Annotated in this window: 53 protein-coding genes and 1 pseudogene (1 of these 54 running past the window's edge); 17 read left to right on the top strand and 37 right to left on the bottom strand. The window is 48.8% G+C overall.

Features of this window, described 5'->3' with window-relative positions:
• From ftsA to mraZ, 13 genes and pseudogenes are all read right to left on the bottom strand, one after another.
• Positions 1-595 carry the 5' portion of a cell division protein FtsA gene (gene ftsA, locus J3L11_RS10130; protein WP_189618169.1) on the bottom strand. 641 nt of this gene lie to the left of the window's left edge, so only the first 595 of its 1236 coding nucleotides appear in the window; the start codon lies at positions 593-595; the stop codon falls past the left edge of the window.
• Positions 579-1363, bottom strand: a pseudogene (locus J3L11_RS10125) (cell division protein FtsQ/DivIB); the annotation flags it as partial. The gene ftsA and the pseudogene J3L11_RS10125, both read right to left, overlap by 17 nt.
• A gap of 96 nt (positions 1364-1459) precedes the next feature.
• Positions 1460-2929 (bottom strand): UDP-N-acetylmuramate--L-alanine ligase, encoded by a 1470-nt coding sequence (gene murC, locus J3L11_RS10120; RefSeq protein WP_133040140.1) that lies wholly within the window; start codon positions 2927-2929, stop codon positions 1460-1462.
• Positions 2926-4020 (bottom strand): undecaprenyldiphospho-muramoylpentapeptide beta-N-acetylglucosaminyltransferase, encoded by a 1095-nt coding sequence (murG, locus tag J3L11_RS10115; protein ID WP_207570913.1) that lies wholly within the window; start codon positions 4018-4020, stop codon positions 2926-2928. The genes murC and murG overlap by 4 nt, the downstream gene beginning before the upstream one ends.
• 5 nt (positions 4021-4025) lie before the next feature.
• The gene (gene ftsW, locus J3L11_RS10110) at positions 4026-5246 is read right to left on the bottom strand and encodes a cell division protein FtsW (RefSeq protein ID WP_133040139.1); all 1221 of its coding nucleotides are present in this window, start codon (positions 5244-5246) and stop codon (positions 4026-4028) included.
• Complete coding sequence (gene murD / locus J3L11_RS10105; RefSeq protein WP_189618165.1) at positions 5230-6555, bottom strand: UDP-N-acetylmuramoyl-L-alanine--D-glutamate ligase; 1326 nt, start codon at positions 6553-6555, stop codon at positions 5230-5232. Before murD ends, ftsW begins: the two co-directional genes overlap by 17 nt.
• 4 nt (positions 6556-6559) lie before the next feature.
• Complete coding sequence (gene mraY, locus J3L11_RS10100; protein ID WP_133040137.1) at positions 6560-7642, bottom strand: phospho-N-acetylmuramoyl-pentapeptide-transferase; 1083 nt, start codon at positions 7640-7642, stop codon at positions 6560-6562.
• Positions 7643-9019 (bottom strand): UDP-N-acetylmuramoyl-tripeptide--D-alanyl-D-alanine ligase, encoded by a 1377-nt coding sequence (gene murF, locus J3L11_RS10095; protein ID WP_207570908.1) that lies wholly within the window; start codon positions 9017-9019, stop codon positions 7643-7645.
• Positions 9016-10485 carry a UDP-N-acetylmuramoyl-L-alanyl-D-glutamate--2,6-diaminopimelate ligase gene (gene murE / locus J3L11_RS10090; RefSeq protein WP_207570907.1) on the bottom strand — a complete coding sequence of 490 codons (1470 nt, stop codon included), beginning with the start codon at positions 10483-10485 and terminating at the stop codon, positions 9016-9018. The genes murF and murE overlap by 4 nt, the downstream gene beginning before the upstream one ends.
• Positions 10482-12218: a penicillin-binding transpeptidase domain-containing protein gene (locus J3L11_RS10085; RefSeq protein WP_207570906.1), complete on the bottom strand. Its 1737-nt coding sequence runs from the start codon at positions 12216-12218 to the stop codon at positions 10482-10484. Before J3L11_RS10085 ends, murE begins: the two co-directional genes overlap by 4 nt.
• Entirely contained in the window at positions 12215-12535 is a 321-nt protein-coding gene (gene ftsL, locus J3L11_RS10080; protein ID WP_133040133.1) for a cell division protein FtsL, read from the bottom strand. Before ftsL ends, J3L11_RS10085 begins: the two co-directional genes overlap by 4 nt.
• A 1-nt stretch (position 12536) precedes the next feature.
• Positions 12537-13478 (bottom strand): 16S rRNA (cytosine(1402)-N(4))-methyltransferase RsmH, encoded by a 942-nt coding sequence (rsmH, locus tag J3L11_RS10075; protein WP_207570905.1) that lies wholly within the window; start codon positions 13476-13478, stop codon positions 12537-12539.
• Between the two features lie 28 nt (positions 13479-13506).
• Positions 13507-13965, bottom strand: a complete 459-nt coding sequence (mraZ, locus tag J3L11_RS10070) for a division/cell wall cluster transcriptional repressor MraZ (RefSeq protein WP_207570904.1) — start codon at positions 13963-13965, stop codon at positions 13507-13509.
• A gap of 439 nt (positions 13966-14404) precedes the next feature.
• On the opposite strand from mraZ, the gene J3L11_RS10065 reads away from it, so the two are divergent.
• Entirely contained in the window at positions 14405-14698 is a 294-nt protein-coding gene (locus J3L11_RS10065; RefSeq protein WP_189618160.1) for a hypothetical protein, read from the top strand.
• A 57-nt stretch (positions 14699-14755) separates the two neighbouring features.
• Here J3L11_RS10065 and J3L11_RS10060 read toward each other — a convergent pair whose 3' ends face one another.
• The 5 genes from J3L11_RS10060 to leuA form a co-directional block, all read right to left on the bottom strand.
• Complete coding sequence (locus J3L11_RS10060) at positions 14756-16108, bottom strand: outer membrane protein transport protein (RefSeq protein WP_207570903.1); 1353 nt, start codon at positions 16106-16108, stop codon at positions 14756-14758.
• A 531-nt stretch (positions 16109-16639) separates the two neighbouring features.
• A complete protein-coding gene (gene leuD, locus J3L11_RS10055) occupies positions 16640-17245 on the bottom strand; it encodes a 3-isopropylmalate dehydratase small subunit (RefSeq protein WP_133040127.1) in 606 nt (201 codons plus the stop codon).
• 1 nt (position 17246) lies between these two features.
• Positions 17247-18656, bottom strand: coding sequence for a 3-isopropylmalate dehydratase large subunit (gene leuC / locus J3L11_RS10050; protein WP_207570902.1), 1410 nt, complete (start codon positions 18654-18656; stop codon positions 17247-17249).
• A gap of 1 nt (position 18657) precedes the next feature.
• Positions 18658-19752 (bottom strand): 3-isopropylmalate dehydrogenase, encoded by a 1095-nt coding sequence (leuB, locus tag J3L11_RS10045; RefSeq protein ID WP_207570901.1) that lies wholly within the window; start codon positions 19750-19752, stop codon positions 18658-18660.
• On the bottom strand, positions 19749-21317 hold the full coding sequence (gene leuA / locus J3L11_RS10040; RefSeq protein WP_189618157.1) for a 2-isopropylmalate synthase: 1569 nt from the start codon (positions 21315-21317) through the stop codon (positions 19749-19751). Before leuA ends, leuB begins: the two co-directional genes overlap by 4 nt.
• Positions 21318-21769: 452 nt before the next feature.
• Here leuA and J3L11_RS10035 point away from each other — a divergent pair, with 452 nt between their 5' ends.
• Positions 21770-23518 carry a hypothetical protein gene (locus tag J3L11_RS10035; protein WP_207570900.1) on the top strand — a complete coding sequence of 583 codons (1749 nt, stop codon included), beginning with the start codon at positions 21770-21772 and terminating at the stop codon, positions 23516-23518.
• Here J3L11_RS10035 and recQ read toward each other — a convergent pair.
• A complete protein-coding gene (gene recQ / locus J3L11_RS10030; RefSeq protein ID WP_207570912.1) occupies positions 23500-25341 on the bottom strand; it encodes a DNA helicase RecQ in 1842 nt (613 codons plus the stop codon). The two genes, J3L11_RS10035 and recQ, sit on opposite strands and share 19 nt — an antisense overlap.
• Positions 25342-25512: 171 nt before the next feature.
• On the opposite strand from recQ, the gene rarD reads away from it, so the two are divergent.
• The gene (gene rarD, locus J3L11_RS10025; protein WP_133040122.1) at positions 25513-26397 is read left to right on the top strand and encodes an EamA family transporter RarD; all 885 of its coding nucleotides are present in this window, start codon (positions 25513-25515) and stop codon (positions 26395-26397) included.
• Here the strand turns inward: rarD and J3L11_RS10020 are convergent.
• From J3L11_RS10020 to radC, 5 genes are all read right to left on the bottom strand, one after another.
• Positions 26377-26916: a PH domain-containing protein gene (locus tag J3L11_RS10020; RefSeq protein WP_207570899.1), complete on the bottom strand. Its 540-nt coding sequence runs from the start codon at positions 26914-26916 to the stop codon at positions 26377-26379. The two genes, rarD and J3L11_RS10020, sit on opposite strands and share 21 nt — an antisense overlap.
• A 111-nt stretch (positions 26917-27027) precedes the next feature.
• Positions 27028-28347 (bottom strand): amino-acid N-acetyltransferase, encoded by a 1320-nt coding sequence (gene argA / locus J3L11_RS10015; protein ID WP_189618153.1) that lies wholly within the window; start codon positions 28345-28347, stop codon positions 27028-27030.
• A 270-nt stretch (positions 28348-28617) separates the two neighbouring features.
• Positions 28618-28791: a 50S ribosomal protein L33 gene (gene rpmG / locus J3L11_RS10010; RefSeq protein ID WP_133040119.1), complete on the bottom strand. Its 174-nt coding sequence runs from the start codon at positions 28789-28791 to the stop codon at positions 28618-28620.
• A 6-nt stretch (positions 28792-28797) separates the two neighbouring features.
• On the bottom strand, positions 28798-29034 hold the full coding sequence (rpmB, locus tag J3L11_RS10005) for a 50S ribosomal protein L28 (protein WP_028769274.1): 237 nt from the start codon (positions 29032-29034) through the stop codon (positions 28798-28800).
• 122 nt (positions 29035-29156) lie between these two features.
• Positions 29157-29834, bottom strand: coding sequence for a DNA repair protein RadC (gene radC / locus J3L11_RS10000; RefSeq protein ID WP_189618152.1), 678 nt, complete (start codon positions 29832-29834; stop codon positions 29157-29159).
• 136 nt (positions 29835-29970) lie between these two features.
• Between radC and coaBC the strand changes: the two genes are divergently transcribed.
• From coaBC to folE, 5 genes are all read left to right on the top strand, one after another.
• Positions 29971-31161, top strand: coding sequence for a bifunctional phosphopantothenoylcysteine decarboxylase/phosphopantothenate--cysteine ligase CoaBC (gene coaBC, locus J3L11_RS09995; protein ID WP_207570898.1), 1191 nt, complete (start codon positions 29971-29973; stop codon positions 31159-31161).
• Between the two features lie 2 nt (positions 31162-31163).
• Positions 31164-31622: a dUTP diphosphatase gene (dut, locus tag J3L11_RS09990; protein ID WP_133040116.1), complete on the top strand. Its 459-nt coding sequence runs from the start codon at positions 31164-31166 to the stop codon at positions 31620-31622.
• Between the two features lie 15 nt (positions 31623-31637).
• Positions 31638-32228 carry a nucleoid occlusion factor SlmA gene (gene slmA / locus J3L11_RS09985; RefSeq protein ID WP_133040115.1) on the top strand — a complete coding sequence of 197 codons (591 nt, stop codon included), beginning with the start codon at positions 31638-31640 and terminating at the stop codon, positions 32226-32228.
• Positions 32229-32281: 53 nt separating this feature from the next.
• The gene (locus J3L11_RS09980) at positions 32282-34243 is read left to right on the top strand and encodes a S9 family peptidase (RefSeq protein WP_207570897.1); all 1962 of its coding nucleotides are present in this window, start codon (positions 32282-32284) and stop codon (positions 34241-34243) included.
• Positions 34244-34447: 204 nt separating this feature from the next.
• Entirely contained in the window at positions 34448-35092 is a 645-nt protein-coding gene (gene folE / locus J3L11_RS09975) for a GTP cyclohydrolase I FolE (RefSeq protein ID WP_133040113.1), read from the top strand.
• 61 nt (positions 35093-35153) lie between these two features.
• Here folE and pyrE read toward each other — a convergent pair whose 3' ends face one another.
• A complete protein-coding gene (pyrE, locus tag J3L11_RS09970) occupies positions 35154-35795 on the bottom strand; it encodes an orotate phosphoribosyltransferase (RefSeq protein ID WP_133040716.1) in 642 nt (213 codons plus the stop codon).
• A gap of 51 nt (positions 35796-35846) precedes the next feature.
• Entirely contained in the window at positions 35847-36560 is a 714-nt protein-coding gene (rph, locus tag J3L11_RS09965; protein ID WP_133040717.1) for a ribonuclease PH, read from the bottom strand.
• 171 nt (positions 36561-36731) lie between these two features.
• On the opposite strand from rph, the gene J3L11_RS09960 reads away from it, so the two are divergent.
• From J3L11_RS09960 to J3L11_RS09925, 8 genes are all read left to right on the top strand, one after another.
• Positions 36732-37595 carry a YicC/YloC family endoribonuclease gene (locus J3L11_RS09960; protein WP_207570896.1) on the top strand — a complete coding sequence of 288 codons (864 nt, stop codon included), beginning with the start codon at positions 36732-36734 and terminating at the stop codon, positions 37593-37595.
• A 201-nt stretch (positions 37596-37796) separates the two neighbouring features.
• Positions 37797-39062: a site-specific integrase gene (locus J3L11_RS09955; protein ID WP_207570895.1), complete on the top strand. Its 1266-nt coding sequence runs from the start codon at positions 37797-37799 to the stop codon at positions 39060-39062.
• 11 nt (positions 39063-39073) lie between these two features.
• Positions 39074-39913, top strand: a complete 840-nt coding sequence (locus J3L11_RS09950) for a hypothetical protein (RefSeq protein ID WP_207570894.1) — start codon at positions 39074-39076, stop codon at positions 39911-39913.
• Between the two features lie 108 nt (positions 39914-40021).
• On the top strand, positions 40022-40228 hold the full coding sequence (locus J3L11_RS09945; RefSeq protein WP_207570893.1) for an AlpA family phage regulatory protein: 207 nt from the start codon (positions 40022-40024) through the stop codon (positions 40226-40228).
• 9 nt (positions 40229-40237) lie between these two features.
• Positions 40238-40444 carry a helix-turn-helix domain-containing protein gene (locus tag J3L11_RS09940; RefSeq protein ID WP_207570892.1) on the top strand — a complete coding sequence of 69 codons (207 nt, stop codon included), beginning with the start codon at positions 40238-40240 and terminating at the stop codon, positions 40442-40444.
• A gap of 205 nt (positions 40445-40649) precedes the next feature.
• Positions 40650-41627 (top strand): inovirus-type Gp2 protein, encoded by a 978-nt coding sequence (locus J3L11_RS09935; protein ID WP_207570891.1) that lies wholly within the window; start codon positions 40650-40652, stop codon positions 41625-41627.
• 140 nt (positions 41628-41767) lie between these two features.
• Positions 41768-42427, top strand: a complete 660-nt coding sequence (locus J3L11_RS09930; RefSeq protein WP_207570890.1) for an HGGxSTG domain-containing protein — start codon at positions 41768-41770, stop codon at positions 42425-42427.
• Between the two features lie 293 nt (positions 42428-42720).
• Positions 42721-42942, top strand: coding sequence for a hypothetical protein (locus tag J3L11_RS09925; protein ID WP_207570889.1), 222 nt, complete (start codon positions 42721-42723; stop codon positions 42940-42942).
• A gap of 150 nt (positions 42943-43092) precedes the next feature.
• On the opposite strand, the gene J3L11_RS09920 is transcribed toward J3L11_RS09925, so the two are convergent.
• From J3L11_RS09920 to J3L11_RS09880, 9 genes are all read right to left on the bottom strand, one after another.
• Positions 43093-43476 carry a hypothetical protein gene (locus J3L11_RS09920; protein WP_207570888.1) on the bottom strand — a complete coding sequence of 128 codons (384 nt, stop codon included), beginning with the start codon at positions 43474-43476 and terminating at the stop codon, positions 43093-43095.
• An 85-nt stretch (positions 43477-43561) separates the two neighbouring features.
• Positions 43562-44215: a hypothetical protein gene (locus tag J3L11_RS09915; RefSeq protein ID WP_207570887.1), complete on the bottom strand. Its 654-nt coding sequence runs from the start codon at positions 44213-44215 to the stop codon at positions 43562-43564.
• A 46-nt stretch (positions 44216-44261) separates the two neighbouring features.
• A complete protein-coding gene (locus J3L11_RS09910) occupies positions 44262-44969 on the bottom strand; it encodes a SprT family zinc-dependent metalloprotease (protein ID WP_207570886.1) in 708 nt (235 codons plus the stop codon).
• 14 nt (positions 44970-44983) lie between these two features.
• Entirely contained in the window at positions 44984-48145 is a 3162-nt protein-coding gene (locus tag J3L11_RS09905; RefSeq protein WP_207570885.1) for a type I restriction endonuclease subunit R, read from the bottom strand.
• Positions 48142-48816 (bottom strand): hypothetical protein, encoded by a 675-nt coding sequence (locus J3L11_RS09900; protein WP_207570884.1) that lies wholly within the window; start codon positions 48814-48816, stop codon positions 48142-48144. Before J3L11_RS09900 ends, J3L11_RS09905 begins: the two co-directional genes overlap by 4 nt.
• On the bottom strand, positions 48804-49655 hold the full coding sequence (locus tag J3L11_RS09895) for a hypothetical protein (protein ID WP_207570883.1): 852 nt from the start codon (positions 49653-49655) through the stop codon (positions 48804-48806). The genes J3L11_RS09900 and J3L11_RS09895 overlap by 13 nt, the downstream gene beginning before the upstream one ends.
• Positions 49656-49667: 12 nt before the next feature.
• A complete protein-coding gene (locus J3L11_RS09890) occupies positions 49668-50936 on the bottom strand; it encodes a restriction endonuclease subunit S (RefSeq protein ID WP_207570882.1) in 1269 nt (422 codons plus the stop codon).
• A complete protein-coding gene (locus J3L11_RS09885) occupies positions 50929-52653 on the bottom strand; it encodes a type I restriction-modification system subunit M (RefSeq protein WP_207570881.1) in 1725 nt (574 codons plus the stop codon). Before J3L11_RS09885 ends, J3L11_RS09890 begins: the two co-directional genes overlap by 8 nt.
• Complete coding sequence (locus J3L11_RS09880; RefSeq protein WP_207570880.1) at positions 52622-55087, bottom strand: N-6 DNA methylase; 2466 nt, start codon at positions 55085-55087, stop codon at positions 52622-52624. The genes J3L11_RS09885 and J3L11_RS09880 overlap by 32 nt, the downstream gene beginning before the upstream one ends.
• Before the next feature lie 128 nt (positions 55088-55215).
• Between J3L11_RS09880 and J3L11_RS19535 the strand changes: the two genes are divergently transcribed.
• Entirely contained in the window at positions 55216-55338 is a 123-nt protein-coding gene (locus J3L11_RS19535) for a hypothetical protein (protein WP_278250733.1), read from the top strand.
• A 67-nt stretch (positions 55339-55405) separates the two neighbouring features.
• Here J3L11_RS19535 and J3L11_RS09875 read toward each other — a convergent pair whose 3' ends face one another.
• Entirely contained in the window at positions 55406-55864 is a 459-nt protein-coding gene (locus J3L11_RS09875) for a helix-turn-helix transcriptional regulator (RefSeq protein WP_207570879.1), read from the bottom strand.
• The gene (locus J3L11_RS09870; RefSeq protein ID WP_207570878.1) at positions 55861-57198 is read right to left on the bottom strand and encodes a HipA domain-containing protein; all 1338 of its coding nucleotides are present in this window, start codon (positions 57196-57198) and stop codon (positions 55861-55863) included. The genes J3L11_RS09875 and J3L11_RS09870 overlap by 4 nt, the downstream gene beginning before the upstream one ends.
• Positions 57199-57671 lie beyond the last annotated feature (473 nt).

Here is a 57671-nt window from a genome sequence, read left to right as displayed (position 1 = left end):
CCGTCAATACTGCATCTGCAGAAGCGATACCGGAAAACACCAGATCATCCACTTTCAGACCGCAACGTTCGACGCTCTTGGTGATATTTTTCGCCATATCATTAGCACAGGTCACTATATGTACCTTGGCTTCCATGCGCATCCCTGACATACCGATGGGACTTTTAATCCCCTCCTGTACATCGATGGCGTATTCCTGTGGCAATACATGCAGAATGCGGCGTTCCGTGGGGATCTTTACTGATCTGGCCGTGTGGATCACATTTTCCACATCTTCCGATGTCACTTCTTCATCGTTAATCGACACCATGCCATTTTCATTCTGACAAGCGATATGCTTGCCGGAGATGCTCAGATATACCGACGACACTTGGCAGTCAGCCATCAACTCCGCCTGATCCAGCGCCCGCTGCACACTGCGGACAATCGAATCCAGATCATTGACGCCACCCTTGTCCATACCGCGGGAGGGATGGTTGCCGAGCCCCACTATGCTGATTTCGCCATCCGGCAGCACTTCGCCAATGATCACTGCGACCTTGGAAGTGCCGATATCCAATCCGACGATCAAATTTCTTTCTTGGTTCTTGGTCATCAATCACCGACTCTCTTGTTGTGGCTCTTGCCAGCCCACCGCCAATCCCGTGTCATAACGCAAATCCACTCTGGCGACACTTTTATCCTGTTTTAACAACTCTGGGTACACATTGATAAATCGTTGTACCCGCGACATTCGATCTTCTCGGCCCAGTGCCAGCACTATGCCATTACCCAGTACCGCTTCCCAAGCCAGCCGTGGCGTTAGGCTTAATTTCTCCAGACGAAAACTGTTGATACGCAATAGCTCGTCCAGCTGTTTAAACGCGGTCAGCACTTCGGCACCACGCTTTTCCGGTCCCGACAACCAAGGCAGATTCTCCAGCCCTGGTTTCGCAGGCGCCGCAAATACCTCGCCATGTTCGTTCAGCCAGGCGTCCTGGTTCCAATGTGCGACCGGCACCTGTTCCTGCAGATATACCTTTAGCTTTGCTGGCCAATCACGCCGCACTGATACCCGGTACACCCATGGCAGATTTTCCAATGCCTGCTGCACTTGCGTGACATCGGCACTGAAAAAACTGCGTTTCATCAGATCCTGCAATGCCAGCCGAATATCATTATCGCTGGTGTACTGCCGCTCACCTTTAATGGCAACTGCCTCAATTGGCAGTGCTTGCGCATCGTTCAGTAACAGGTTGAGCTTCCACCCTGCCAACACAAAACTGAGTACCACTAACAGTAAAAAGGCGATACCGCTGCACAGATACCAGTTAACCTGTGCTAACTGCGCTTTACCATCGTGCCATCTCTGCTTCAGTGTCATCGGGCTCTTCCAGCTCAGCGCCACACAAAAGCGGCCATTATATCGGCCTGTTGCTGGCGGTCAAAAACCACCATTCCTGCACGGGCAATAAGCCGCTTACGCAACGCCTTCACTGGTCTCATCTTTTGCAAAACCCAAACAGGTACGCGCCAATTCCCTAGAAATCGCTCCGATATTGCCAGCGCCTTGCGTCAGCAATAAATCACCGTCTTTAACCACGGACTGCAGAATTTCCGGTAGCTGTTCAGGCGTTGCCACATAGATTGGATCGACCTGCCCACGCAAACGGATGCTGCGGCACAACGCCCGGCTATCCACCCCGGCAATCGGGGTTTCTCCAGCCGGATAAACTTCCAACATCAACAAACAATCGACCTGCGATAATACATCCACAAAATCTTCATAAAGGTCGCGAGTACGGGTATAGCGGTGCGGCTGAAACACCATCACTAGCCGCTCATCCGGCCACCCGGCTCGCGCCGCGCGAATGGTCGCGGCAACTTCGCTGGGATGATGCCCATAATCGTCCACCAGCATCACCTTGCCATTAGGAGTTTCGTAATCCCCTAAATGCTGAAAGCGGCGGCCAATTCCCTGAAACTCGGCTAATGCCTTGATAATAGCGTCATCTTCAATATCGTCTTCGGTTGCCACCGATATTGCGGCCAGCGCATTGAGCACATTGTGCCGTCCGGGCAGATTCAACAACAGCGGTAGATCGTCTTTGCCTTTGCGGCGCACGGTAAATCGGCATTGACCACCTTGCTGGCTGAAGTCCAGCGCTTGCACATCCGCCTCAGTGTTAAAACCATAAGTCACCATATGCCGACCAATGCGCGGCAGAATATCGCGGATGGTCGGGTCATCGGTGCACAACACTGCCACACCGTAAAATGGCAGGTTGTGAAGAAAATCCACAAAAGTGCTTTTCAGTTTTTCAAAATCACCGCCATAGGTATCCATATGGTCGGCTTCAATGTTGGTGACCACGGACACCATAGGTTGCAGATGCAAGAATGACGCATCGCTCTCATCCGCTTCTGCAATCAGATAACGGCTATGCCCCAAACGCGCATTGGTACCGGCACTATTTAATAATCCACCGATGACAAAGGTTGGATCGCGGCCTGATTGGGCATAGATGCTGGCAATCAAACTGGTCGTAGTGGTCTTGCCGTGAGTGCCGGCAATGGCCACCCCGTGGCGATAACGCATCAGTTCTGCCAGCATCTCAGCACGGCGCACTATTGGGGTGCGATTGGCTTTAGCCGCCAGTAACTCAGGGTTGTCCTGATGGATAGCACTGGAAACCACCACCACATCGACATTCATCACGGCTTCGGCGCTGTGGCCTATTACCACCCGCGCCCCAAGGGCAGATAAACGGTCAGTCACTGCATTGCGAGCAATATCCGAGCCGCTAATCTGGTAACCTTCATTCAGTAACACTTCAGCGATACCACCCATACCAGCACCGCCAATACCAACGAAATGAATACGTCTCACCCGGCGCATTTCCGGGATGGTGGCTCTCACCTGAGCGTATTTTTCAGCAATAGTTGTCATTTTGATCCTTTATCTGCCAGTGCACTGCACACGGCTGCCACACGGTCAGTGGCATCCAGAACTGCGACAGTCCTGGCCTTACGGCCCATTTGGAGCAATTGTTCTCGGTCGTCTGCCAGCGCCAATAATGCTGCTGACAAGCTCTCTATATTCAGTTGTGACTGCGGTATCAATTTAGCGGCACCGGCATTCACCAGCACCTGCGCATTGCGGGTCTGATGATCGTCCACCGCATGTGGCAATGGCACAAAAATCGCTGGCAGCCCCACAGTTGCCAACTCTGATACTGTCAGTGCCCCTGCCCGGCAAATCACTAAATCCGCCCACCGATAGGCGGCTTCCATGTCATCAATAAAATCGGCAACCTTGACGCGGTCATCCTGCCCGCAGTGTTTATACTGTGCCTGCACTGTGGCCTGATTGCCTTTCCCCGCCTGATGCCAAACCGTGACTGACAATGACTGACTGACCTTTGCCACGGTTTCTGGTAGTAGTTCGTTGAACACTTTAGCGCCCAAACTACCGCCCACAACCAGCACTTTTACCGCTTCAGAGCTCACGGTTTTGGGACTCGCCCCCAATGCAATGAGCTCGGCACGGATCGGATTACCCACCACCTGAGCGCTAACCTGAGTGAAGGTGTTGTCAAAGGCACACAACACTTGGGTCGCAATTTTTGATAATAATTTGTTGGTCAGCCCCGGTACCGCATTTTGTTCATGCAATACCAGCGGAATACCTGCCAACTTAGCGGCCACACCACCCGGACCGCTGGCATAACCGCCCATGCCTAACACCACGTCTGGTTTAAATTCCCGGATAACCTTTAACGCCTGCATAATCGAACGCAGCACTTTAAACGGTGCCGCCAACTTACGCAAAATACCGTTACCGCGAACGCCTTTAATATCGATAAAGTCGATATCAAAACCATGTTGCGGTACTAATCTGGCTTCCATACGTTCAGCGGTCCCCAACCAGCGGATCTGCCAGCCTTGCAGCGCCAGACGTCGGGCTACAGCCAGCGCCGGGAATACGTGACCGCCGGTCCCGCCGGCCATCACCAATAAGCGCTTGCTTCCAGCCGTCACAGCCATTATTTCATTCTCCCCTGTACTGCCTGGATCAGACTCAAGCGGCGCTCATAATCAATACGCAGCAGCACCATCGCTGCAGCGGTCATTACCCACAGGCTACTGCCACCGTAGCTGATAAAGGGCAATGTCAGCCCTTTGGTGGGTAACATACCGATACTGGCGCCAACATTCACCACGGTCTGAAAACAGATCCAGATGCCAATGGCGTACGCCAGATATCCTTCAAACGGCCGTTCCATCGCCAGACATTGATGCCCCAAACGCAACGCCCGTAACGATACAAATAGCAGTACCGCTAGTACCGCGATAATGCCGACAAATCCTAACTCTTCACCGATAATGGCGAAGATAAAATCGGTATGGGCTTCTGGCAGGTATTCCAGTTTCTGGATACTGTTACCTAGCCCTTGTCCCAACCAGTCACCGCGACCATAGGCCATCAGTGACTGTGTTAATTGATAGCCGCTGCCGAACGGGTCTTGCCAGGGATCCAGAAACGATGTCACCCGTCGCATACGGTAAGGCTCTAGCAATACCAACAGTACAAATGCCATCGTGCCTGCGAGGATCAACGCAAAAAAGTCCAGCAAGCGTGCGCCCGCCAGAAACAGTAATCCTACGGTCACAACAAACAGCACCACCACAGTTCCCAAGTCTGGCTGCATCAGGATCAGCACCGCATATACGGCAAACACGGCGATCGGCTTGTAAAAGCCTTTAGCATTTTCCCGTACTTCTTGATGCCGCCGCACCAAATAACCCGCCATATAGACCGAGAAAGCAAACTTAGCCACTTCGGCCACTTGGATACGAATTGGCCCAAGTGACAACCAGCGAGTGGCACCATTAACTGAAGTGCCCACCAACAGCACCGCCACCAACATCAGCCCGACCACCAGCAACATCAGCGGGCTTAACTGCTGCCAGCGTTGCATATCTACCTGCAACACTACGGCGGCAATCACTACACAACCCGCCAGATAACCGGCATGCCGTTCCACAAAATAAAACGGGTTACCGGTAAGACTCTGGGCTTCTGGCATGGAAGCCGACATCACCATCACAAAGCCAAAGCCGATTAACGACAATACAGCGAACAGCAGTTTGCGGTCATACAACTGCATGCCCGGTGCACTGCGATCAGCAAACCAGCCCGACCATGGCCATTTGATGCCACCGCCAAACAGATTTAGCTGACGTTCGTCAGTCTTGCTGTTCATCCAGCGCCTCCACTAAGTGGCGGAAATCGTCACCTCGGGCCATAAAGTTGCTGTACATATCCAAGCTGGCACATGCCGGAGATAACAACACGATGTCGCCGGAGTTAGCCAGTTCATGGGCTTTAGCAACTGCCTCAGCCATGGTTTTAACTTTGATTGCCCCTTCTTTCTGCGCCGCAATTTTGTCGCCATCGCGCCCTAAGGTGATCAGCTTGCTAACACCTTTTAACGCTGCCTGCATAGTGCTGAAATCAGCCCCTTTGCCATCACCACCCGCAATCAGGATGATGTCGCCAAGATAATCACTAAAGCCCTGCAGCGCCGCTAAGGTGGCGCCTACGTTAGTAGCCTTTGAATCGTTAACCCAAGTCACGCCTTCTTTTACTGCTACCAACTCACAACGGTGAGGCAGGCCTTTAAACTCCTCTGCAACCTTTGCCATAGAAGCTTTATCGACCCCGGCCGCATCTGCCAATGCCATCGCCGCCAGCATATTGGCCTGGTTATGCGTTCCCAGCAGTGCGACATCCATGACATTCATGATTTCACTGCTACCGTGCACTATCTTGCCATCGGTAATTCCCCACTCATCGCCATCCGGATTATCCAACCCAAAGCTGTTGTTATTCATCGGATTCAGCGGTTTAGTCAGTTCATCATCGCGGTTGTAGATGGCTAGACGACTCTGTTCGAACAACCGTAGTTTGGCATGGCGGTATGCTTCCAGATCGCTGTACCTGTCCATATGATCTTCACTGATGTTAAGACAGGTCGCCGCCAGACAGTCGAGGCTATTGGTGGTTTCTAACTGGAAACTGGACAACTCCAGTACATAATGGGTTGCCGGATGTTGTAGTAAATCCAGCGCAGGCACCCCGATATTACCGCCCACCGCCACTTGCAGTCCGGCTTGTTTTAGCATTTCCCCTACCAGGGTCGTAACGGTCGATTTACCATTGGAGCCAGTAATCGCCAAGACGCATGGCGGGCGATCAGCAATAGCACGAGCAAACAGTTCGACATCACCAATGACTTCAATGCCCATATCCAGCGCCACACGGACTTCAGGAGTATCTAGTGGAATACCAGGACTGATAATGATCTGTTTAGCTTGCACTAATGAACGACAATCGAAGCCGCCAAAATGACATTCCAGTTGCGGATATTCAGCTTTGATCTCATCACCACCCGGCGGATTGCGACGGCTGTCCATCACTAATGGCAAAATGCCCTGAGACATCAGATAACGCACCACAGATTTACCTGTGGCACCCAATCCCAGCACGATATGTGAATAACGCCCGTTCATACCCTTACCTCAGCTTGAGGGTCGCCAGACCCAACAGCACCAAGAACAGCGAAATGATCCAAAAACGCACAATCACCCGCGGCTCCGGCCAGCCTTTCAATTCATAATGATGATGGATAGGTGCCATGCGGAAAATTCGCTGACCACGTAATTTGTATGAGCCTACCTGTAAAATTACCGAAACCGTTTCCATCACAAATACGCCACCCATGATCACTAACATGATCTCCTGGCGCACCAACACTGCCATCGCGCCCAGCGCGGCACCGAGCGATAATGAACCGACATCGCCCATAAACACCTGTGCCGGATAGGTGTTAAACCATAGGAAACCAAGGCCTGCACCAACAATGGCAGTGCAGACAATAACCAGTTCACTGGAACCCGGCAGATGTGGGATATTCAAATAGGCAGCAAACTGCGCGTGGCCGGACAAATAAGCCACCAGCGCAAATGCCGCAGCCACCATTACGGTGGGGGTAATTGCCAATCCATCTAGGCCATCGGTCAAGTTGACCGCGTTACTAGACCCAACAATGGTGAAGTAAGTCAGTACAATGAAAAAGATACCGAGTTGTGGCATCACCTCTTTAAAAAAAGGCACGACTAATTGGGTGTCTCCGGGGACAGCCGCCGACACATACAGGTATACACCAACCACTAATGCTGCTACTGACTGCCAGAAATACTTCCAACGCGCCGCTAAGCCTTTTGGGTCCTTACGGATCACTTTGCGGTAATCGTCCATAAAGCCGATAAGCCCGTAGGCCGCCAGCACAAATAACATCACCCACACATAGCGGTTATCTAGGTCGCCCCACAACAACACGCTGATAAAGATGCCCGCGAGGATCAGCAAGCCACCCATCGTTGGCGTACCACGCTTACTGAAATGGGATTCTGGACCGTCGTTACGCACCACCTGACCAATTTGTAACAACTGCAACTTACGGATCAGCCTTGGCCCCCACCACAGCGAAAAGCTCAATGCGGTCAGCAATCCCAGAATTGCCCGGAAGGTCACATAAGAAAACACATTAAACCCTGTATAAAACTGGGTCAGATATTCCGCCAGATAAACCAGCATTTACACTAACTCCCCGCGCCCAAAGGCAACTACAAGGGCTTCCACCACTCGCTCCATACGCGAGCTGCGAGACCCTTTAACCAACACGGTGACTTTCCCTGGTAGCCGGTTGAGATGTTTTATTAATGCGTCCACCAATGAACTAATGGCCTGATAATGCTCCGTGGCAAAAGCCGCACTGGTGTGTTTTGTCAGTTCACCGCAGCAAAACAGCGCATCGATCCCGGCCTTACGGGCACGCTCTCCCAACTCACGGTGTAAAGGCGCAGCATTGTCGCCTAATTCACCTAAATCGCCCAGTACCAAAATGCGATTTCCGTCAATTTCCTTAAGCCAATTTATCGCAGCAGTTACGGAGTTGGGATTGGCGTTATAACTGTCATCCACCAGCGTAATGCGCCCCAATTGCGAAGGTAGCATCCGCCCTTTTACCGGCTGCATTAATGCCAATCCGTTGGCGATGTCAGCCAAATCAAGCCCTAAGCCTAGGCACAGACCGGCAGCGGCCAGTGCATTATGGACCTGGTGCTGGCCCGCCAAGGGTAACATCACCGGCTGAACCTGAGCTTGCCAGTGCAGATCAAAACGATAATAGCCATTACCATCATGTTGCAGATTGTCAGCGCGCAGGGGCGCATCGGCAGTCACCGCAAACTCTAGCGACCTATGCCCGGCTGCCGCATCGCGCATCACTTGGGCATAACGATCATCCGCGTTAATCACCGCAACCCCTTGAGGTTGAAGGTGTCGAAAAATTTCTGATTTAGCGGCGGCGACACCGGCCTCTGAACCAAAACCGGCGAGATGGGCACTACCGACATTATTCACCAACGCCACATCCGGCCGCACGATGGCCGAGGTGTAGTCAATTTCCCCTGGGTGATTTGCGCCCAGTTCAAATACCGCAAACTGATGTTGTGGTTGCAATCGCAACGCGGTAAGGGGAACACCGATATCGTTATTAAAATTGCCCGAAGTAGAAAGCACTGATGCCTGCTGCGACAGAATGGTAGCCACCATCTCTTTAACGCTGGTTTTGCCATTGGAACCGGTCAGTGCGACGCAACGCGGATTAACCCGGTCGCGTACCAGTGCACCTAATTGTCCCAACGCTTTATGAGTATCAGGGACCAGAATTTGCGGCAAATCCAGCGGCAGTAGCTTGCTGACTAATAAGGCTCCGGCCCCCGCATCGACAGCGGTCTTTGCATAATCGTGACCATCAAAACGCTCACCTTTGAGAGCAATAAACAAACCGCCTGCGGCGATTTCTCGACTATCTGTGCTGACACTATCGATTTGCACATCAGCAAAGGTCTGAGACAGCAACTGTCCCGCTACTGCGGTGGCAATATCGCCTAACGTTAACGGGATCATTGTTGACCTCCGCTAATTTCGCGAGCCAAAGCTCGCTCATCATAATGATGTTTCACGCCAGCAATTTCCTGATAAGTTTCATGGCCTTTGCCTGCCAGTACAATAAGATCTCCGGCTTTGGCCTGACTGACGACATAGCGGATGGCCTTCACGCGATCCACCTCGGTCAGCGCCTGTTGCGGGTGAGCCAGCCCCGCGACTATGTCATTAATAATCTGTTGTGGCTCTTCGCTACGAATATTGTCACTGGTGATCATCAGCCGATCCGCCAACCGCTCGGCGATTGCGCCCATTTGCGGCCGTTTGCCTTTATCACGATCGCCACCACAGCCAAACACACACCACAACTGGCCCTGACAATGTTCCCGCGCTGCCAGCAGTGCTTTTTCCAGCCCATCTGGGGTGTGGGCGTAATCCACCACCAGCGAAAAGCCTTGAGCTGATGCAAAACATTCCATGCGCCCGGGTACGGGTTGCAGCTGTGGTGCCAATTGCAGCAATGCCTTAAGGGGATAACCGAGGGCATACAAGGCGGTCAGCGCCGCCAACAGATTTGACAGGTTAAACTCGCCCAGCAGCGGGGTTTGCAGTTGACCTTCACCTTCCGGCCAGCGGATACGTGCTTGAATGCCGGCATGATGGTAATCGGCATCGAATGCCAACAGTGTGGCGCGCGGATCGTTTTGCAGACTAAAGCCCAACAGCCGCGTTTTATCCATGCTGTCAAACCAAGAGGAGCCGATGCTATCGTCAAGATTAACTGCGGCTTTTTTTACCGTTGGGAAACGCAATAACCGCTGCTTAGCGGCAGCGTAAGCTTCCATACTCTTGTGAAAATCCAGATGGTCGCGGCTGAGATTGGTGAAAACCGCAACTTCAAATGGCACCGCATCTACCCGCCCTTGCACCAAACCGTGACTGGAAACCTCCATGGCGCACACATTGACGCCGGACTCCCCCATCTGCTTGAACTGCGCCATTAACGTAATGGCATCGGCCGTGGTATTACCGGTGTCATGCAGATGGCCAGGACGGCCATTACCGAGGGTGCCCATTACACCAGCCTGCTGACCGTACAACTCAACCCATTGCGCAATCAGTTGCGTTACCGATGTTTTGCCATTGGTGCCAGTAACCCCCACAATTCGGGGCTTGCCGGGGATCAACCCGTAGTACTGTGCCGCTAATGCTGAGACCTGACGGTTCAGCCTGAAAAACTCAATGACCAACCCATTAGCACTACTGACTTTCCCATGATCTTCCGGGTTATCAGTATGCTTTAACACTGCTGCGGCGCCATTTTTAAACGCCGCACTAATATATTCACGACCGTCGGTTTTAAACCCCGGCACCGCGACAAACAAACCACCACTTACCACTTTACGGCTATCAAGTGTTGGCGCAGCTACCGTTTCACTACCGGCATAATGGAACCATGGGGCGAGCAGATCCTTCAGTAACATCATTCTTTTCTCCCCGGAGTACCCGCCAACTGCACCTGTGCCTTCGCACTCACAGGCTCTACATTTAACATCTGCAGCGCACCTGACATCACCTTACCAAATACCGGGCCGGAAACATCGCCACCATAGTAATGGTCACCCTTGGGCTCATTGACCACCACCACCATCGCCAATCGCGGATTATTTGCGGGGGCAACACCAGCAAACAAAGCCACATAATCATCGCCATAACCACCAGCGACCGCTTTGCGGCTGGTACCGGATTTACCGGCTACGGGATAACCGTCGATATGCGCCTTGGTGCCAGTACCACCGGTTTCTGTTACACCCACCAGCATTTTCAACACTTCTTTGGCTGACGTCTCGGAAAGCACGCGTACACCGTCCGGGGCCTGTTTAAGCTTCAGTACTGAAGCCGGGCGTAAAATGCCGCCACTGCCCAGCGTGGCGTACATGCGCGCTAACTGCAGAGGTGTTACCGTCAAGCCATAGCCAAAGGCTAATGTTGCCCGTTCAAAATCGGACCAGCGGTGACGATCAGGGATAAGTCCGGTACTTTCCCCTGTGAGATTCACACCCGTGTAATTGCCTAGACCTAACGACTGATAAGTCCCCAGCAACTGCTGAATCGGCAGCCCTAGCGCCAATTTGCTGATGCCAACGTTACTGGATTTAATCAATATGGTGGCCAGAGGAATATCACCTAAGTTCTGTCCGTCACGGACCTGGCGTCCACCAATCCGCATCCAACCTGGGGAGGTATCCACTAGGTCACCGGGTTTGACGATGCCAGCCTCCAACGCAGCAGCCATCACGAATGGTTTCACTGTGGAGCCGGGTTCATATGCATCAGTGACCGCCCGGTTACGCATGCGGTAGCTTTCCAGATCGTCACGCGCATTAGGGTTGTAAGATGGGGTGTTGGCCATGGCGAGGATTTCGCCGGTATGGACATCGATCATCACCAGCGAACCTGAGGTGGCCTGATACATTTCGGTTGCCCGTTTCAGTTCACGATAGGCCAACTGTTGAATACGCTGATCGATACTCAACATCAAATCATTTGAACGTTCGCCTTGCTGGATAATGCCAAGGCGTTCGACCACCTGACCATCGCGCGACTGTCGTACCTGTTCTTTGGAGGGGGTTCCTGTCAACCAGTTGTCATAAGTGTTTTCCAACCCCTCGATACCGACATCATCAATATTGGTAATCCCCACCAACTGCGCAGTGATTTCGCCAGTCGGATAGTAACGACGAGACTCTGATTTGAGATAAATCCCCGGTAATTTCAGCTGTTTGATATAATCCGCAACGGCTGGCGTGACTTGGCGCTGGATATAGGTAAAACGTTTATTGGGATTGGATTTTACCCGGTTGACCAGTTCGCTTTCCGGCTGATGTAACACCTCAGCCAGTGCCTGCCAACGGCGCATATCGGCAAAGCCGTTCTCATCATGCACCACTTTGGGATCGGCATAGACCGCTTTCACTGGCACACTGACGGCCAGCATCTCACCATTGCGGTCCGTGATCAGACCACGTTGCACTTCTGAAGAAGTGGTACGCAAGGTACGCATATCACTTTCATGGCGCAGCATCTCCGGCTGCAATACCTGGATGTAAGCCGCCCGTCCCACCAGTGACACAAACATCAGGCATACCGCAACCACCACCGCCTTGAGTCGCCAGTGTATTGGTTGAGGCTTGGAAATCCTTTTTGCCTGCTTTTTCATGGAAGTCTCACTATGACCTCTTCATTGGGTAACGGCCGCACCATATCCAGCTCTTTGGTCGCTATCCGGGTAACCCGGCTGTGCTCTGCCAACGATTGTTCTTCCAACAGCAAATTGCGCCATTCAATATCCAGACGATCCCTCTCTTGCTGCAACTTACTCAATTGGCTAGTCTGGTAACGACTGATGTGGCTGGTATAAACTACCGCCACGGCGTTCCCCAGAACGAAGCACGACATCAGCAGCAACCACTTGTGATGCCAGATATCCAGCATCACAATTCGCGCTAAATTTGGCTGTTGCTTGGACGCTGCCATCTCAATCCTCCAAGCGCTCAGCCAACCGCAGTACCGAACTGCGGGCTCTGGCATTAACGTCCAACTCAGCATCAGATGGCTTAATAGCCTTTCCCAGCGTTTTTAACTTGCGCCCCTGTTGCAACTGCGCCTCGGTTATCGGCAAGCCATAAGGCACCTCTTCCGCCTGGCTGTAGCGCCGCATAAAACGTTTAACTAAACGATCTTCTAGCGAGTGAAAGCTGATAATAGAGAGACGCCCGGCCGGCGCCAACACGGTTAGGGCACCATCCAGTGCCTGCTGGATCTGTTCCAGTTCGCTATTGATATAAATCCTAATCGCCTGGAATACCCGGGTTGCCGGGTGTTTATTACGTTCCCGATGTTTGGTAATACGCTCAATAAGAGCAGCGAGATCTTTAGTCCGCAGAAATGGGGTCGAGTCGCGATCAGCCACGATACAACGGGCAATATGACGGGCATTTTTCTCTTCACCATAGGTTTTGAATACCCAAGCCATATCTTCCACATCGGCGCGAGCCAACCACTCAGCGGCGGTTTGCCCTTTGCTGTTATCCATGCGCATATCCAACGGACCATCACGCAAAAAACTAAAACCACGATCTGCGTCGTCTAGTTGTGGCGATGATACGCCTAGATCAAGTAATACCCCGTCAATCTTGCCAGTCAGCCCCAGTTCTTCGATATAACGGGCCAACTCACCAAAACCACCATGGATAATTGAAAAACGGGGATCTTCTGCCAATGTTTGCGCCGCAGCAATCGCTTGTGGATCGCGATCAATGGCAATCAAACGGCCATTACTGCCCAGACGAGCCAGGATCTGCCGCGAATGACCGCCACGGCCGAATGTACCATCGACATAAATGCCATCAGGGCGGATATTTAAACCGTCGATTGCCTCCTGCAGCAAAACCGACTGGTGTGCGTAATTCTGACTCATCAATCTCTTCTTTAGTTATGCCGCTGCTTCAGAGTGAAAAATCCGCCAACCGCTCACTGGCTTCCAGTCCATCGTTTCGAATCATCTCCAGACTATCGGCCAACTGTTGCTGCCAAGTCTGTTCATCCCACAGTTCAAATTTATTTAACTGTCCGACCAACATCGTCTTTTTGTCGAGCGATGCATATTGGCGCAGCGGTGGTGTCAGTAAAATACGGCCGTTGCTATCCAGTTCACAATCTTGGGCATACCCCAATAACAAACGTTTCATTGCCCGCTCCTGTGGTTGAATATCAGAAAGTTTCAATAACTTTTCTAACACTTTTGCCCATTCCAGCGCGGGGTAGATCAACAGGCATGGAGACTGAATATCCACGGTAACCACTAGCTTTCCCGGTTCTTGGGCGCGCAGCTCTTCACGGTATCGCGTTGGCATGGCGATCCGTCCTTTGGCATCTAAATTCAGCGCACTGGCCCCAGAAAACAAGTTCAGTCCCTCACAGATCCTTTTTGATCCACTATTATCCACAAATTCCCACAAATGCTAAGTGTAGGGATAGTCAATAAAGCTTGTCAAGGGATGGGATCCCGTTTAAAGCCAGTCTCCAAGCGGGTTAGCAGCGAGTTATTTGCAGATTGGGATCCAGTTAATAAAGTGGATTTTTGTGGATGAAGACAACTATTTCTTGCTTATTAACGTGATAGAACGAATTAGGAATAGCAGGCACAGGCAATAATAGTGGGGAAGCCATATCAATAAGTGGTTATCGACAAGCTTTTCGCCACCACGGTACAACAACAGGAATTATTGGGAATTGTGCAAAAAACATGCAAAAAAAAACTAAAATCAACTCATAGATGGTCGATAAAAAAGTATAGGGATCTTTTAGCCTGATTTTCTCAGGCACCGTCAGTGAGGGATTGGTATGGGATTAGATAGTATCTATGCCATGGTAGCGCAACCTGCCAAGGCTGCCTATGAACCTCAACAAGGGATACAGCAAGTTAATAACGGTTCAGCAGTAGCGGCCTATGATAAGGATAATCCGCAATTCCAGCAGGTTGTTAGCAACGAGCGGCGGGTTCGCCATGAACGTCGTAAAGAACAACGGCCTTTTGCTCGCGAACGACGTAACGCTAGCCGCAGAGAGAGCGACGAAGAGCCAAAAGCCAAGGCAATTGAAGAAGGTAAAGGCACCTACATCGATATCGATGTTTAGTCCTTGTGACAAACAATAAAAAACCCGCTTTCGCGGGCTTTTTATACGCCATAGCTATCAGATCTTGTATGAAACTTGCAAACCTGCCAGCCATACATGTCCGGTTGACTCACCGTTATAAGTCACTTGCGCTAGGTTCAACATATTCATGGTTTCATTGATCGGAGCAGAACCATGAGTGCGCAGATAACTTATCCCTAAGTCAACATTAATGGATTTAGTTGGGGCATAACCCACACCTACACTCACCCAATGGCGATCGCTGTCCGGAATAGTAATAGTACGGTGCTCATCGCTCACAGCTGTCTTATCCAGTGCGACACCAGCACGTAACAACCAAGTGTCATTCAGACGGTACATAGTACCCAAGGCAAAACGCCAGTTATCCTTAAAATGCTCATCTTTTACTAAGTCACTGGAAATATCGCCCAAAGGCTTCTGTTCACCAGGGAAATAGGCGACCAACTGATCGAACACGCTCCAGTCGGTCCAGTTAACGCTTGCCTGCATTGACCAGTTATCTGTCAGCTGATGGAACGAAGACAGTTCGGCAAATGCTGGCAGTTCCAGTGGCAAATAACCTTCCACTTTAGAAGATCCACCGGTATAAATCAGACCACTGGCATGGCCGTCAAGATCCAGATCCACTTTGCTGTGGTAGGACAGCGCGATCCTATGTTCCGGCGTGATCTGCCAGCTAGCGCCAGCCTGCCACCCATACCCATAATCATCGCCTTTCAGATATTTCAGCTCTGTACCTGCAGGAGGCAAAGCAGCAGTGACTGAACTTGGCAGTCCAGGAACCGCACGTACGGCATCAATCCAACCAGGGACCGATGCACCAATTTCACCTTCACCATAGACCAAACGCAAACCACCACCTACAGTGAAATGTTGGTCAATACGGTAGGCAATATTCGGATTAAGTTCTACGGTAGTTACGGAGGTTTTATTACCAAATATCGCCGCTGCGGCGGTAGTGTCTAGCTCGGTAGAGAGACCGTAATTAGAGTTAACAGCCAACCCCCAGGTCCAGCGATCATTTAACTGGCTGGAGTAGTAAAAATTGGGGACCACGGCATTATTGGCTACGTCATTTACATCAGCGTTTAATGTCACCGCCTGCGGCAATAAAGGCGATGCAATAGTCACATTCCCTGGAGTATTTACCGACGGCATGACATAGATGGCACCGACAGACATCTGCCGACCTTCAAGGTAGCTCAACATCGCTGGATTGCGTGCCTGTACGGAAGCATTTTCCGCAGAAGCACCTTCACCCGCAAATGCCCGCCCCAAACCGGTCGCGGAAGATTCTGCTAATTGGAAACCGGCAGCCTGAACTTGAGCCTGCACTGCGATCCCCAAAATCGCTGCTGATATTGCTAAAGCAATTTGTTGTTTCTTCATTGTTATTCTCTCATCTGTTAGTTGAGTATACTTGTTGAAATACTTCTTTTTAGTATGGCGTCGCAGTTTACCGCTACAGAATATCTTTGCAAGCATCACAAAAAAATCAGAGTTTTATACTAATTAAACGGCATTTCAAGAGATTAATTTTTATTAAACACTCGTTTAAAACAACTAAAATTGATCCATATTGTCGAAAATTTTCGCTGGAGTGTGCCAACTCATACTTATTATTAAAAATAATTGTTTTATAAACAAATAGTTACTGTTTTTACCAAAATGCACACGCGTTCGCTATTTTTCATTGCTTAATACAGAACAAATCACTAGCCAATGCTGACATGTCAGTAAATTCCCGCCAATCAAAAAAATAACATACTGAAAAATTTATATTTAATTATATTCAATAAGGGAATAAGGACATAAACAGCTAAGCGAAAAATGATTAGTGGTAGTCCGTCAGATATGATTTGGAACAACTGTTCGCTGAATAAAAAAGAGCCATCAGGCCCTTTTTTACCGCCAAAAATTTCAGCTACGCCAAGCGGGAAGCTTTGCTTCATATGCCGCTATCTGGGCGGCATGTGCCAAAGTTAACCCAATGGCATCGAGACCATTCAACAACTTGTGACGTGCCGATGGGGCAAGGGTAAACGCAAAACGTTTACCACTTGGCGCAATAACTTCCAGGGTTTGTAAATCGACAGTCACCTTGGCACCGACTGCCGCAGTCACTTCAGCAAACAGCTGCTCCACCTGATCAGTGGTCAACTTAACTGGTAACAAGCCATTATTGATTGCATTACCGTAAAAAATATCTGCAAAACTCGGGGCAATGATGGCTCGCAACCCATAATCAGCCAGAGCCCATGGCGCATGCTCACGACTGGAACCGCAACCAAAGTTTTCTCGCGCTAATAAGATAGAAGCCCCTTGGTAACGCGCCTGATTCATCACAAACTCAGGGTTAGCTTGAGTTCCCGCATCATCAAGGTAACGCCAGTCATGAAACAAGTGCACCCCAAAGCCATCTTTAGTGACTTTAGATAAAAACTGTTTCGGAATAATCTGGTCGGTATCGACGTTGGCATTGTCCAGAGGGACTGCAATTCCGGTATGAACAGTAAAAGCCTGCATGTTATTTCTCCTCCGCGCCCTGGCGAATATCAACAAAATGACCCGCAATTGCCGCTGCGGCGGCCATCGCCGGACTTACCAGATGGGTGCGGCTACCGCGGCCCTGACGCCCCTCGAAGTTACGGTTACTAGTAGAAGCACAACGATCGCCGGGAGCGAGGCGATCATCATTCATCGCCAGACACATAGAACAACCAGGCAAGCGCCATTCAAAACCCGCATCGGTGAAAAGCTTGTCCAGCCCTTCGGCTTCGGCCTGAGCTTTCACTTGCCCAGATCCTGGGACTACAATCGCATTTACACCAGCAGCTACCTTACGTCCACGAATTTGCGCTGCCGCACTGCGCAAATCTTCAATGCGTGAATTGGTACAGGAACCGATAAAAACCTTATTTACGGCCACATCGGTCATCAGCGTTCCAGGTTCCAGTCCAATATACTGCAGCGCTTTTTCCATACTGCCACGCACTACAGAGTCAGTTACATCGGCCGGATTTGGCACGGGTTTATCGATAGCCGTCACTTGTCCGGGATTAGTACCCCAGGTCAGTTGCGGGGCGATGTCAGCCGCGTTTATTACCACAGTCGCATCGAATTCAGCATCCGCATCACTGTGCAGCTGTTTCCAGGCAGCCACGGCTTGCTCCCAGGCAGCACCTTTAGGTGCAAATTCTCGGTCTTGCAGATAATCAAAGGTGGTTTGGTCCGGTGCGACCATGCCCGCTTTAGCCCCCATTTCAATCGCCATATTACACAGCGTCATGCGACCTTCCATCGACAACGCCTGAATGGCCTCACCGCAAAATTCCACCACATGACCGGTACCACCATCCATGCCAATTTTGCCGATAATGGCCAGTACAATATCTTTCGCGGTAATGCCGTTCCCCACTTGCCCGCGGACGTCGATTTTCATAGTTTTAGCTTTCAGCTGACGCAGGGTCTGGGTCGCCAGCACATGCTCCACTTCTGACGTACCGATACCAAACGCCAAGGCGCCAAAAGCCCCATGAGTCGCAGTATGTGAATCCCCACAAACGATGACAGTGCCGGGCAAGGTGATCCCCAGCTCCGGCCCTATCACATGCACAATCCCTTGTCTGGGATTGTGAATATCGTATAGGCGCACGCCGAATTCCTGGCAGTTCTGCTGCAAAGTTTCCACCTGAGTGCGCGCCATGGGGCTTAAGGCTTCTAGGCTGGCACTACGAGTCGAGGTGTTGTGATCCATGGTGGCAAAGGTTTTTTCGGGAGCGCGCAGTTGACGTCCCGCCATTTTTAAACCACTAAACGCTTGTGGTGAAGTCACTTCGTGCACCAAATGGCGATCCACATAAATGATTGGCGCTTCGCCCTCAGGTACGGCCACCACATGGGTATCCCACACTTTTTCGTACAATGTTTTGCCCATGTCACACCCCGTCCCGGATAGCATTGGCGATAAAGTCGCCCATCTGTTTGGTTGTTTTCGCTTGGTCACGCTGTGCCGCAGGTAATAGTTCACCTGTTAGGAAACCCTCTGCCAACGCTTTACCAACGGCCCGTTCAATCGCACAAGCCGCGTCTTCCTGTTTCAACGAATAACGCAACATCAGTGCAGCAGAGAGGATCTGCGCCACTGGGTTAGCAATGCCTTTACCCGCAATATCCGGGGCGCTACCGCCCGCGGGTTCATATAAACCGAAACCGCTGCCATTGATGGAAGCAGAAGACAACAACCCCATGGATCCTGTCAACATCGCGATTTCATCAGACAAGATGTCACCGAACAGGTTGGAACACAGCACGACATCAAAATCAAACGGGCGCCGCAGTAATTGCATGGTGGCATTATCGATATACATATGCTCCAACGTGACATCCGGGTAATCTTTTGCCACCTCTTCGACGACTTCGCGCCACAATACGGAACAGGCCAGTACGTTGGCTTTGTCGATTGAGGTCACTTTCTGCTTGCGCAGCCTGGCGGTTTCAAAAGCAATTTTTGCGATACGCCGAATTTCGCGGCGACTGTAGCGCATAGTGTCAAAGGCTTCTTCTGTTTCGCCTTCCCCCTGACGACCTTTGGGCTTGCCAAAGTAGATACCGCCGGTCAGTTCGCGCACACACACCACATCAAAACCTTGGGAGGAGATATCTGCACGTAGCGGGGACAAAGACTCCAAGCCATCGTGTAATCGTGCTGGACGCAGGTTACAGAACAGTTCGAAATGACCGCGTAGTGGCAATAACGCGCCACGCTCAGGTTGACTATCTGGTGGCAAATGCTGCCATTTCGGACCACCCACTGAACCGAACAATATAGCATCCGCCTGCTCACAACCTCTCAGGGTGGCCTCTGGCAACGGACATCCATAGTTGTCAATCGCGGCACCGCCCACATCATATTCACTGTAGGTGATATCCAGACCGAAACGCTGTTCTACCTCGACCAGCACTTTGCGAGCTTCGGCCATCACTTCCGGGCCAATACCGTCGCCCGCCAACACGGCTACCTTGTAACTCATACGCCACCCAATTCCTTCTTTTCCATAATTTTCTGTTTTTGATCGGCAACCTGATCTGCTCTGTGGATCAGGTTCATCACATATACCAGTGCCGATGCCGACGCTTCAACCACATCGGTGGCTAGACCAACGCCGTGGAAATTCTGCCCACGATATCGCGCGGTAATATCCACCTGTCCCAGCGCATCCTGGCCTTCGCCCTTAGCGCTCAGCTTGTAGCTGTTAATATTGACTTCCGTGCCACTGGCTTTCGCAATGGCACGATAGGCCGCATCAACCGGACCGTTACCACTGGCAGTCGCATTAACCGTTTCATCACCAATATTCAATTGTACCGTGGCAGATGCTTCACCTTGAATGGAGTCAGATGCAATGGCTAACTGTGCCATCTGATAATACTCATCGCCGTCAATCTTACCTTCCATGAATACCAGTGCTTCCAGATCGTAGTCAAACACCTGACCTTTCTTATCTGCCAACTTCAGGAACTTGTCATACAGCAGATCCAGTGAGTAATCACTCTCACCATAGCCCATTTCCTGCATGCGGTGCTTAATGACGTGGCGGCCAGAACGGGAGGTCATATTCAGATTATTGCGATTCAGCCCGATACTTTCTGGGGTCATGATTTCATAGGTGTTTTTCGCCTTCAACATGCCGTCCTGATGAATACCAGACGAATGGGTAAAAGCATTGGAACCGACAATCGCCTTGTTAGGCTGCACCGGCATGTTGCAAATCTGGCTGACCAAAGCGGAAGTACGGTATATTTCCTTCGCGTTGATATTGGTTGCCAAACCCAGGAAATCTTTGCGGGTTGCCAAGATCATTGCAATCTCTTCCAGCGAACAGTTACCGGCACGTTCGCCAATACCATTGACGGTACATTCAATTTGGCGGGCACCCTGCTGCACCGCAGAGATGGAGTTCGCCACAGACAACCCCAAATCATCATGGCAATGTACGGAAATTACCGCTTGGTCGATGTTCGGCACCCGATTAAACAAGGTCTGGATAATCCCACCAAACTCGTTAGGGATGGTGTAACCCACGGTATCGGGGATATTAATGGTACGCGCCCCCGCCGCAATAGCCGCTTCCACCATGCGGCACAAATTATCAATGGGCGTACGTCCTGCATCTTCACAGGAAAACTCTACATCGTCGGTAAAGCGGCGAGCATATTTAACCGCACCAACGGCCATTTCCAGAACCTGATCAAAAGAGCGTTTCAGCTTACTTTCGACATGAATATTGGAGGTAGAGATAAAGGTATGAATGCGGAACTGCTCTGCTACCGCCAGCGCCTGCGCCGCGGCATCAATATCTTTTTCCAATGCTCGCGACAAGGCACAAACACGGCTGTTTTTGATTGTACGCGCGATGGTTTGCACCGATTCAAAATCGCCAGGAGAAGAAACTGGGAAGCCCACTTCCATGATGTCCACCCCCAAGCGTTCAAGCGCTAGGGCGATCTGCAATTTGTCTTTTACGGACAAACTGGCAGCCAACGCCTGTTCACCGTCACGCAATGTGGTATCAAAAATAAATACTTTGTCAGACATCTGATTTCTCCATCAGTAATATCGCTCATATCAATACATTTGTGTTGAAAACAAAAAACCCCGCGGGATCAGCGCGGGGTTTTGAGTTTTCATTTTACTATCGGGTAGACAGCTTCAACTCCTCCGCGCAACGCCTGCGAGAGTAAGGAGGAGGAGTGAGAGGGAACTAATGTAACTATTCATACCAGATAATAGAATTCGGCGACTGTTAATAACTGTGTTGTCATTTCAATTTAATGCGGTTCAATAATTAACCGGCTTAGGGCTTGCTGTCAACCTCATTTTGCCTGCAGCCAAAAACTCACCGCGATATTTACATGAAGTTTCCTTGCATCATCCAACATAAATGATGTTTCCGCCTTGTTTTTCTGTGCAACATCTTGCTAAAAACACGCTATAATCGCCGCCTGATTTTTCACCACCTGTTATCTCCAAAGACAAGCGGAGTGTAAATGGACTTTCGTATTTTGGTATTGGGCCTGTCACTATTGGCATGGCCAGTAGCTGCCGATACCGACAAAGACATGGATGACCTTGTGTCATTGATTTATCAATACCCCGATGCTGCCAAGCAAAAATTGGAGGCCATTGGGCAACAGCCACTGACGCAACAACAACAGCTACGACAGCAAGTATTGATGTGCCAAACATTGGTACAACTCGGTGAACATCGCCAAGCGATTAATTTAGCTCAAACGGCCCAACAGCAAGCTCGCCATAACAAGCTTGAGCAAGCCATCGTATATTTTCAGACGTGCGAAGCGGATGCATATGGTGACCAAGAAGACTTTAAGCGAGCGTTTACCCTGCTCGATATTGCCATTGAGGAGTCAAAAAATCGTAATCAGCCACAGGCAATTGTCGGTTCGTTAAGGCTCAAAGGTACGCTTGAGTATGCGGTAAGTAACTACAGCGCCGCCATTGAGAGTCTTCGTTTGGCGTTGGATGTCTACCCAGACATAGAAAAACAGCGAGACCATTGGGTATGGCCGCCCATCGCCTATCTGTATGCGGATATGGCAGGGGTAATGCACGCCACAGGGGACTTATCCCAAGCAGATTATTACTTGGATCTCGCGTTAAAAACGCCAGAAACAAAAGGCAAAGTCAAGCAAGCACTTGCGGTCATGGGAGCAAGAATTGCGTTGGATGCAGGTGACAGAGCTAAAAGCCTGCAGATGCTGCAAAGTGCCATCGAACTGCTACCAGAAATTAGTTCACCTTTAGAAAGGGCTTTCAGCCAGGCGCAGATAGGCTCTATCGAATTAATGTTAGGGAACCTTGCCGAAGCGGAAGCGGACATCACCGCAGCATCAGCAATATTTGTAAGCAACAAAAATTTGCTATGGGAGTTAAGAGTTGAGCGGCTTTTGGCACAGATCCGGATTGCACAAAAGCGCCCAGATGCCGCACTGCGTTACCTCAATTCATCCGCTAACCTCGCTCAGCGGCTGTCACAGTATGATGACCTATCGCGCACCTATTTCCTCGAAGCCAAGCTTTATGCTGAGAATGACGATTATAAAAATGCCTACCTCAGTATGCTCAAAAATGTTGCCGCAGGAGAAAAAGCCCAGCAAAAACTCAACAACACCCAATTCATGCAGTACAAAGCCAAACTGGAACTGCAAGAACAACAAAAAACTAAAGCGCAGCAACTCATAAGTGAGGCGGCAGCAAATCAGCAACAACAACTCAATCGAATCTATGCGTTCATTATTTTTCTGTTACTGATAATTGCTGGTTTAGCTACCTGGATCTTCGGTAAAAGCCGCGGCTGGAACCTAGCAGTACATCTAAACCAAAGTAGCGATGAACAGTTGGCAGAACATATGCTCAACACTGCTAAAAATGCCGGTTATCCCTTAAGTGTATTGCTACTTGATATTCGCCATGTCAGACAGATTGAGCTGCCGTTGCTGCAGGATGAAATTGAGAAAAAGCTACGTGAACAAGATAAGTTACTGCAACACTCTGCTACAGAGTTACTCATTCTACTACCTTATACATCGGCCATCGGCTCAGAAAGAGTGATAGCGCAGTTGGAGCCGGTACTGCAACGCTGGCACACCGCTAAAATACATCTGGGAGCCGCATCGCTGACACAACCGGATACGCTGCAAACTCTGTTAAAAAGAGCCAATGCGAATCAATTAAACCGTAGCAGAAGTGATGATGGGCTTCAGTCTGCGGCGAGATAAGTGGCAATCTCATCGAGGAACTGCTGACCGAAACGGGCGAGTTTGCGCTCACCCACACCGTTGACCGCCAGCAGTTCACCTTCACTGGTGGGTAACAGTGCCGCCATTTCTGCCAGCGTGGCATCGTTAAAGACAAGGTATGGTGGCACATCTAATTCTTCTGCGACTTCTCGACGTAAGCCCTTGAGCCGTGCAAAAAGCTTGCGGTCATAATTCAACGGCGGCTGATGTCCATGCCGGCGGCGGCTGACCGCAAGCGTCAGCCGTGGCTCAGCTAACATCAACGCCACCTCACCCCGAAGTACCGGTCTTGCAGCATCGTTCAAGAGCAAACAGGAACCTCGAGTAATATCCTGATTGATCAAGCCTAGGTGGATCAACTGACGAATGACACTCAACCAGTATTCATGAGGTTTGTCTTTGCCTACCCCCCAGGTTGACAGCTTATCATGCCCCCGGTCTATCACGTTCGCAGCAGCAGAACCTCGCAACACCTCAATAAGATGATTGATGCCAAAGCGCTGTTTCAGACGATAAACACAGGAAAGCACTTTTTGCGCATCCTCAGTACCGTTGTAACGTTTGGGCGGATCCAGGCAGATATCACAGTTACCGCAGGGACGATCCGCAGCTTCACCAAAATAATGCAGCAAGACCTGTCGACGACAGGTTTGAGCTTCTGCAAAAGCCGCCATCGTATTGAGCTTGTGGAGTTCCACTTCTTGTTGTGGTCCGGGCGTTCCTTGGTCAATCAAATGGCGCACTCGGCCAATATCGGCTGGTTCAAATAGCAATAATGCCTCTGCTTCCAGTCCATCACGCCCTGCACGGCCAGTCTCCTGATAATATGATTCAATACTTTTAGGCAGATCATAGTGAACCACGTAACGCACGTTGGACTTATTAATGCCCATGCCGAAAGCTACGGTAGCAACCACGATATCCAATTGATCTTTAAGAAAACGTTCCTGCACGCTGCTACGTTCTTGCTGAGTCATACCTGCGTGGTAAGCCTCTGCCGCAAACCCTTGCTGACGCAAGCGAGTTGCCACTTCGTCAACCCGTCGACGACTGGAACAATAGACGATGCCAGATGCCCCATGCTGCGCACTGATAAACTGTCGTAACTGATTAACAGCATTCAGTTTTTCTGCCACGGTATAGCGGATATTCGGCCGATCAAAGCTAGACAATAAGATGTAAGGCTGAATACCTAAACGCTGACAGATATCCAGACGAGTGGCGTTATCGGCGGTGGCCGTCAGGGCCATAATAGGCACAGTGGGAAAGGTCTGTTTCAGCATACCCAATTGCGCATACTCGGGGCGAAAATCATGACCCCACTGACTGATACAATGCGCTTCATCAATGGCAAACATTGCCACGCCTAGGTATTGCAGACGTTCGATAAACTCGGGTTGCAGCAACCGCTCAGGAGAAATATAAAGTAAACGGATCTCCCCTTGATGTAGCTGTCTTAATAGCTGCAGTTGTTGGTCTCGTGGCAATGAAGAATTCAGATAGGCAGCGTTTACCCCAGATTGCAGCAAGCTATCTACCTGATCTTTCATTAAAGAAATCAGCGGTGATACCACCACAGTTAAACCTGACATGACCAACGCAGGCAACTGATAGCACAAGCTTTTACCACCACCCGTTGGCATCACCACCAGACAATCTTGTCCAGCCAGTACCCGCACCATGACATCGCGTTGCCCGGCTCGAAAACTCTGATAGCCAAAAATCTGCCGCAGCATTTGCTCCAATGGCTCGGCAGCATTTAACAGTGATGATTCTAGGGGGAAATTAATAGCGTGTTCCATCATTAGGTGCTATGACACAAATCTTGCTTATTCTAACGGACTCAAATAGCCAAGCACCAGCCAGAACTGCGGTTTTCTATGAGAGTTCGGTAACGCTACATAACTGTGCTTGCTAATTCAGCAGCTTGCCCCATACAATCCAAGTTCTTTGTTGCTGCAACTCCCCTTATCATGGCTGAATCTGAATACCGTAAAGGCATTATTCTGGCACTCTGTGCCTATATTTTCTGGGGATTTGCCCCGCTGTACTTCAAGCTGTTACATGATGTATCTCCGCTGGAGATCCTTATCCATCGTATTGTATGGTCCTTCATACTGATGGGGCTAATGATGAGTCTTGTGGGAGGATTTGGACATCTCAGAGCCTTGTTACGTCGCCCCAAACAGCTATTAGTGTTACTGACCACATCGGTGCTAGTCGCCAGTAACTGGCTGTTATTTATCTGGGCGGTAAACAACGACCACCTATTGGATGCCAGTCTAGGATATTTTATTAATCCGCTGTTTAACGTAATGCTCGGGCTAATCTTTCTTTCTGAGAAGCTCAATCGCTGGCAGTGGCTTGCCGTGTCGTTGGCCGCTTTGGGCGTTGCCATCCAGTTAATCTCATTTGGTTCGATCCCATTAGTCTCATTAGGCCTAGCGGCAACATTTGGCTTTTATGGCTTGTTACGGAAAAAGGTTAACGTTGACGCTGCAACCGGTTTGTTAGTGGAGACGGCGGTGCTAGTGCCTCCCGCACTCCTGTTTGTTATCTTTGGCGATGCACCAACCACCAGCCATATGTTGGCAAACAGCTGGCAATTAAATCTGTTACTGGTGGCGGCTGGGGTTATCACCACAATTCCCTTACTGTGTTTTGCTGGCGCAGCAGTGCGTATCCCGTTGAGCACTCTTGGATTCTTTCAGTACGTAGGTCCGAGTATTATGTTTATCATGGCAATCGTCTGGTTCCACGAGCAGTTTGACATGGAAAAGAGTGTCACCTTTGGCTTTATCTGGGCAGCGCTGGCGATTTTCACCAGCAATATGCTGTTAAGGCGAAGGCGTGGCTGAGTTTGCATGTAATGCTGCCAGAAAAGATGGCGCATCTGCGGTATTCACCAGCAGTGTATAGCCCAGATCGGTTGGTAGCATTACCACGTTGTGACTATCAGATATGGCGGCAAACGCTTTATTACCGGATTCCAACCGGAACCATCCTAGGCTATAACCTGGTAGTCCGACACCATTGGTACGCCAAGATAGAGAGGGCGTCTCTTTATCCTGTAGATTTATTTGCCGCACATGCTGCAGCTGTAGATGCGATAGGGCAATACTTTGGCTATACAAGGGTACTTTAATATCCAGCGTCTTAGCAGAAACTGACATACCTGCCGTGTTCGCTTGCCAATAGATCCAGCTGAAAAAACCTATCGTTGCCAACAACAAGCCAGCAGATGCTGCTTTGGCGCCCGCCGGCATTTGCTTGAGCAACAAAAACAGTAACAGTACCAAGAGCACTAATAGCAGCACACAGAAACTGGCGTGCGCCGCTTTGCTGAGCGGGGCAAGTACAAACCATTGGCTATCCATATTAAGTGCTCCGTTATTCTAGAGTTGGCCGCTTTAGTTTTAGCTATCACGACATAATATGTCAACCTTTAATCCAACTGTAAAAAAGCCCTGCAAGACAGGGCTTAATGATCAGAGTTCCAACCGTAAAATTTTTGAACGTCGCTGATAGTTATACAGCTGCTTTTTCTTCTGCGGTAACGCTTCTACTTCCACCATCTCAAAGCCATGCTCCAAGAACCAGTGAATGCTACGGGTGGTCAACGCAAACAGGTGCGCATAGCCTCGGACTTTTGCCTGATTGATGATATTTTTAAGCAGTAGGCTCCCTCTGTCATCATCTCGATAATCTGGGTGCACCACTAGGCAAGCAAATTCGCCAGCATTGTCTTCCTCGAACGGATATAACGCTGCACAGCCGATGATCAGGCCATCACGCTCAATCACCATGAACTGTTCAATTTCACGCTCCAGTTGTTCACGGGAACGGCGTACCAGCACTCCCTGCTCTTCCAGCGGACGGATAAGATTGAGGATACCACCGATATCCGCAATAGAAGCTCTACGTAAACGTTCAGCACTCTCAGTGACGATTTGAGTACCAATACCCTCACGGGTAAACAGCTCCTGCAGTAACGCCCCATCCTCTTCATAGCTGACTAAGTGACAGCGCGGCACCCCAGCGCGGCAAGCATCAATACTGGCTTTCAAAAAGGCCAGCGTGCCACGATCCACATCTTCCTTTTCTGCCAATTGGCTGAGTATTTTCTGCGCGTCGTTCGGCATCAGTTCAGCGATAACTTCGCCAAATTCATCTTCAATGCCGTGACGTGAAGAAAACCCGATAATTTTGTCGGCCTTGAGTTTGATGGCCACATGGGTGGCAACCTCTTCCGCTGTCAGGTTGAAGCTTTCACCGGTCACAGACGCTGCAATAGGCCCCATCAACACAATACCGCCGGTATCTAATAAGCGTTTTAACCCTTGGCTATCAATACGGCGGACTTTTCCTGACAAACAGAAATCCACCCCATTATCGACCCCTAATGGCTGCGCAATAACAAAGTTACCGCTGACAACGTTGATTTGAGCCCCCTGCATTGGGGTGTTGGAAAGGCTCATCGACAATCTGGCAGTAATATCAAACTGCAGCGAACCCGCAACCTGCTTAATGATCTTAAGCGTACTTTCGTCGGTGATACGCACGCCATTATGATAGGCGGGTGCAATATCATTCTGCGCTAACGCAGCATCAATTTGCGGTCTGGCACCGTAAACCAGCACCACTTTTATCCCTAAACTATGCAGCAAAGCTACATCGTTGATTATTGAACGGAACATTCCGTGGGCAACAGCTTCACCACCAAGCATCACCACAAAAGTCTTGCCTCGATGGGCATTGACGTAGGGAGCCGAGTGACGAAAGGAGTCAACCAATTCAGTGGTACGCACCTTGTGTTTTGCCTCTTACAATAGCGATAAAAAGAAAAACATGCTGATGGCATGTGTTGCGCGTCATGCTAATGCATTTTAATTCACTTTAAAAGCATTTGTTTTCACACTACACAACCTGCATTTAGTTATACCGAGATGATATGACAACAGGCTGACAAGCAACGGGATTTTACAATATTTGCGCATATATTGCGTGTTTTTCATCCCATAACAAAAAAGCCCTTCGACAACTGTCAAAGGGCTTTTCAGCATTCAGCATAAAAACAATTACTTGATTTTAGCTTCTTTGTAGATAACGTGCTGACGGATCACGGGATCAAATTTTTTGATCTCCATTTTCTCAGGCATGTTGCGCTTATTCTTGTCAGTAGTGTAGAAGTGACCGGTCTTAGCGCTAGATACCAGTTTGATCTTTTCGCGGTTGCCTTTACCTTTAGCCATTTTCTATTACACCTTTTCGCCACGGGCACGAAGTTCAGCTACAACCACTTCGATACCTTTCTTGTCGATAATGCGCATACCTTTGGTAGAAACGCGCAATTGAACAAAACGCTTTTCGTCTTCCAACCAGAAACGATGGTTCTGCAGGTTAGGCAAGAAACGACGACGCGTTGCGTTTTTCGCGTGCGAACGGTTGTTACCAACCATTGGACGCTTGCCAGTAACTTGGCATACTCTAGACATGTCAATCTTCTCCAAAAACAATTTCTAACGCTCGAGCATTCATGTACCCCGTATGGCCGTCGCCCGAGGCACAAAGAGGGCGCATGTTATACTAGATAATTGGATAAAGATCAAGCCAATGATCATTCCAACCACCCGCGCTCCGCGAACGAAACTATCTCACAATCGCCCACAACCATATGATCCAACAAAGGGACATCAATAGTTGTCAGCGCGTTATTTAATCGCTCGGTAATTCGCCGATCCGCCAAGCTGGGTTCAGCCACGCCAGACGGATGATTATGGCAAACAATGACCGCTGCAGCCTGCTTTTCCAACACCAGACGCACAACTTCACGAGGATAAACAGAAGCGGCATCAAGTGTTCCCCGAAACAGTTCAACGAACTGGATCACCCTGTGCTGGCTGTCCAGCAATAATATGGCAAACACTTCGTAGGCTCGGTCCGCCAATTGTCGCATTAAATAGTCGCGAGTTAAATCAGGATTTGTCAAAACCGTCCCTCTTTGCAACTTTTCTCGCGAAATTCTGCGGGAAATCTCAGCCGCGGCCTGCAACTGGGCAAATTTTACTGGTCCCACTCCCGGTAAACGGCACACCTGCTCCAAAGGGGCAGCCAAAAGTTGGCGCAGAGAACCAAAAGCTAGCAGCATCTCCCGCGCCATATCCACTGCATTCTGCCCAGGTAGGCCACTGCGTAACAACACCGCCAACAACTCTGCATCGCTGAGTCCTCCTGCACCATGCAGCAGCATTTTTTCTCTTGGGCCTTCGCCTTCCGGCCAGTCTCTTATCGCCATTGTGAGTTCCTTTGCACACATCACCATCGTCCATTCCCGGTTAAGTATGGTCGAACTTTTCCAACCTGCGACTACGACACACCGTATGCTTTATGGTATGTTTAGCGCCAATTACTCCACCAAGTCGAATCTAGCTATGAGCCTGATGCATAAAAAAATCCTGTTGGGTATTGGTGGTGGTATCGCCGCTTATAAAAGTGCTGATCTGGTGCGCCGACTGAAAGAACGCGGCGCAGAGGTCAGAGTGGTGATGAGCGCTAGTGCCACCCAGTTCATCACGCCATTGACCTTGCAAGCGGTATCTGGAAATCCCGTGGCGACCGATCTGCTTGACCCAGCGGCCGAAGCGGGTATGGGTCATATTGAACTGGCGCGTTGGGCAGATTTGTATATCATCGCACCAGCTACTGCTAACCTGCTGGCACGTTTTCGAGCGGGAATGGCAGATGAATTGATTACCACGATTGCCCTTGCCACTTCCGCGCCGTTAGCGGTATGTCCGGCAATGAATCAACAGATGTATCAACATCCAGCAACACAGGATAATCTCAGCATCTTGGCTGACCGAGGCGTAACCTTTTGGGGGCCTGGCGTTGGCAGTCAAGCTTGTGGTGAAATTGGCCCAGGGCGCATGTTGGAGCCGTTAGAAATAGCTACGCTTGCCGAGCATTTTTTTGCTGCACCGTTGTTACAAGGACAGAAGATCCTACTGACGGCAGGTCCGACCCGAGAAGCCATCGATCCGGTGCGTTATATTTCTAACCACAGTTCGGGGAAAATGGGCTTTGCCTTGGCATCGGCGGCGGCCAGCATGGGAGCAACAGTAACACTGGTGAGCGGACCGGTAACCCTGCCAACGCCGACAGGTGTGCAGCGCATTGATGTTGAATCAGCGCAGCAGATGTTTGATGCCGTGATGGCGCACCTGCCTGAACAACAGATATTTATTGGATGTGCCGCAGTCGCCGACTATCGCGCGGCAACACCTGCCGCCAGTAAAATCAAGAAAAGCCAAGACACCATGCAACTACAGCTCGTCAGAAACCCCGATATTCTGGCAACGGTGGCCGCACAAACCCCAAAGCCCTTTACCGTAGGTTTTGCAGCAGAGACCCATAATCTTGAGCAATATGCATTGGATAAATTGCAGCGAAAACATTTGGATATGATTGCGGCCAACAATGTTTCTGTCGCAGGACTAGGATTTAATGCCGAGCAAAACGCGCTAAAAGTATTTACAAAAGATGGCTGTCACGAACTGCCCGCCACCGATAAACTGAACCTCGCCAACCAATTACTGACGCTAATCGCTAACTACAAAAACTAACCATGAAAACACCGATCGAACTGAAAATTCTTGATGGCCGTATTGGCAACGAATTCCCTTTACCTGCCTATGCCACTCCAGGTAGCGCAGGCATGGATCTGCGGGCAATGCTCGATGCACCACTCACGGTAGCACCCGGGCAGACAGTCCTCATTCCCACTGGCATTGCCGTCCATGTGGCCGACCCGGCGTTGGCAGCAGTTATTCTGCCGCGCTCCGGCCTAGGTCATAAACATGGCATTGTGCTAGGCAATTTAGTGGGGCTTATCGACTCCGATTATCAAGGACCACTGATGGTATCGTGCTGGAATCGCAGTGATAACCCCTTCCAGATAGAGATTGGAGACCGTCTGGCACAACTGGTATTTGTGCCTGTGGTACAAGCGCAATTTACTGTGGTTGACGAGTTTGCCGCGTCTGACCGTGGCGAAGGCGGTTTTGGGCACTCCGGTACCAAGTAAGCTCCGGAGCCATTGATGACCAAAGAAAAAATTAATCGTCGCGACCATATTCTGCAGTGCCTAGCGCAGATGTTGGAAACCAATCCTGGACAGCGGATCACCACCGCAAAATTGGCGTCTGAAGTCGGGGTTTCAGAGGCGGCACTTTACCGCCATTTTCCCAGTAAAGCCCGCATGTTTGAAGGACTTATCGAATTTATCGAGGAGTCCTTATTGTCGCGCGCTAACCTGATTATGACCGAAGAAAAGGACACCATGCGCCGCTGTCAGCTGATGTTACAACTACTACTGGTATTTGCTGAGCGCAATCCCGGTATCTCACGGCTACTCAACGGCGACGCATTATTGGGTGAACACGAACGATTACGGGAGCGGGTTAACCAGATTTTTGCCAAATTTGAGACCCATCTGAAACAGATCCTGCGCGAAAAATCACTGCGGGAAGGTCAGAAATTTCATATCGATGAAGGTGTTTTAGCCAACATGCTATTGGCTGTTGCTGAAGGCCATATTGCCCAATTTGTTCGCAGTGAATTTCAGCAAAAGCCCACTCAACATTTTGAAGAACAGTGGTTGTTTATTCAAAAGCAACTGCTACAAAGTTAACTGTCGTAAGTAAAAGGGTTTTATCGTTAAAGGTATCTTCACAAGGAAGTTCTATGAAATTGTTTTGGCTGTCTATTGTTATTGGGCTGTTTGCTGTAGTTCCGGCATCGCTCGCCAGTGAAATCTCCGAATCTGCTTTGCTATTCAGCAAAGGGGCCAGTTTCTCCGAGGTGAAAGTCTCTCCCGGCGGCGAATACTTGGCCGTCAAAATGAAGCATGAGGGCAAGAAACGCCTGCTGATTTTTAACACCGAAGACATGAAACTGATGCATTCAGTATTTTTTGCAGGCAATGCTCAAGTAGGAAACTACGCGTGGGTCAACGATGAACGTCTAGTCCTCGCTAAAGAATATCTTAAAGGTTGGGATGCACAACCGCAGTATTATGGCGAATTGATGGCCGTTAATGCTGATGGGAAAAAAGCCAGTTACCTTTTTGGTTATGCTTCAACGGAGCAGCAGGCTGGCTCTCATATCCAAAAGAATACTGCTATTGATGCCACGGCTTACATCTTAGACCCGCTTCCAAACGACCAGCGTTATATGCTGGTAAGCGCTATTCCGTGGGGAAACCATACCACACTGACCCGCGACATATTGCAAGACGTTTACCGGGTTGATGTATACCGCGGCGTCAGACAACGGTTAATGACCGCTCCGGTGGGTAATGCTCGCTTTATGACCGACACCAATGGCGAAGTGCGTATCGCCGTTGGCGAAGACAGCAAGAATGACACTCAGGTCTTTTATCGTCACGATGGTGCATGGGTCAATAGCCAGCAGTTGCAACTGAACCATTTTAAGCCCATCTCGTTTGCAACTGACGACAACAGTATCTATGCCACCGCTAATGTTCAAGGCGAGCCAGACAGCGTTTATCGAGTTAATCTGTCTACTGGCGATAAAAAGAAAGTCGTGAGTGATCCTACCGTTGACCCATCCCATTTCTGGATCAATCCACAAAATGGCCAACTGTATGCGGTGGAGTTTGAAAATGGCTACCCAGCCTATTCCTTTGTCAGCGCTGAAGACCCACGTAGTCAGTACCTGAAGCAACTATTGCAGAGTTTGCCAGGGTATCAGGTCCGTATTGTCAGTGAAGATCGTCAAGGCGATAAACTGGTGATTCTGGCTTTCAACGATCGGGATCCTGGCACGTATTACCTGTATTACCCTCAGCAACATAAATTACGGCCATTGCTTAAAGTCATGGAGGGTATCGACCCGGCCAAGATGGCTGAAGTCCAGCCACTGAATATTAAGGCAAGAGATGGATTAGAGATCCAAGCGTTTCTGACCTTACCATTGAATAAGCCACAAAAGTCACTGCCCTTGATTGTCAATCCCCATGGTGGCCCCCATTACGTTCGTGATTATTGGGAATTTATTCCGCAGAACCAGTTTCTGGCCGCACATGGGTATGCAGTTCTACAGGTCAACTACCGAGGTTCCGGTGGCTATGGAGAAGCTTTCCAAGTAGCAGGGTTTCAGAAGTGGGGCAGTGACATACAGTATGACATTATCGATGCCACTCGTTATTTGATAGATCAGGGCATTGCCGATAAGAACCGTATCTGCATTGTAGGCGCGAGTTTTGGCGGTTACAGCGCCCTACAGAGTGCAGAACTTGCCCCCGATCTATTCAGATGTGCCGTTGGTGAAGCCGGGATCTATGATTTACCGATGATGTTTACTGAAGGTGATGTGCAAAAGTCTGACTCTGGAGTTAGTTATTTAAAACAGGTGCTAGGTGACAATCCCCAAACATTGCAAGCCATGTCGCCAGCAGACCACGTGGATAAGCTTAAAGCTAAGTTGCTGCTGGTTCACGGCGGTAATGATGAACGTGCACCCATAGAGCAGTTTGAAGCGCTGGAGAAATCCCTGAAACAACAGCATTATCCTTATGAGAAAATGGTCGTCGATGACGAAGGTCATGGTTTTTATCGGGACAGTGACCGTGCAGCGTTTTATCAACGATTACTGGATTTCCTAGACAATAACCTCAAACAATAATGCGAAATATTGACGTTATGGTGGCAGTAAGGTTCCTCAGCGAATACGCCATAACGTCCATTAATAAGAATCTTACACCACTGACGCTGTATGAAATTAATGCAAATGGCAGTATCCTCCGCATCCCGATATAATGTGAGGAATATCACAACCGCCGTAATGTGCAGTCGATGTTTCGCTGGTTTCTGCACAGGAGAACTATAAATGGCGTTATCAGAAGCAGCAAAAACCGTGCAGGCAGCATTGCTAGCAAAAGGGCTGGAAACACCTATGGTGCCTTGCAAGCTAAGTAATGATGAGCGCAAACTCCAAATCGAAGGACATATTCGAGATATTCTACAACTGATGTCCTTGGATCTTACCGATGACAGTCTGGCAGATACCCCAAAACGCATCGCCAAGATGTATGTTGATGAAATATTTTCTGGACTGGATTACCAGAATTTCCCGAAGATCACGGTGATTGATAACAAAATGGGATTTGATGAGATGGTGCGAGTGCAGGATATCAGCCTGACAAGTACTTGTGAGCACCACTTGGTGACCATTGACGGTACAGCCACCATCGCCTACCTGCCGCGTAAAAAAATTATTGGACTGTCGAAGATAAACCGGATTGTGCGCTTCTTTTCCCAGCGTCCCCAAGTGCAGGAGCGGTTGACACAACAGGTGTTGGTGGCCTTGCAGGCGTTACTGGAAACCAAAGATGTCGCGGTGAAAATCGACGCTGTGCATTACTGCGTCAAAGCTCGAGGGGTCATGGACTCCACCAGCTCCACCACTACCACTGCGCTAGGAGGGATTTTCAAATCCAACCCAGCCACCAGAGCTGAATTTTTACACCCTTGAAGTTAACGCACTATAAAGTAAAAAAGCCTGGCAGAGCCAAGCTTTTTATAGTCACATTCGTTCATATCCCATACTGCTGGCGATAGGCTTGAACTGCCGCCAGCTCACCTTCCATCCCCGGCTTTTCGCTAAGATAAGCTATCAGATCCGCCAGCTTAATGATCGCAACAATATGGCAGCCAAAGTCACGTTCTACTTCCTGGATTGCCGATAACTCGCCGCGACCTTTTTCTTGACGATCCAAGGCGATCAACACCCCTGCCAACGTCGCACTATTAGCCTGAATAATCTCCATGGATTCTCGGATAGCCGTGCCTGCAGTAATCACGTCATCAACCAGCATAACCCTGCCTTTAAGATCACTGCCAACCAAGTTGCCGCCTTCACCGTGATCTTTCTTTTCCTTACGGTTAAAACAATAGGGGATATCAATACCGTGATGTTCTGCCAGCGCTACCGCCGTAGTGGTGGCGATAGGGATACCTTTGTAAGCCGGACCAAACAACAGGTCATATTCAATGCCTGAGTCAACCAACGCCGCCGCATAAAACCGTCCCAAACGAGCTAAATCACCACCGGTATTAAATAACCCGGCATTAAAAAAATAGGGGCTTTTACGACCGGATTTCAAAGTAAATTCACCAAAACGCAGCACGTTACGTTGTAAGGCAAATTCAATAAACTCTCGCTGATAAGCTTTCACGTCAGTTCCTGTTGTGTAAGGTTGGTAGGGTACTAGTTATCAATATTGTTTTTAGCTTAATGCGGCTTTCTGCACATCAACGATTTCGCGAATGCCATGTTTGGCCAGCTCCAGCAGGCTTGCCAGTTCTTCGTGACTAAAGGGTTCACCTTCAGCGGTGCCCTGCACTTCAATAATCTTACCGGTTTCAGTCATCACCACATTCATATCGGTTTCGGCGGCGCTATCTTCCACATATTCCAAGTCACACACTGGCTCACCATCAAAGATACCCACGCTCACGGCGGCAATCAGGAACTTCAGCGGATTGGTCTTGATAATACCCTTAGCGCGCGCCCAATTCAGGGCATCAACCAACGCCACACAGCCCCCGGTAATCGCTGCGGTTCTGGTGCCACCATCGGCCTGGATCACGTCACAATCAATAACGATGGTGTTTTCGCCCAGCAATTTCATATCAACCGCTGCCCGCAAAGAACGGCCAATGAGTCGCTGGATCTCTTGAGTTCTGCCAGACTGCTTGCCTCGCGCCGCTTCACGATCCATACGGCTATGCGTTGAGCGCGGCAACATGCCATATTCGGCAGTCACCCACCCCTGTCCTTGCCCTTTCAGAAAACGCGGAACGCCTTCTTCAAAACTCGCGGTACACAACACTTTGGTGTTGCCAAATTCAACTAACACTGAGCCTTCGGCATGGGCTGTGTATTGGCGAGTAATCGTGACCGGGCGGATTTGAGCCGGTGTTCTGGTGCTGGGGCGCATAACAACTTCCTGAATCTAATAAATGTGGCGCCTATTATAGGACCTGACACCAGGGAGTGCTACGCTAGATCTAACACCACCCTGCGATTCTGGCCGACATGCCTTTAACCCTAGGTGACAGATGTCTATAATCAAGGCTTTATCGTCACAAACGACTTACGGGATACTTTCATGATCCATAGTATGACCGCCTATGCCCGCGTAGAGCATAAAGCTACCTGGGGCAATGCGTCTTGGGAAATTCGTTCCGTTAACCAACGTTACCTGGAAACCTATCTGCGCCTGCCTGAACAGCTGCGGAGCTTGGAGCCGATTCTGCGAGACAAACTTCGACAACGGCTTAACCGTGGAAAAATAGAAGTGAATCTCCGTTATGAACTGAAAGGTGACCAAGACAACCAACTGACACTCAACGAAGATTTGGCTCGGCAATTATTGAAAGCCGCTCAATGGGTAAAAGACGAAGCTAGCGAAGGCCGATTGGAGTTACTGGACATTCTGCGTTGGCCAGGAGTCATCTCTGCGCAAGAGCAAGACATGGATGCCATAGGCACCGAGCTATTAGCAGCGTTTGATAATGCCATTGATCAGTTTATTGAAGCCAGAGCCCGTGAAGGCGAAGCGATTAACGCCATGCTGCTGAGCCGCCTGGAAGGTGTAGAACAACAGATCGCAATCGTCCGAGAACAAATGCCCAAAGTCATCGAGTGGCAACGTGAAAAACTCACCAACCGATTGGCAGAAGTGAAAGGCGAACTCGACCCTGTTCGCATTGAACAGGAAATGGTACTGACTGCCCAAAAACTGGATGTGGCGGAAGAGATGGATCGCCTTGAGGCACATGTTAAAGAAGCCCGGCGTATCCTGAAAAAAGGTGGTGCCGAGGGCCGCCGCTTAGATTTCATGATGCAGGAATTTAACCGCGAATCAAACACGCTGGCGTCTAAATCTATCTGCACTGAGACCACTGCCGCTGCCATTGAGTTAAAGGTTTTAATAGAGCAGATGCGCGAACAGATCCAGAACGTCGAATGATGTTTTTAGGGGTTTATAAAGTGTTAAAAACATCTTATAAACCATTGCTTTACGATTTTTAATGTTTTTACTTGTTCGAGAATGTTTGCTATTGTTCATGAAAAAGTGGGACTAAAGTGGTGACTAAAATCGCTTGAAACCACAAAAAATGGCCAAAAATTAACCATTTTTAAGTTTAGTCACCACTTTGGACTTAACTATATGAATGATAAGCAAATTAAAGCTTTTTTAAAAAGCAAAGAGCTTGGACGTAAAGCGGTAGGGGACGGGCTCTATATCAGAGTCCAAACAGAAGGCGTCGCATATTGGGAAGTCAGGTACAGCGTTAACGGCAAGCGCCGTTCAATGGTTCCCAATGGCGGCATCTACCCGGCAATGTCTTTAGTCGAGGCTAAAGCTGAAGCGGCGAAAATAAAACTGTTAGCTAAGCAAGGAGTTGATCCTCTCGCCGAGCGAGAGAGGCAACAAGAAGAAACAATCAAAACGGTCAATGACCTCTTTGAAGATTGGTACCAAACGACTGCCGTTCGCTTAAAACACCCAGAAATCCCCCAGCGGATGTATACCAAGGACATCAAACCGACCATCGGCCAGCTAAAAGTCGAAGACGTTAACGCTCGGGATATCCGAGCCATCATTCACAAGGTCGCAAAGAGCAACCGCCCCACAGTGGCCAATAAAACCCTACTGTGCTGCAAGCAACTCTTTAATCATGCTTGTAAGTTAGATCTCATCTCTGGCAATCCAGCCGCAGCGTTTAAACCCGTCGATGCTGGTGGCATTGAGAAGAGCCGCAGTAGGGCGTTATCCCTTAATGAAATCGCTACCGTATTCACTGTACTAAGGGAGAGTAAGCCCTCATTTAGCCATGAGAATTATCTCGCAGTAGCACTACTGCTGTGCCTTGGTGTAAGAAAAGGCGAGCTGATCGCCGCTAAGTGGAGTGAATTTGATTTTGACGAGCAACTCTGGCATATGCCCGAAGAGCGCAGTAAGACGGGCGTAGGCATCACGATACCGCTGTCTGATTTTGCTATTGAATGGTTTAAGGAACTACGTGTAATCGCTTGTGGTGCTGAATACGTTTTCCCTGCGCGTAAGATAGGTAAACGTAGAGGCTATATCTCGAACGATACCCTCAATCACGCCCTAGCCAAACTCTTCGGACAAAAGCTCGATAGCCACGGTCAAACCACAGAAAACGTTCTCGGCAAAGCTGGGATTAGCCATTTCACCGTTCATGACCTTAGACGCAGCTGCCGTACTTTACTGGCCAGTCTCAAGGTTGCCCCACATATTGCCGAGCGCTGTCTGAACCATAAGCTTAAAGGTATCGAGGGCACTTATAACCAACATGATTATTTAGAAGAGCGTCGAGAAGCGTTAGGTAAATTGGCGGCTCTAGTAAGCCCTATAGTCAATAACCAAGCTAATGTCGTCTCATTCACCAACATCAAAATCAGCTAAATAGGCAATATATGACCGTTATGCCGAGAACCGTGAAAAACGCCAGAATCAATGATCTTAAGCAGATGATTTTGCCTGAAATGGTACCGGATCAATTGAAGATATTAGGTGTAACACTCGCACATTTTTATGCCGATACTCTCGCTAATGCTCAAGCCAGCGAAGCAGGCGGCATTGAGTTAATCAAGCTTATAGAACGAAGAACCAACCTCCTACTCAGCCGAGGTAATGAGCTTTACGCTAACAAAAGCCATAGCTCTCCCTCTCAAATTGAGTTGGTGGGTCAAAATATCAATATTTTTATGACGCAATGTTCAGCACTATTTAAGTTTGTGCCTCCTTCACTGCACCAAAATGAGCCCATTTATCAACTAATAGATCGACTCGTTGAAACCGCAGTTTATATTGGCTATTACGCTGGCAGTAACGACACTTTATCCCTCACCGATAGATTCACTGATTCTGGTTACCACGCCACAGTTACTCAGACGCAAAAAGGTGGCCAAGCAAAGGCACGGCCAATCAATGTCCTTAAAGACTTAGTCATAGAAATGGCAAACCACCTTTACCTTGCCCCTCGCTTTATAAGTACTCCGAAAGTAATGGTGGTAGATGCAATCTATGAGGTTCTTCAAAACTATTCGTCCAAGGGCGACAACAAGAAGCATCCTGCGCTAGTGAAGTTTCCCAACCGTGTGCCAGAGCACAACACCCTACACAAATGGCTTAAACCCATCACAAAACCAACAAATACGTTAAAACAACCAAGACCCAGTATTTCTTTAGTCAAAGCAGAACTGAGCAAAGCCTTTACTGTTCAAAAAATCACCTCAAAGCTCAACTCACAATAAAACAATAGGTTAAATAAAAAAATAGGTACCTCTACTCAGTAGACCATCTGTCTCCATCTTTACGACCTCGCCAAACTCGCTCCTGAACAGTATGAAACAGGAGCGAGTATGAATTCACCAAATCAAACACCAGACCGTTTCGTCCGAGAAGCTGAACGACGGGCGATTACGTCAATATCACGCACTACTGCGTGGACACTAGAACGTAAAGGCCTATTCCCAAAGCGTCGACATCTATACCCACAAAGTACCGCTGTAGGTTGGCTCCTGTCCGAGCTTAATGAATGGGTCGCATCCCGTGAAAGTAACTGCTAGGAGGTTCAAATGGCGTTCAAACAAGAAGACCATCTGGCCAATTACCTTGAAGCCAATCGGCTAATAAAAAAGCCAGAAATTCAACGGCTACTGGGCATCAGTCGCTCAACGCTCGGAAGGTGGATTAAAGCCGGGAAATTTCCTGCCCCCAAACTAACGCAAAATGGCAGCCAACGTTGGTTATTCGAGGATGTGCATAAATGGCTCGGACACTAACAAGTAGAAGCAGGCTTAGGCCTGCTTTTTAAGAATGCTCAATGACACACTTTGACGCATTCCGCTAGCGCTACAAAACAGCCTCGGCTAGCTACAGACCGCAGCACGCAGGTCTTTCAAGGAAACGCAGCGTCAAACGGCGGCGGATATTAAAGAATATACCGCTCGCTTACGTTACAACTATCAATTAAACGAGAGAACTAATATGACTAAGCAAATCTCTTACGATTCTAACGCCGCAACCGTTAAGGAAACGCAAGCCAAAGAGTTTTGCATAGGCCGTAATAACATTGAGTTATTTGCCTATAAAAACCATGCATACGAAGTCTATAAAAGTTTACCTATGGGCCTCTCGCTCAAAGCTCTCAAAACCATCTTTTCTGACTTCGAGATAATGCTAAGCCATTACAGTAGGGTGTTAGCTTTTCGAATTGACCTACACCCAAAAACGGGGTCAGAGACCAACCAGACTATCACTTCGTTTCTCAAAAACTTACTGAAGACGCTGAATACCAAATATCAATGTAAAGTTATCTATCACTGCGCTAGAGAACAAGACACCGCTGATAAAGAACATTATCACCTAGAGATCTTACTTAGTGGTCATAAGGTTAAACATTCCGCAGCGCTCCAAATTTTGGTCAAAACCCTGTGGGAAAATCAAACCCTGGGGACAGTGGAGTTTATTAAAAAGCCTTTCTGCATCATGCGGCGAGGCAATAAGGCCTCTATTAAGGCTGCCATTTACCGCTCTAGCTATCTAACGAAAGAACGTACCAAGGACCTTAATGGCAAAGCCAAAGGCTTTATCAGCAATAGGCTAAAGCCTGCTGCTGGCTTCGATCCATCGACAGAACTAATGCTGGTGGACCCCAACATCACGTTTGAACGGAATAGGCGCAAGCAGGCTAATAAGAGCGCTCCGTCAGCGTCAATAACAGGCAATATCACCTCCTCCAGATATGGCTGGTTCAATAGGCTGTCCCATGCGCAACAGTTAAAAGAGTGCATTTCATCAAGGACCACCAGCCTTTCGCACCTCATCGACACCCCCATGTTCAATCCGCTCTCACAAACTGATCAGCCACAGTTGATCACACAGAGAGTCTATGAACCGAAAACAGGGGCTAATGATCACCTGAACACTGATCAGGTGGCGTTAGTGACTCGCACGCACCAATAAACAATCCCATACAAAAATCAGAGGAGTGAAATAGCAATAAGGTGATCACAAGCAGAAATCGAAATATTCAAAATGCCAAACAAACCCCATGAACCGAAAAGAACTGATCACTGTTGTGATTAAACAATGAAGGAGTCTATATGAGTAAATTCACGTTAGATACTTTGCCGAAATGTGGCGCTAAAACCCGTTCAGGCGCACCTTGTCAGCGCTACGGCAATAAGAACAATGGCCGCTGTAAACTCCACGGAGGGCGCTCAACTGGCGCGAAAACCAAGGAGGGAAAACTTGCTGTACGCGCAAATCCAATTGTTAACTCTGTCGTCTGGCATGTTGACACAGTGCTCATGGGAACCATCAAGCAGGAAGATGCTTACAAAGCGGTAAACGCCTATCTCATGCTCAGTGAGCTATGTGACAGGAGCGATAAAGAGGCTTATGAAGAAGCCATGGCAATTGTGAATGAATCCCGAGTCGAGCTGGAGATGCTTAAATATAGTATCGCGAATTATGAAGGTGCTGTGGCGTTCCTGCTTATTCAGTCAGCCTTAGACCATTGCTATAAAGAGGAAGGCAGCAAGCATCTATTTTTCCATGTTCATACGGCCCTTTGCCCGCCCTCATTTTTCACGCCAAATCTGCTCACCCAAACCCAGATTAAAGAACATCAAAAATGGGATATGCGCTCAATGCGCAATCGCGGTCTTAACTTCAATGTTCGCGCACGAGAAGCGCCCCATATACGAGAGTGGAAAAAGCAATTTCAAAAGCGCCAGATGGCGTTATGGGGCAATATTTAATGTTACAAAATACAGGTTAGAACGAGTGTTAAAACGCAAGTTTTACTCTTCAATATTTTTCGAGCTTTGCGTGGCAAACATAGCGCTTACACTCCCCCAATGAACGCGATGGCCTCAGCACATTGTCTGCACTATGGCTATAAAAAATGACTATAGTGATCACCCCATACTGATAACGATCAGACTACAATTGATCACTCTATGGGGGATAAAACTCGCCATCTCAGGAAGCAATACATGCTGATTCAATTTTTAAAGGGGGTTCTTTTCTAGGTATTGACTAGGAGAGAACCATGAAAAAAGAAGCTCGACTTATTCGTATGTACGGTGCCAATGAAGCTGGGTTGGCCATGTTACCGACGAAGGTATCAGGCACGCAGATTTCTCGGTCTTGTGTCGGTGAAGAAATGGGGTGTACACACTGCTTTCCCCACGGTATTGATACGAGCAACAGCCACGATATGAAGCTACAGCGTTGCTGGAAAAAATATCGTAAACACCAGTGGCGGAGTTAAATATATCCTTTATTGGGGATATCCAAGGCCGCAACTGCAATAATGGCCTTAACATCCAAAGAAGGCTTTCACATATTAATCGTCCGCTTAAAAGTGACACTAAATCCTCGCAGGCACTCATCTAAATGAGTGTCTGCATTCAAGCGCTTACTAATAAACAATTTTCTGTTCGCGCTCTTTCCTAATATCAGCCAACCTAGCTCGCTTCTGCGCGTTCGTGAGGGGGATAGCAGCTTGTTCGAGCATCACATCGTAATTTTCATCAGGTGTGACGTCATAACCCATGTTTTGCAAAATTCTCATCATCGTGCTTATCGAGCAAATAACTGGATAGCCCGCCTCATGAGGTATATGGCTATTCAGATAACGACCATCAAGAATGTTAGATAGACGTTGAATATACTCCGCTGGTGTAGACTCAAAAATATACTCTGAGTCGATCTCCTTTATATAAGACTTGCGCACACCGCAAGGCTTAGCCACCAGTACAAACACATCAACGTTACCAATCACTAGCAGCTTAACGAACGCCATCTTCCATCTCCATTTGAATCATTAGTCTGAGAAAAAGTTGAGCCAACGGCCTTTTAAAGCTCCAGAATCCACACCGAGTAAAAAGTTAATTAATTCCGATTTTTCGACACCATAATTTAACCTGCATCTTGGTGTCATCGGTAAACCCTACTCGCGTTTTGTTAATCACGATATTGTTAGCCCCATGAGGCGTCTGTAGCCCCCATAATTGAGAGGAACGGCACATCACCAATAACACCTCACCACGCACGGCCTTAGGGATAAGTGTTCGTCTAAGGTATTCCTGTGCTGCCCACACACTAGGTAAACTGGCGGCAAAACCTTGTACTTTATCCATATTAGTTGAGGCGTAAGGGATCAGGTTAAAGACGCAGATATTTTTTGACGCCAGCTCAAGATCCCCGTCAAACAAGCTATTCGCGACTGGCTTAAACCATTTATCCCAGCCCGGTATCTCGTAAGGATAGGGATGTAAGCCATCCAGTTGCGCGAATAGTTGCTGCTTTAACGAGGCTGACTGAATCACCTCAGCGGTTTTAGCATCCCGGCTAGGGTTAGCGTAACACAATACGATTTTCGCCGTTCTCAACGGGCCAAAGAATGGACCGGGAGGCAGACCGAACTCAAACTCACTATCAATATCGAAGGTCTCCTTTAGTTCCTCCAGCACCACAAGATCATCACTGTGCTTCGAAGCTTGCACCGCCATACAGGAGTTCCAGAAATTAATAAAATCCATTTTGAATATCCCTCGTTAGCTTAACGACTTCAAAGAGCTATAACGGCTACACCACCAGCAATTGGGCGTTATCTCTCAACCACTCTTTGCACTCGCGGTAATCGGGCATCACGCGCTCGACCTCACGCCAGAATTGCGGTGAGTGATCATGGTGCAGCAGATGGCAAAGCTCATGCACCACCACATAATCAACGATACGGTTAGGGGCTAACACAATCAGCCAGTTGAACTCTAAGTCACCATAAGAGGTACAACTGCCCCAGCGGCTCTTAAAGTCTTTAATGCGCACCACAGCGGTTTCTACCCCCACGACCGATTGATAGCGGTCTACCTTCTCGCGGATTTTCTTACTAGCGTTGAGTCTGTACCAATGGATTAGCGAACGCCGCACAAACTGCGCATGGGAGGCATATGCAGGCACGGTAACAGTAATTCTACCGTTAACCAATTTCGTCGGTGTCACGTTGCCCTGAACCACCTTTAGGCGATAATTGCGGCCAAGATAAGGGAAGGCTTCACCAGAGACATACTCTTTGCCACGCGATGGCCGTGCATCGGCGTGAATGGCGAGCTTTTCTAAAATCCATTGATGTTTGGCGGTCAGCAACTGGTGGACTTTCTCCATGGGTAAGTCTTTAGGCACGACCACCGCGACAGCGCCCTCCTCCACTTTTATGGTGGCGGATTTACGGCGCGCAGTACGAACGACCTTAACCTCGTAGCCCGCTTGTTTGATCACGTCACTGTCTTGCATCACGTCCTGCGCTGTCATTTATTGCCGAACTTATGCTTAGCCAAATCGATAAAGCGGTCTTGCAGAATCGCCACCAGCGCTTTATCACCAAAGGATTGATCCGTCACCACGCGCTTGATGTTCTTCTTCATGCGCTTCACTTCATCGTCTTTTTTAAAGAAGTCGACGATCTGTGTCGCTTCATCAAACATCTGCACCAGCTCTTGAGTGGTTGCCTTAATCTCTTCATGTAGCTGATCGTCGATCACTTCACCATCTCTAGCCTTAGCTACTTCAACCATCAGAATGTTGTAAAACGCAAACTCGGTCTCGTTCAAGCCCACGTCCTGCGCCGCTTGTTTATGAGCCCCGTTAAGGTCATTGGTCATTTCCAGCAATAGCTCTAACTGACGCTCCCAATTACCTGCGGTTTTCTCAATGATGTCTCGCAGCCGTATGCTCAGCGAACGGTAGTATTCGGGGTCATCATCTAACTTGATGTTGATATGGTGTTTCAGCGCGCTCTCAATTTCTGAGGCTTTAGATTCCGCCGACTTTTTCTTGAGCACATGCTCTTTAAAGTTGGCGGCCAGTAAATCAATCGGTGGGATTTTCGGATCAACCCCGGTACTCAATATGTGTTCGTCCACCAGCTGTCGTACCTTCTCGCCAACATCGAGCAAGTCCATACCGTCATCGTGATACTGGTTGCGCGCCGCATGATGCACCTTGCCCCACAGCTTCATATCAGGGATATATGACATAGCTGAGGCATCCGGCAAAATAACGTTGAGTTGCTTGGCAAAACGCTTATAGGCGACTTCGAATTGCGCCCGTACCACATCGTCTTTGAGCGCTAACACATAGTCATCAATTTCATCGCTGGTCACGCCTTTGAAAAACGCTTTAACGCGCCGATGTGCGTCTTCTAGCTTGGGCAGTTCGTCTTTCAGGCTTTGGTAAGTGCCTTCAACGTCATCACTGCTAAACAGCTCCAGCGCTTCAGTGAGGTAACTGGCTAAGCCATAATAGTCGACTACATAGCCGCACTCTTTGCCCTTATAGTTACGGTTAACCCGCGCAATGGCCTGCATCAGCGTATGGTCTTGTAGCTTGCGGTCGATATACATCACCTGCGCAATCGGCGCATCAAAGCCCGTTAACAGCATGTCCTTCACAATCAAAAAGGCGGTGTTATCAAATTTGCGCAGTTTCTCATCAGTGCCCGGTACATCAACACCAAACGGCTTCTTAAAGTTAGCGATAACCCTCTTCTGGTGAACCTTATCGGTGTATTGGGCAATGTATTGCGGGTCATTATGATCACCGGAGATAATCACCTCCGATGGCGGTGCACCTAACTCGTCTAAGGTCTTTTTGAAGATGGTTGCGGCGTGGCGACTGCCAACGACGATCATCGCCTTAAAGCCATCAGGCCGAATGCGCTCGCGGTAATGCTTTAACAGGTCGATACACACCCAGCGAATACGCTGAGGGGCTTCACGCACGGCGCGCTCAACACCATATTTACGCTTAATCTCTTGCTGCTCTTCTTTGGTGTAATCGCCAAAATACTCTTCAAACAGCGCATCGAGCGATTCTCCCGCCACGGCGGTTTTCACCTCACGGCCTTCATACAACAACCTTACCGTAGCACCATCCTCGACGGCCTCATTGATTTTATATTTATCAATGTAGCCACCAAAGGCGGTATCCATCTTTTGGGTTTTCAGCAACGGTGTGCCAGTAAAGCCTATTTTGGGCGCGTTCGGCAAAGCGGCGTTGATGGTGGTCGCTAAACCACCGAACTGAGTACGGTGCGCTTCATCCGCCAGCACAATAATCTTGTCTGAGGTATTGAGGTCAACAAAGCTATTGTCGCCCTGCTGTTCAGCTTCCTTCTCTGCGTCTTGGAATTTCTGCACCATGGCAGTCACCAGATCTGAGCTGTCTTTTTTCAGCAAATCACGCAGCGAGGCTACAGAATCAGCGTTGTAAACGGTTTCGCCTTGCGCACCTTGAAAGGTGGTAGACAGCTGCTCGTCCAACTGGGTTCTATCGGTCACAAACACCAGCTTGTATTGCTTGAGTTCAGGGTCATGGCGCATTTTTACCGCCAGCATCACCATGGTCAGCGACTTACCGCTGCCTTGGGTATGCCACACCACGCCAGATTTCTCTTTGCGGGTTTTGCCTGTTTTGAGCCGTTTAATAACCTTGTTTACGGCACGAAACTGTTGATAACGCGCCACCTTCTTAATCAAACGGCCCTCATCTGGCTCAAACAGAATAAAATTACGCACAATATCGAGGAAGTTCTCATGGCTAAACATACCCGCCAATAAGCGCTGCTGCGCCGTTACCTTGGCGACTTGGTAATCGGCTTCTTGCTCGGCAACTTGCTTAAATTCACTACCAGCAGGTTCAACTGCTGCGATGGGTAACTCAACATCGAGTTTATTGGCGAATGGCAACACATTATCGCTATCTCGTTGCGCAATCTGCGCATCGGTCAGCGGGTAAGCGTCTTTCCAATCACCGTAATATTGTGCGGGCGAGCTAATCGTACCGACACGGGCGAGATCACGGCAGGTTGAGACCATCAGTTGGTTATACCAAAACAGCTTCTCTGCCCCTTCAAAATGCTCAGGATAGCGCTGATTAGCGTAGCGGCGCAGCTGGTCAATGCCGTTATAGACAGGTGTTGAGATATAGGGCGATTTACACTCGATCACCGCTAACGGCAGGCCGTTAACGAAGCAAACAATATCGGGGATGATGGTTTGATTAGGGCCTTCCACCTTAAACTGATTCGTGCAGATAAACTCGTTGTTGTCGATGTTGTCAAAATCCACCAGCTTAACCGTTTGGCCTTTTTTGCCTTTGCCAAGGTCTTGCTCAACCGACAGATAGCCCACCATGGTTTGATAAAAGCCGTGATTATACTCCATCAAGCCCGCGCATTGTGGGTGCGTGACTTCACGGACAACCTTGCGTAAGTTCTCTTCATTGATCCACGGATTAATGCGCTCTATCGCCAGTGTTAGGCGCTTAACTAGTACTACATCGCGTAAGTAAGCACGTTCTTGGTTACTGTGCTCAGGTGCCAGCGCTTTACCGGGAATATAACGCCAGCCCATCTGGTGGAGCTGCGCAATAGCGGGGCGTTCTACTTTGTCAAATTCATCATTGCTCATGAGACAACACCCTGCCCACCAGCAACACGTTCATACTCTGCTTTCGCGGCGGCCACGGTTGCAGTGATATGTTGCTTAACCCGTTCGATAATTTGTTCAACCCCCGCATCAGACATCAGCTCAGCTAACGAACATTCGTAACCCGTTAAGAAACAAGGCTCATCATTTTTATCTCTTGCAGGCGTTGGGTTGCTACTGAAGTCAGGGTAGCGAACACTTCCCCAAATATTACTATACCAACTCTCTTCAAACGTTTGATATGGAGCGCATACCACCACACGCAGTAAACTTTGCGCCTTATCAACCGCTAGCGGCAAGTTAAGGGCGTCTGGTTCGCTTTTATGCCCGTTGCCATGGCTATCCACCCCAGTATCCGACACCACAATAAACTCAACCAAATAATCGCCAATACGCACCTTGTTATTAGCTAGTTGAAACTGGCTGTAGAGATAATGCGAATTCATCCCCGGCAACAGATCCCATTGCCAATACTCAGTGATATTGCGATGGGTGGCAGGGGTAAGCGCAAAATCAGCATTGCCCCAGTAGCAAAAGGTTAGCTCAAGCTTGCTCGCCATCTCGGCAATGGTCGGTACTACGCGCTGATAATAAGCTGCAACCAAACGGTGGGCGGTACGAACCTGCAATAGCAGATCATTTACTTGTTCCATGTATTGATATCCTTGAGTGATAGAGGGTGCGTGGCAGTAAACGCCAATAGATCGTGCCACTGGTGTAGAGGCTTTGCCGTGCCAGCGCGAGCAGGTTGCGCACAGACTTTAGCCAGTGGCTTATCTTGCAATAGCAGTTGCTGTAAGCTCAGGCGCGGTAGCTGGTGGTCGAGTAATGTCTTCCAGCTGTAGGCCTGTGTTTTGAGTTGATATAAGCGCGCCGCGTGCAGAATGTCGGCAATAATGCGCTTGTCTTGTTGATTAGGCTCGCAGGCTAACGCGCCCTTATCGAGTGCCAGTATGTCATTAACGACGGGTTGCCACGCCAAAGCGTTAATACCCGATAACTGACTATTGAACTCACTTTTAAGCGTATCAATCCAGTCATTAACTATCTTGCGCGAAGGGATACGGCCAATGGCGAGAAAGTACAGCGGTAACTGGCTGCGCTCTTCCGCTTGCAGGTAAGACGTAATCTCACGCTGCCATTGGTCAATATATTGGTCGCCACCTTCCGGTGGTTTGATCTCCAGGATCACCGTAGCACTGGCAAAGTTGAGCACCGCATCAGGCTCGACGCGATTGAGATCATCATTATTTGCCAGTGAAAAGCTCGGCCAGAAATCAATCTCCTCAAAGTCATCAAACGCTGGCTCAGTCACGCCAAGCCAGCGTTGCATTAAGGTCGCTTGTACAGGCGCTGACAGATAGGCAAAGCGGCCAAATACCGCCGCTGTCATCAAGTCTTCGCGGCCCTTAAACACCTCGCGCCAGCTTATCGACTGTCCTTTATCGACGTCGATGCGCCCCGCCTTTCCATGGAGAATTGCCTGTAACATTGCCCATCCTTGCTAATCGATGGCTACCCGCACTTTGCCCGTTAATAGATCCTGCATGAGGGCTTTCTTTAAGCTCTCTAAATGTCGAAGCTTACTTTCTTGCTTAGATATACGTAAATCTACCGAATCTAACATCGCGCAAATACGCCCCTGCTCCTCAATAGATGGGAGTAATACTGGGAACTGCTTGAGCTGAGTGGAGTTTATCGAGGCCAAATTGGTCGTTTGTTTAGCACACCCAAGATAATATTTTTTACCATACTCCGCCCCTGAAAGGTGGTTGAAAAAACTTGGGCTAAGCTTGTTTATATTAGTTCTTACAGCAAACACATGATTTTGATGCGCACAGGGTGATATTTGCCCGAACCAAATGCTTCCTCGACCCAATTTATCGAAATCACCACCTTCATTGACTAATACATCATTTTCTCGAAGCAAAAATCGTTCTGATTTGCTTTTGGGGATCTTGATAGTTTTTATTTCTTTTAAATCTAAATATCCATCTTGAACATTGGCTACGCGCAAATATGGCAGCTCTATCAAGTCGCCTTCAAGTTTCGAGCTCTTCGCTGCCCCTGTTTGAATTACAGCAACGGATTCTAGCTTCGCGACCTTCCACGTCTTCGGAATCCGGCCGACAGGGGAATCCTTAAACTCGGTGTGAGGTTTGCCATCGACGCCGACACCTTTGGTCAACAGCTCCTGCATCATGCCGGTTTTCAGGTCTTTGAGCTTGTCGATTTGCGCCTGTGTCTTCTCAATCACCTCATCCACCGAGGTCAGGATCTTGGCGATTTTTCGTTGTTCGGGGAGTGGAGGAGCAACTAGCTCAATCTCAAAAAAATCAGCTGCGGTTATATTGAGCAACCCATTAGCACGAGCACTCGATGTAATGATTTGCCGTAGCTGGTAATCTAAAGTACCACCGTGAAAAGCATATTGAACAAAGTCAGGATCAGCTTTGCCATCAATTACTCTAAAACTATGGTAAACGTTGGGCACAGCTGCCGATGACCAACGATTTAATTTAAACACACATCCGTACGGAAACGTTTTGGAGTTTCCACGGTTATAAGACAACTCCCCTCTGGTCAAACATGTGTACTTTTTTAGGCTCTCACCCGCCATATTTCTCGCCCACTTCTCACGTTGGTCAACCCAACCGGCGGTTGAAGAAATGGTCAGTACATTCTCAGGTTTACCGTCCAAAGGAGTTCGAATGCGCGTTACATATTTATTCAAAGGTGCCTTATTCCACCCTTCAGGAGCTCGATCACTCATAACCCAGCTCCTTGAGATAACTCTGCATCACGCTCTCGGCAGTAGCGACCTCATCATCCAGCTGCTTGAGTGACACTTGGTATTTATCCCACCAGCGCTCTAACTGGCTGATGATGGCGGGGGTAGCATCCGTGGCCAACTCGCGGATCTGCTCTTTGGTGCTGATCTCAGAGCGGAACTGGTAGTAGCCCTCGGACTTCAGGGTAAACACACAGCTGATATCGAAGCCTTGCAGGATCTCTTCTTGAATGTATTCGCTCTCGACCTCACGCACTGGCACGCCGCCATGCAGGATGGCGCGTACATCAAAGATCTCTGCTGGTGGCGCAGTATCAGCATAACGGCGAATATTGAGGTTGTAGTCGTTATCGCTAATCTCACTCAGCTCAACCACCTGGGCGTAACGCTTAATGTTTTGGTAGTTGTTAAAGGTGGTGACGATTTTCTCAATATCTTGTGGGCGCAGTTTGTTTTGATTTTTGCCTTCTTCATATTCCAGCTCACCATTGATAAACAGCACCTTGCCTTTACGATCGCGCGCTTTGTTTTTATTGATGATTAGTAGGCAAGCGGGAATGCCGGTGCCATAGAACAAGCCGGATGGCAGACCTATTACCGCTTCGAGCAAGTCATCTTCTAGAATGCCCTGACGGATCGCCTTTTCACTGGAGCCACGGAACAGCACGCCGTGCGGCATCACCACACCGACCATACCTTCCGCATTGGTGCTGGCAATCATGTGCTGCACAAAGGCTAAGTCACCGGCATCTTTTGGCGGAGTGCCATAGGGGAAACGGCCAAAACCATCATTATCGCATTCATCCTTGCCCCACTTCGCCAGTGAGAACGGCGGGTTGGCAATCACGCGGTCAAAGGTCATCAGCTCACCGCCTTCGGTGTGCTTAGGCTCGCGTAGGGTATCGCCCTTACGGATATCGGCACTGAGCACGCCATGCAGGAACATGTTCATCTTACAGATGGCCCATGTGTTTAGGTTCATCTCTTGGCCGAACAGTGACAAGTTGCCGGGGTTCTCGCCGTGAGCTGCTAGGTAGTTACGGGTTTGCACCAACATACCGCCGGAGCCGGAGGTTGGGTCGTAAATACGCATGCCCGCTTTAGGCTTAAGCAAAGCCACCAGCAGCGACACCACTTCACTTGGGGTGTAGAACTCACCGCCCTTTTTACCCGCGCTGTCGGCAAACATTTTGATGAGGTATTCGTAGGCGCTGCCGAGCAAGTCTGGCCGCTCGAAGTCTTCATTACGCAGGCGGTATTTGCTGAAGTGCGACAGCAAGTCGCGCAGCTTTTTATCAGACAGCTTGTTTTTGATGTTGAAGTCGATAGTGACCAACACCCCTTCGAGGCTGCTGTTGTACTCTTCAATCGCTTCGGTGGCTTTGTTGAGCGTGGCACCGATATCGTGTTTAAGGTCTTTTAACTCTGACCAACGGGCAGATTGAGGCACAAAGAAGGTGTTATCGTATTCGTCTTCATCTTGCGCCAGCGCCTCGGCCTGCTCTTGGGTTTTGCCTTTATCGAGGTAATACTGCACCACGCTTTCTTGCGCCTCTTCAAAGGCATCAGACAGACGTTTTAAGAACATCATACCGAAGATGTAGTCTTTGTACTCTGAGGCGTCCATATTGCCGCGCAGGATGTCAGCGGCTTCCCACAGGAAAGATTCAAGTTGTGGGAGAGTGAGTTTCTGGGTCATTGAACAATGCAACCTTAAAATGATTCTGGATGTATCTTAACATTGAGTTTCCTGTTAGCTCCGGAGAAGAGGTGTCCGTTCTGACATAAAACTTGGTGTTATCCATAAAAATGGGATATGACGACGGACTACAGTCAATTCTAACTACTGTTTTATCTTCAAAAGGGACTTCTGTCAGCTTGCAGTATTGCAGGTAATCAGAGCTAATCCTTGACGCTAATTGAGCGCCAAGCTCTTGGAAATAGTTATCCATTTTATTGAACTTAAAGCGTTTACACTCAAGATCAACGCCAAGGACTTTACCTTTGTCGTTCACACCGATTAGCAGAATGCCGCCGCTAGTATTGATAAAAGAAACAATATCTTTAATGACTTCAGCCTGCACTACGCTATCTTTCTCAATCCTTCCTTCAGGTTTGTGAAGCTTATCGGCATTAGCAAAGAATGATTGCTTGAACTCCATCTGACGTGTCTCGCCAAAAGAGATCAAATGCTGTAAATATTTGGTATCGCTCATTGATGAAAGGGTATAAACCATTGCATCGGTGTTATCTTCAATTGCTTTGTACTGCTTTGGCTCTGTAGTCAGTTTACTGAAGAATAAATCAATCTGTTTCCTAGCAATTTCTAATTTCCCCGCGAGTTTTATCACCTCTTGCTGAACTTCCAGCTTAGGGATGGGGATACTAAGTGCTTGGATGGATTTAGCTTGAAGTCGCTGGATACTTGCACCAGTAGGTATTTGCCCCAACATTAACTTACCCAGTTGAGACTCAAAAAATAATTTAGCGTACTCAGATAATAATCTATCTTGATTAAATGTCAGTCGTAGGTATTCGTTAGGTTTAGGTGTCGTGCTAAAACCTAGCGAAATAGCAGCATGTTCAGGACGGGTTCGTCTAAAATAAATCGCATTGGGCACATCTAGATTAGTATCGGACTTAACCACTTCAATGGTCTTAACCATTTTCTTATTACTTAGTGATACTCGCTCAAAACCTTCGTGGTGACGTAAAAGTGCGGCAATATCTCGATTTACTGGAGAGTTATCAATATAGCGTTTGACGTCTAATCTAGCGTCATTACTCAATACCTCTCCAACGGGGACAATTCGACTAAACGTCTCCAGAGAGTCAAATTTATCAAACGCTTCCACGACGGTCTGAATGCCTTGTTCCGTTAGCCTATTCATATTTTGAGCAGATACGAAATCTTGTGACGCGTCGATAAACAGGACTTTCCCCTTTCTATCTAGTTGCTTGCTCTTATTAACAATAACCAAACACGTGGATACTGATGTTCCATAAAAGACCCCCGGTGGAAGTGCGATTACGGACTCCACAAAATCGCCACGAAGAATTTCCTCTCTAATAGACTGCTCGCTATTACCACGAAAGAGTGCACCTAAAGGCATGACTATAGCACCTAAGCCGGTGTCGTTTAGACTGGCAATCACATGCTGTAAAAATGCTAAATCAGCAGAACTTTTGGGAGGGAAGCCAAAACGGAACCGACCGAAGTCATCAAAATAACACTCGTCATGGTTACTCAGTTTTAACGAAAAGGGAGGATGACAAAATACACGGTCAAAGCTCATCAGCTCACCGCTTTCGGTGTGCTTAGGCTCGCGCAGCGTATCGCCTTTACGAATATCGGCACTGAGCACACCATGCAGAAACATGTTCATTCTACAGATGGCCCACGTGTTCTGGTTCATCTCTTGGCCGAACAGTGACAGGTTGTCGGGGTTCTCGCCGTGGGCTGCTAGGTAGTTACGGGTTTGCACCAACATACCACCGAAGCCGGAGGTTGGGTCGTAGATACGCATGCCCGCTTTAGGCTTGAGTAAGGCCACCAACAGCGATACCACTTCACTTGGGGTATAGAACTCACCGCCCTTTTTGCCCGCGCTATCAGCAAACTTTTTGATCAGGTATTCGTAGGCGGTGCCGAGCAAGTCAGGCCGTTCAAAGTCTTCGCTACGCAGGCGGTATTTGTTGAAGTGCGACAACAAGTCTTGCAGCTTTTTATCTGACAGCTTGTTTTTGATGTTGAAGTCGATAGTGACCAACACGCCTTCGAGGCTGCCGTTGTACTCTTCAATCGCTTCAGTGGCTTTGTTGAGCGTCGCGCCGATATCGTGTTTAAGGTCTTTCAGCTCTGACCAACGGGCAGATTGGGGCACAAAGAAGGTTTTATCGTATTCGTCTTCATCTTGCGCCAGCGCCTCGGCCTGCTCTTGGGTTTTGCCTTTGCCGAGGTAATACTGCACCACGCTTTCTTGCGCCTCTTCGAAAGCATCAGACAGACGTTTTAAGAACAACATGCCGAAGATGTAGTCTTTGTACTCTGAGGCGTCCATATTGCCGCGCAGGATGTCCGCGGCTTCCCACAGGAAAGATTCAAGCTGTTGGAGAGTGAGTTTGGGGGTCATTAATCAATGCAACCTTAAAATGATTCTGGGCGTATCTTAACACCCACGAACCAAATTAGGCTGTGTGAAATGTATCGATTTCAGGCTGTTAAGCGACAGCGCCAATTGACAGCTGAGGGCGCGGTTCAATGACCCGAGAACTGTGGGACGATTCTGATAGTTGTAAAGCTGCTACCGTGACGTTATTCAAGACATTAGCTAACCTGCAAAAGCTCTATGCGTTTACTGCAAATAGTACGGCGTTTGGCTAATATCCTAGCCATAAACAAACGGATTAGCGTTGTGAGTGCTAGGGTGTTAGCCAATGCACTTTAATTATCAGAGAAGCCATGTTGTACCTGTTGAGATTGGCACAATCCCTACCTTAAGACCAAAAGGCTTGAATAGTCGGTCGAGAATATCGGTCTTAAAGCTACCTCGGTCGTTCTCAACGTCAGAGAGGGTTTTGCGTGACACCTTAGCTAAGGTTGCATACCGATCCTGAGTTAAACCTAACACCTCAACTCGCAATGTTTTAAGCGCTTGTCCTTGGCTAAGCTCACCGTGTAATAGCCTTTGAGTGACGGCGTGAATAGCGTTCTTTCTTTCTACCGTATTAACACCGCCTGATAGTTTCGATGCTCGTTTAGTGGATTGTTCTGTTTGAAGCTGTGGGACGTTTTTAGATTGAGGCCGCTGCTGCGTGTCAGTAGCAACCTCATTCCGTTGCTGACGATTCGCTCTAAGACGAGCAATGGTTTCTTTTGCCGTTTCAGCAGTAGATGGTTTATCACTCATAGTAGCCCCCAACGAGCTAGCTTTTGTTCAACATAAGCAAAGCCAATAGCTGGCATGTCGATGATCCGTTGTGGCACACCGCGCTCAATTAAGCGTTGCTTCAAGCCAAGGCATTGTTGCGCAGTGAACTTTAACTCTTTCATTAGCGTCTGAGCAGGCACTAAATCAGCCAATGCGTCAGCAATGCCCTGAAAGTTATACTCCCCCCCAACTTCTAGCGGTGCTTGCCATTTTGTGGTTCTGGCCACCCCTTCTGGATCGGCCTTCATTGGTGCAAAGTCATAGATAGGGGCAAGCTTTATCCACCCATCGCCTTTAAGAAACGCTGTATTGCGGCCATGATTATCACTGTTACCGAATAGGATATTCAAAAGGTCTCGCTGCACCCATTCAAGCACAAACGCGCGTACGTCAAACTGAAATCCTTGTTCTAATACCATATGGCTATGAGCGATTTTATCGATTAACGTTCTTATGGTTTGCTCGTGATCTAAGGTAACACCCGCGCCCTTGCCAAGAATCGAATAGACCGACTCCATCGCATAACGTTGCTGACCTAGCTCGTCGAAGTAAATATCAAAGCGCGGTAGCCATAGCGATGGGTAGGCATTGCCTTCTTCGAGCCGCATATCGCCCGTAGGGATGGTCTCAAAGCCCATTTCAGCTAACTCGTGATAGTAGTGGTATTCAGCTCGTAAGATATCGCAGTCAACAGGAGAGCGAGCACCTCTCGGATATTTCACCAAATAATGAAGGTCTCGGTTTTGCGGTTCATCTTGGTGGCTATCAATCCAGATCTTTTGCCCATCAGAACAACGTAACAACAGCTTGGGCGCTTCACCGCCTGCACCTGTTGCGCCACCGGCAGCAGCGCCTCGATGTTGGGCATAATCCAAAAAGTCAGCCGCTCGGTTCTTAACATCGTCAACGGTGAAGGTAAGCTTATCAGCAATAGCCGTGCGTTCAGGCAGCGACTCCTTGACCCGCAAATTACCGACGGGAGCAATAGTGCCATATTTAAGCAACACAAAATTTTGCTCATCGATAGCCAGATCAGCGATATCAAGGTACTTTAACCAATAGCGACGGCTTGCACCGCTAGGCATTATGTCATCAAGAAAGCAAAACCATCCCTTCTCATCAACGAACAAGCTGACGGGGTAGTTTAGAGAGATGGCGTGCATATCGTCTTTATCTAGCTCAGCCAAAGCATATGCCTGCTGGTAATCTAGCGAGGTAAGCCGATAATTACCTTGGTCGCTCTTAGGGAAAGAGAGCAACGCAATATCTCTCCATTGGCCATTGATGAAAGCCTGAATGGTCAACTGCTCCATGAAAGCTCCTAAACACATTATGAGTAATTAAATACTCATTAAATCATAAAATAGCTATTAATGAGTAATTATTTACTCAAATACTACTTCAGCCTAGAAAATATACAAAGCTTTTATGAACAATGAGCTGCAATTGCTAATCGATAAGGCGCAAACGCAACAATCAACCGACTACTAATGTCGCTATTACTGTTCCGTTTATCACTGAACTACTTAATGGGGTGTTTATCCACGATAGAACTGCCAGCGTCCGTTTCGCTCTTAGAGAACTGCTCGGCAACTTTGCCTTCGTAATACTTATACCGAGGTCAACAACCTCATATCACACGCTATAACAGGTAAATCACCATATACACGCTATAGGCGGTAAATATCTCAGAGCATAAACAGACTTATATTTCGGTAGTTAACTTGGAGGGTAAAAAAAGATTTAGCAGTGATCAGCGCGTCGTAAAGGTTGAACAAAGCGGGAC

It is taken from the genome of Shewanella sp. 4t3-1-2LB (assembly GCF_017368415.1).
Lineage (GTDB): Bacteria > Pseudomonadota > Gammaproteobacteria > Enterobacterales > Shewanellaceae > Shewanella > Shewanella fodinae.
The sequence above is the reverse complement of the archived record's forward strand: the minus strand, read 5'-3'. Positions and strand labels throughout refer to the sequence as shown.

Bases quoted from the DNA above. Each gene is read 5' to 3' on its own strand.
- murC (WP_133040140.1), bottom strand. From the start codon at position 2,929: ATGACAACTATTGCTGAAAAATACGCTCAGGTGAGAGCCACCATCCCG.
- ftsW (WP_133040139.1), bottom strand. From the start codon at position 5,246: ATGAACAGCAAGACTGACGAACGTCAGCTAAATCTGTTTGGCGGTGGC.
- murD (WP_189618165.1), bottom strand. From the start codon at position 6,555: ATGAACGGGCGTTATTCACATATCGTGCTGGGATTGGGTGCCACAGGT.
- mraY (WP_133040137.1), bottom strand. From the start codon at position 7,642: ATGCTGGTTTATCTGGCGGAATATCTGACCCAGTTTTATACAGGGTTT.
- murF (WP_207570908.1), bottom strand. From the start codon at position 9,019: ATGATCCCGTTAACGTTAGGCGATATTGCCACCGCAGTAGCGGGACAG.
- murE (WP_207570907.1), bottom strand. From the start codon at position 10,485: ATGATGTTACTGAAGGATCTGCTCGCCCCATGGTTCCATTATGCCGGT.
- J3L11_RS10085 (WP_207570906.1), bottom strand. From the start codon at position 12,218: ATGAAAAAGCAGGCAAAAAGGATTTCCAAGCCTCAACCAATACACTGG.
- ftsL (WP_133040133.1), bottom strand. From the start codon at position 12,535: ATGGCAGCGTCCAAGCAACAGCCAAATTTAGCGCGAATTGTGATGCTG.
- rsmH (WP_207570905.1), bottom strand. From the start codon at position 13,478: ATGAGTCAGAATTACGCACACCAGTCGGTTTTGCTGCAGGAGGCAATC.
- J3L11_RS10065 (WP_189618160.1), top strand. From the start codon at position 14,405: ATGGGATTAGATAGTATCTATGCCATGGTAGCGCAACCTGCCAAGGCT.
- J3L11_RS10060 (WP_207570903.1), bottom strand. From the start codon at position 16,108: ATGAAGAAACAACAAATTGCTTTAGCAATATCAGCAGCGATTTTGGGG.
- leuD (WP_133040127.1), bottom strand. From the start codon at position 17,245: ATGCAGGCTTTTACTGTTCATACCGGAATTGCAGTCCCTCTGGACAAT.
- leuC (WP_207570902.1), bottom strand. From the start codon at position 18,656: ATGGGCAAAACATTGTACGAAAAAGTGTGGGATACCCATGTGGTGGCC.
- leuB (WP_207570901.1), bottom strand. From the start codon at position 19,752: ATGAGTTACAAGGTAGCCGTGTTGGCGGGCGACGGTATTGGCCCGGAA.
- leuA (WP_189618157.1), bottom strand. From the start codon at position 21,317: ATGTCTGACAAAGTATTTATTTTTGATACCACATTGCGTGACGGTGAA.
- J3L11_RS10035 (WP_207570900.1), top strand. From the start codon at position 21,770: ATGGACTTTCGTATTTTGGTATTGGGCCTGTCACTATTGGCATGGCCA.
- recQ (WP_207570912.1), bottom strand. From the start codon at position 25,341: ATGGAACACGCTATTAATTTCCCCCTAGAATCATCACTGTTAAATGCT.
- rarD (WP_133040122.1), top strand. From the start codon at position 25,513: ATGGCTGAATCTGAATACCGTAAAGGCATTATTCTGGCACTCTGTGCC.
- J3L11_RS10020 (WP_207570899.1), bottom strand. From the start codon at position 26,916: ATGGATAGCCAATGGTTTGTACTTGCCCCGCTCAGCAAAGCGGCGCAC.
- rpmG (WP_133040119.1), bottom strand. From the start codon at position 28,791: ATGGCTAAAGGTAAAGGCAACCGCGAAAAGATCAAACTGGTATCTAGC.
- rpmB (WP_028769274.1), bottom strand. From the start codon at position 29,034: ATGTCTAGAGTATGCCAAGTTACTGGCAAGCGTCCAATGGTTGGTAAC.
- radC (WP_189618152.1), bottom strand. From the start codon at position 29,834: ATGGCGATAAGAGACTGGCCGGAAGGCGAAGGCCCAAGAGAAAAAATG.
- coaBC (WP_207570898.1), top strand. From the start codon at position 29,971: ATGAGCCTGATGCATAAAAAAATCCTGTTGGGTATTGGTGGTGGTATC.
- dut (WP_133040116.1), top strand. From the start codon at position 31,164: ATGAAAACACCGATCGAACTGAAAATTCTTGATGGCCGTATTGGCAAC.
- slmA (WP_133040115.1), top strand. From the start codon at position 31,638: ATGACCAAAGAAAAAATTAATCGTCGCGACCATATTCTGCAGTGCCTA.
- J3L11_RS09980 (WP_207570897.1), top strand. From the start codon at position 32,282: ATGAAATTGTTTTGGCTGTCTATTGTTATTGGGCTGTTTGCTGTAGTT.
- folE (WP_133040113.1), top strand. From the start codon at position 34,448: ATGGCGTTATCAGAAGCAGCAAAAACCGTGCAGGCAGCATTGCTAGCA.
- rph (WP_133040717.1), bottom strand. From the start codon at position 36,560: ATGCGCCCCAGCACCAGAACACCGGCTCAAATCCGCCCGGTCACGATT.
- J3L11_RS09960 (WP_207570896.1), top strand. From the start codon at position 36,732: ATGATCCATAGTATGACCGCCTATGCCCGCGTAGAGCATAAAGCTACC.
- J3L11_RS09955 (WP_207570895.1), top strand. From the start codon at position 37,797: ATGAATGATAAGCAAATTAAAGCTTTTTTAAAAAGCAAAGAGCTTGGA.
- J3L11_RS09950 (WP_207570894.1), top strand. From the start codon at position 39,074: ATGACCGTTATGCCGAGAACCGTGAAAAACGCCAGAATCAATGATCTT.
- J3L11_RS09945 (WP_207570893.1), top strand. From the start codon at position 40,022: ATGAATTCACCAAATCAAACACCAGACCGTTTCGTCCGAGAAGCTGAA.
- J3L11_RS09940 (WP_207570892.1), top strand. From the start codon at position 40,238: ATGGCGTTCAAACAAGAAGACCATCTGGCCAATTACCTTGAAGCCAAT.
- J3L11_RS09935 (WP_207570891.1), top strand. From the start codon at position 40,650: ATGACTAAGCAAATCTCTTACGATTCTAACGCCGCAACCGTTAAGGAA.
- J3L11_RS09930 (WP_207570890.1), top strand. From the start codon at position 41,768: ATGAGTAAATTCACGTTAGATACTTTGCCGAAATGTGGCGCTAAAACC.
- J3L11_RS09925 (WP_207570889.1), top strand. From the start codon at position 42,721: ATGAAAAAAGAAGCTCGACTTATTCGTATGTACGGTGCCAATGAAGCT.
- J3L11_RS09920 (WP_207570888.1), bottom strand. From the start codon at position 43,476: ATGGCGTTCGTTAAGCTGCTAGTGATTGGTAACGTTGATGTGTTTGTA.
- J3L11_RS09915 (WP_207570887.1), bottom strand. From the start codon at position 44,215: ATGGATTTTATTAATTTCTGGAACTCCTGTATGGCGGTGCAAGCTTCG.
- J3L11_RS09910 (WP_207570886.1), bottom strand. From the start codon at position 44,969: ATGCAAGACAGTGACGTGATCAAACAAGCGGGCTACGAGGTTAAGGTC.
- J3L11_RS09905 (WP_207570885.1), bottom strand. From the start codon at position 48,145: ATGAGCAATGATGAATTTGACAAAGTAGAACGCCCCGCTATTGCGCAG.
- J3L11_RS09900 (WP_207570884.1), bottom strand. From the start codon at position 48,816: ATGGAACAAGTAAATGATCTGCTATTGCAGGTTCGTACCGCCCACCGT.
- J3L11_RS09895 (WP_207570883.1), bottom strand. From the start codon at position 49,655: ATGTTACAGGCAATTCTCCATGGAAAGGCGGGGCGCATCGACGTCGAT.
- J3L11_RS09890 (WP_207570882.1), bottom strand. From the start codon at position 50,936: ATGAGTGATCGAGCTCCTGAAGGGTGGAATAAGGCACCTTTGAATAAA.
- J3L11_RS09885 (WP_207570881.1), bottom strand. From the start codon at position 52,653: ATGACCCAGAAACTCACTCTCCCACAACTTGAATCTTTCCTGTGGGAA.
- J3L11_RS09880 (WP_207570880.1), bottom strand. From the start codon at position 55,087: ATGACCCCCAAACTCACTCTCCAACAGCTTGAATCTTTCCTGTGGGAA.
- J3L11_RS19535 (WP_278250733.1), top strand. From the start codon at position 55,216: ATGACCCGAGAACTGTGGGACGATTCTGATAGTTGTAAAGCTGCTACC.
- J3L11_RS09875 (WP_207570879.1), bottom strand. From the start codon at position 55,864: ATGAGTGATAAACCATCTACTGCTGAAACGGCAAAAGAAACCATTGCT.
- J3L11_RS09870 (WP_207570878.1), bottom strand. From the start codon at position 57,198: ATGGAGCAGTTGACCATTCAGGCTTTCATCAATGGCCAATGGAGAGAT.